The organism is Cognatitamlana onchidii (assembly GCF_004804355.1).
GTDB classification, from domain to species: Bacteria; Bacteroidota; Bacteroidia; order Flavobacteriales; family Flavobacteriaceae; genus Cognatitamlana; species Cognatitamlana onchidii.
In genome coordinates, this window is record NZ_SRWZ01000004.1 from 115344 (window position 1) to 173014 (window position 57671).

The window sequence follows — 57671 nt, forward strand, 5'->3', positions numbered from 1 at the left end:
AATTTGGACTTTGTTATATTGAATTTTTTTATGATCGTTTCGTCATCATCTTTTCGTATCAGGACGTATTTTTTATTTTCCCAAAGGCCGTAGTTGTTTATATTGTAATACGTTGAGAATAACTCAAAATCATCTTTTAATAATGATTCAAGCTCGTCTTTCGTCCAAACGTAAAATGCGCCTTCTTCCAATTCGCCTTCACTCGTTTTACTATCGGCATCAAGAGATGAACTGAAAGCACCATTTTCTAAAGTCATTTCTTTTTTTACATAATTTAAAGTTGATTCTATAATCTCTTTGTACAGATTGTTTTGTGAAATGAGATAGGCATCGGCATATAAACTAACTAATTGGCCGTTATCGTAAAGCATTTTTTCAAAATGAGGTATATGCCATTTAGCATCTACGGAGTATCTTGAAAATCCACCTCCCACTTGATCAAAAACCCCACCATATGCCATTTTTTTGAGGGTTGTATTTACGTATTCTTGTAAAGCTTGGTCGTTAGTTTGGTAGGCATAACGCAATAAAAAATGGTAATTGTTGGGCATCATAAATTTTGGAACATGATTTAGGCCTCCAAAGGCATGATCAAAATTTTGAGACCAATTCTTTATGGCTTTGGCTACAAAGGCCAGGTCAAAATGAGGCGTCTCTGTATTTAGTTCAACAACATCAAGAGATTTTATGCCTTGCTCCAGTTTATCAGCATAGTCATAAAGTTTTTCAGGCTGATTCTCATAAAGTTCTGATATTTGTTTTAACGCACTTAGCCATTGATCTTTCTTAAAATAAGTGCCTCCCCAAACAGGCCTTCCATCGGGAAGTGCAATCACATTCATTGGCCAGCCACCACTTCCCGTCATAAGTTGGACCGCTCCCATGTAAACCCGGTCTACGTCAGGTCTTTCCTCTCTATCTACTTTTATATTAATAAAGTTTTTATTCATAACCTGAGCCACCAAACTATCTTCAAAGCTTTCGTGTTCCATAACATGGCACCAATGACATGCCGAATACCCTACACTTATAAGCAATAATTTTTTTTCTGATTTTGCCTTATCCAGAATAGCATCATTCCATGGGTTCCAGTTTACAGGGTTATGCGCATGTTGCAACAAATAAGGGCTCGTTTCATTAATGAGGTTGTTCGTGTATTCGTATGTCATGGGTTCTGTATTTTGATCTTTACAGGCGACAATTAAAAGAACAAGAATAGAGGCTTTTAAATACTTCATGAGCTAAAGTTAGCGAATTTACAAACAAAAAAAAGCGTCCTTAGTAAAGAACGCTATTTGCTTTATTAAAGTGAAAGGTTTATCCGTTTATAGCTTCTACCATTTCAATTTTCCCTGGTAACATTTCTTTGAGCATATTCTCAATACCACTTTTAAGAGTATAAGTTGAAGAAGGGCATCCGCTGCATGCTCCCTGAAGCATAACACTTACGTTTTTTGTATTGGCATCATAGGAGATGAATTGAATATTACCACCGTCGCTAGCTACCGCAGGTTTTACATATTCTTCGAGGATATTGACAATTTCTTTTGAAATATCATCTAAGGATTCAAAGTGATTGTCAAGTTGTTTAGTAGATGTTTTTAAAGTCTCTGCTGCTTCTGGTAAAACAACTTGTTTACCACTTTCAATATATTTCTTTATATACTCTCTTAACTCAATGGTAATGTCTTGCCACTCGGTAATATCATATTTTGTCACCGAAACGTAGTTTTCGTCAAAAAACACACTTTTTACAAAAGGGAAATGAAAAAGCTCTGTTGCTAAAGGAGATAATTTAGCTTCCTCAATAGAGGTAAATTCAAATAAGGCGGTAACAATTTTTTTGTTGGCCACAAACTTCATAACAGCAGGGTTAGGCGTACTTTCTGCATAAACTGTAACAGGTACCTTTTTTACCGCAGCAGTAACTTCAACAACAATACCGCCATCATTTAAGTAGGCTTCGATTTGTTGCGCTACTTCATCTTGAACATCAGACCACTCAACAATATCATAACGTTCCACGGCAACAAAATTTCCAGAGATGTATACTTTTTTTACAAAAGGTAAATAAAATAATTGCTGCGCTAAAGGGGATGCTTTAGCTTCATCAATATTGTTAAATTCAAAACTTTGATGCTTGGTAATAAATTGATTGACCTCAAATTTTACAATGGCATTATTCGATGTCTCTTGCACAGAAACCTTGAAACTATTCATTTTAGCTATTTTTTGACAAAAATACTAAAGATAACTTTATATTTGGGGCTCGCGGACTACTTAAATGGCGAAAACATATGGGTTTGACTATTTAGAGTGTTTATAATAAATAATTTGGTTACCCGTTTATATTTAGTTACCGCCTCATTTAACCAATTCTATGAGATTTATAAAAATACTTATGTTTGCGATAGTGACTCTTGCTGGTCATGTTGTTACCTCTCAAGAAGGGTTGCCTATATATACGGATTATCTTACGGATAATTATTATTTAATTCACCCCTCTATGGCCGGGGTTGCCAATTGTGCAAAAATACGTTTAACAGGAAGGCAACAATGGTTTGGGCAAGAGGATGCCCCAAGTTTGCAAACCTTAAGTGTAAATGGCAGAATCGGTGAATCTTCATCAGGTATTGGGGGTATTTTGTTCGCAGATAAAAACGGATACCATTCTCAAAAAGGAGCTTATTTTACTTATGCGCATCATATATTGTTTTCAAGGAGCGAGGTAGATTTGAATATGTTGTCGTTTGGTTTAAGTGCTGGGTTTATTCAATATCAGTTGGATGAGACAACATTTTTAAATGGATTGCCAGTTTCAGACCCTATTATTAGCGGTGTAGTGCAAAGTGAGACAAATTTTAATATTGATTTTGGTTTTTCTTATCATTATTTAGATTTTTATGCACACGGCACGATAAAAAATGTACTTAATAATTCTGGAATTAATAATGATATTCAGGTAACCAATAACCTAAGACGATACTTGATTTCTGCAGGATATGTATTTAGTAAATTTGGAAGTACTTGGAGTTATGAGCCGTCCCTTATGTTTCAGTATAAAGAGGGAACCAAGGAGTCTTCTATTGATGTTAATGGGAAGGTATATAAACAAATGGATTTTGGTACTCTTTGGGCAGGACTTTCCTATAGGCATAGTTTAGATGGAGCCGAATATTTAACTAATAACGGTACTATTAAGAGTCAAAATCTTCAGCAACTCTCCACAATACTAGGTACAAACTACAAGAACTTTATGTTTGCCTATACGTATACACATCAAACAAATTCTGTGGTTTTTACCAATGGAGGATTTCACCAGTTAACTTTGGGATATAATTTTAGTTGTAGGCGCGAAAAATATGATTGTCAATGTCCCGCGGTTAACTAGAATAGAAAAAGACCGGCAAGCAAAGTATGATGCAAGTCTTTTTTGGTTTTATTCCCAAGAGTAGTTCTTCTTTTTAGCCTGTTCTTTAATAGCTTTTGTCATGGCGTTTTCCAATCCATTTTGACTTTTTTCATGTTGTTTTAAAAGATAGTTCTTCCGTTTTAAATTTAAACTTTGAATTTGTTTTTTAATAGTGTTTCGCTCGTTGCGTTTTTGTTCAATATAGATTTTAATCTCGGAGGCTGTTTTTCCCTTAAGCTCAACGGGCAAGGATTTTTCAGAAATAGATTCGATAACGACTTCTTCAAGTTCGATAGCATCTACTAAATCCCAAGATTTGTTTTTATAAAGATGGGAACTCTTGCTAATCGTTCTTTTAACGGCATTCGCTTTACTGTAAGTGTTTGCGTTCAAATCTTGTTCTGCTTGAACGGCTTGTTTTTCTCTTCCTTTTTTGCCATATGCAACATATGTTTTGTTTAAGTTTTGATTCAAGATTAAAATCTCATCATCGTAGGGAGATGCCATATGCACTGTAGCTTTGTCTTGATTAATTGCCATGTAATCGCCATAAGTTAGTTGGGCACCGTCTTTCCAATGAGTGGATATTCCTTGATTATAGTCGCCACAAAAGATGGTGTTTATGGTAACATCTTTATCTTTAGCATGTATTGAGGCGTCTTTGTAATTGAATGGACCTTGATTAAAAGGTTCGTTCCCTGCAATAAAAATAAGTTTTAAGTCATCAGGATTATTTCCCCATTGTAGTTGCGTTAATGAGGTTTGAATAACTTCTCCGCAATACTCTTCACCGCCATTTGTTGTAAGCGAGAAGAGTTGTTTGGATATATCGTCTAAATCATCGCTAAAGGCAAGTACTTGCCTTATATAGCCTTCCTTACTACTTAGGTTACTATTGCCATATTCATAGAGTGCAATCTCAAGGTTTGGTTTTTTTGTCCCGCATTTGGCATAAGAGAGCTCGTTTACAATATCCCATAGTTGAGCTTTGGCTTGATCTATCAAACCATCCATACTATTACTAGTATCTAATAATAAGGCAACCTTTATGTATTGATTGTTAGACTTAGGCTGTTTTGTTTTGTTTTTTGCTAAGGCATGAGTCGTCATGCAACTAAGGAGCGTTAAACACAGTAGATAGGTTTTAAAAATTATGTTCATGATTTAACGTTTTTTTGATTAATACTATAAATCTAGAATGAACATAATTATTAAAAAAACAGAAATGAGTAAGGACCTGCTTTGGGTGAGTCAGTGCTATGGCTTACTTAGTCATGACACTAGATTATCGTGTTAATTTATTAAAATAGGCATTTGCCTATTTTAATAAATCAAGTAAAGTGCGTATGTTTATCTTATATAATGGAAAAGATGCAAATGTCTATTAGATACCTTTTAGGCTTGCTCATGGTATTAAACACTTTTTGTTTACTAGGGCAACCAACAAATTTTCAATCTTCTCAGGCTTCGAAATTTACAATTAAAGGATCTGTGGTAGAGCAAGATACGGAAAAACCTATTTCAAATGTAAATGTAGAAATTAGTGGCGGTCAATATACCACAACAGATGCTTTTGGTGAATTTAGGATAGTAGCTAGTAGAGGCGACGAACTTATTATAAGGCATGTTGATTTCGAAACTGTTTATTATACAATTAAGGGTAATGAGGATATTAAAGTTGAAGTAGCGCCTATTGAAAACGATGAATTAGAATATTCTAAATCAACAAGAGCTTCAAAGGTCGATAAGACTGCGGATTACAAAACTTCGATGGATTCTGCGAAGTATTATCTAAAAAAAGATGCTAAGAAAGGTATTCAATTTGTTGGGGATGCCATTTCTAATAGTAATACATCAAAACAAAATGCAACGGCTTACGAAGTTTTAGGAGATATATTTTCACATTGGGAACAATATGATTTGGCAGTTACTAACTACCGGATAAGTCTTCAGAATTTAAGTAAAACAGAGGTGATTTTTAAACTCGCCAGTGCTTATAAAAACAATCAAAACTACCAAGAAAGTCTGGAAGCATATAGCAAGATTAAGGAAGATAGATTGTCAAATGGGGACCTTGTTAATTTATATGAAGGGCTAGGAGACGTCCACCTGCTTATTAAAGACTATAAAAAGGCAATTTCCATATATCAAAAAGCACTTAAAATTGCTCAGGATAATGAAATTATTCCAAAAATCACAGATTTAAATTCAAGAATAGCTCAGGCGTATAATGCAAGTGGAGAGACTCAAAATGCCAATATTTATTTTAATAAATCGATGGAGTTGGCTAATTCTCAAAATAAAAAGCGATCAGTTGAAGAGAAATTAAAAGTGGCTGATTTTAAAGGAGAGAATAATGATTTTTCGAATGAAATAAAACTTAGAAAACAAGCCTTAACCGACCTAGAAGATTTAAATAAAGATTCAATCTTTAGTAACGAGAGTATATTAACCCCTCAAAAACAGAATTATAAAATTGGCCGGGCCTATGCGTCCCAACAAGATTACGGTAGTGCGATTCCCTATTTAAAGAAAAGTATTATTGAAGCTGATAATAGAGAGGATTTACTAGTTCAAAAAGACGCTACTCGCAAGCTGTCAGAAGTATATCGCGATGCAGGTGATTATGATAAGGCACTTTTGGCATATCAAGATTATGTTGAACTGGTTGATAAATTATATGTTTTAAAAGAGCAACAAATTTTTCAAGCGGCTAGATTTAGTAAAGATATTGCTAGTAAGCAAAATAGAATTTTAAGTTTAGAAGGAGACCGTGCTTTATCTGAAAGCAAATACCAACTTTCGCAAGAGCAGTCTAAACGTCAAAAACTTATAATTTACTCTTTAATAGGAGGTGTATGTTTGCTCTTAGTAACAGCTTTTTTTATGTTTAAATATATTAAGGAACAACGTTTGGCGAATAACTTGCTTGCATTGAGGGGTTTGAGAAGTCAAATGAATCCGCATTTTATTTTTAATGCACTAAATTCTGTAAATAGTTTTATAGCTTCAAGTGATGAGAGAACGGCCAACAAATATTTAACTGATTTTTCCTTGCTCATGCGGGCCGTTTTAGAAAATAGCGAAGAAGACTTCATCTCTTTAGAAAAAGAAATAGAGTTACTTCAATTATATATTAAACTAGAACATTTCAGATTTCAAGATAAGTTTGAATATCATATTATCGTGGATGAAAATATTAAGACTCGCGAGTTTGTAATTCCTCCAATGTTATTGCAGCCATATATAGAAAATGCTGTCTGGCACGGATTAAGATACAAAAAAAACAAAGGTATTTTGGAGGTTAAGATTCTAGAAACCAAGGGTGATGAAATCAAGATTATTATTACGGACAATGGGATAGGTCGAGAAAAGTCGCAAGCACTAAAAACGGCTCATCAAGAAAAGCATAAATCCAAGGGTATGGGAAATATTAAAAAGCGTGTTGCAATATTAAACGATATGTATAAAGGGAAGGTAGATGTTGAGGTTGCTGACTTGAATGAAGACGTTGATATAGGTACTAAAGTGACCGTTACACTTAAAAAGAATTAATATGGTTTTAAATACTATTATTGTTGAAGACGAAGAAGCAAGTAGAGTTATTTTAAAAAACTACCTTAAAAAATATTGTCCGAATGTAAAAGTTTTGGGTGAAGCTTCTAATATAGAAGAAGCGACAATTTTGATACGAAATAATGATTTAGATGCTGTGTTTCTTGATGTTGAAATGCCATACGGTAACGCTTTCGATTTATTAGAGAAAGTGGGGGATAGAAACTTTGAAACCATATTTGTAACAGCTTATAATCACTATGCTATTGATGCTTTAAATGCGCATGCATCCTATTATTTAATGAAGCCAGTATCTATCGATGAACTTATAAAAGCGGTAGATTATGTTAGTAAAACTAAGGTCAAAGAAGAGGCGTTGCAAGATGAAGTTCTTATTCCAAAAATAAATGAGGTTGAAGGAAAAATTACCGTTCCTCAGCTAAATGGTTTTGAGGTAATCAATATGTCTGATATTTTATATTGTAAAGCAGATGATAACTATACCGAGATTTATTTAAATAACAACAAAAAGAAACTTGTAAGCAAAACTTTGAAATATTTTGAAGAAGCGCTTGGAGAAGGAAGCTTTGTACGAGTTCATAAATCTTATCTTGTTAATGTGAATGAGGTGGTAAAATATGTTAAAGGAAAAGGTGGGAGTGTTGTATTGAGTAACGGAAAACAAGTTCAGGTTTCTGCATCAAGAAAGTCGAGCTTATTATCGTATTTTAAATGATAAAATAAAATATACAAATATGCCAGTAATTAAGTCAGTTAGGGGGAAATCACCTCAGATATCAGAAGATTGTTTTGTTGCCGAAAACGCAACCATTGTTGGAGATGTTTCTATGGGAGCTCAATGCAGTATTTGGTTTAGTGCCGTGGTAAGAGGAGATGTTAATTATATTAAGATGGGTAATAAGGTAAATATTCAGGATGGCGCGGTTATTCATGGTACTTACAAGACGGCTCCAACCACTATTGGGAATAATGTATCTATTGGGCATAATGCTTTGGTTCATGGTTGTACCATTCATGATAATGTTCTTATTGGTATGGGCAGTATAATTATGGACGGTTGTGTGGTAAACAGTAATAGTATAATTGCTGCGGGAGCAGTGGTTACCAAGGGTACAATTGTGGAGGCAGGAAGTATTTATGCAGGAGTTCCTGCCAAAAAAGTAAAAAATATTAGTCCTGAGCTTATTGCGGGAGAGATAAATAGGATAGCCGACAACTATATTACTTATTCAAGTTGGTTTGAAGAGTAAACTATTTAATAGGAGAAAGGAAGCTTTATTAAAACTTCCTCATATCATATTCTTTTAAAAAATATTCCGCAATTGTGAGTTGTATATTGGCGGCATACATGGTTTCGTTGTTTAAGTTAAGTAATACGAGGGCATATGCTAGTTCAGACAGTTTGCAGTCTTTAAATAGTAATCCTTTGTACTGACTGTAAAACTTACTAACATGCTTTTCGGTATCAACATCTAAAAGCACCATGACTCTAATGGCTTCTTTTACGGCATTAATAATATCTTTTGAAGGAACACCTTTGTCTAGTAATTCGCTTGCTGTATAAGGCATTTTTGAAAAATAGTAGGACTTTAAATAGTAGTCTATGCCCTTATTAGGTCTATTAAAGCTATTATATTTAATAATGTTCATTGTTATCTATTTTGTATGTAATTTAATAACGTTTAACAACTGTTCTTTACTGTGCAAACCAGATTGGCGCCATAATTGCTTTCCATTTTTGTAAAGGGCTAGTGTAGGCACGCCTCTTACATTTTGTTGTTGTGCAATCGCTTGGTTTTTGTCGATATCAATTTTTATAATTCTTATATCAGTACCAGCTTCATTTGCTAAATTGTCTATAACGGGAGATTGCGCTTTACATGGAGCACACCATTCAGCGTAGTAATCGACCAATACTGGTGTAGCGCTATTTATAATTTTGTTAAAATTTCCTTTCATAATCTATATTTAAATGGTTTTAGTATGTTTCAAAGTTTTTAATTCTTTGATTAATTCGGTTTCTTTTGGGGATAAATTTTTAGGGATTTTTACTTTGATTTTAATAAGAAGATCCCCGTAATTATTGGTGTTATATATTGGCATTCCTTTACCTTTTAGTCTTAATATTTTATTTGGTTGGGTGCCCTTCGGAATATGCATGCTTATAGTTCCATTAAGGCTTTTAATAGTTTCTTTGCCACCTAAAATAGCGGTATAGACATCGATTACCAGCTCTGTTTCCAAATTATTGTTTGTTCTGTTGAATTTTGGGTGGTCTTTGAGTATTAGCTTAATATATAAGTCCCCTTTTTTGCCTCCAGAAGCGCCATTGTAGCCTTTGCCATTAATTTTTAAAACTTGTCCATTATAAGCTCCAGGTTTTATATTGATTCTTAATTTTTGGTTATTTAATTGAAATGTCTTTTTTCCCCCAAAGTATGCCTCTTCCAAAGATATTGGAAGCTGTGCTTCAATATCTACTCCGCTATTCGATTGTTTGTGCTTTGTATTATACCCATCTGCATGACTGCCAAAAAACATGTCGAAAAAACTTGAAAACTCACTACCGTGGGTTTCATTATTATAAGTATGCGATTTGTGGCTTTGCCTGTAGAAAGGCCCAGTATGCTGATATTGTTTATGAGCTTTGGCTTGTTCCCTCCAGTCGTCCCCAGCGAAATCAAATGCTTGCCAGTTTTCTCCAAGCGTATCATATTTTTCTCGTTTTTCGGAATTACTTAATACCTCGTTTGCTTCATTAACTTCTTTGAACTTGTTTTCTGCTTCTTTATTTCCTTTTGTTTTGTCGGGATGATATTTCGCTGCAAGCTTTCTGTATGCCTTTTTTATGTCCTTGGAAGAGGCATTTTTGTCAACCCCTAGTATGTTATAATAATCTTTATATGTCATTGTTGTATGTCTTATTAATCAGTACTTGGGTGATTGCAAAATAAATACCAATTGTAGTCAATGGAAGAAATTGTAATGTATATAGAGCGGTTTTAATCTAAGGTGTATTCTTAAACATTAAAACCAAGACATTGTGACATGTTTTTTATTCACAACAACGACATATTGTCATTAACCAGTATGGTGTTTACTTCAATTTTGGTAAGAAGCCTATATTAATGACAGGAATTTTTACATGGCATTGGGTTTGCTTAGTAATTATTGAAGTTTTACAAACTATATTAAATATTATCAAGTTTAATTTAAATATTATAATTATGAGTACATTAATAAAACATTCACACAACGGAAACAATGGGGTTTCAAGGTCAAACTATCCATTATGGTCTAATTGGATTGACGATATGTTTAATCCAAATGAATTCTCTTCTGTTTTACCTCAAGACGCGCATTCAAGAACCTCGCTACCTAAAGTTAATATCAAGGAGACTAAGAATGAATATGTAATAGATATTGCCGTTCCTGGTATGAATAAATCCGATTTCAAAATAGATTTAGATAATGGTGTGTTATCTATCTCTGCTGAACAAAAAGACGAACAGGCAAATACAAATGAAAACTATACAAGAAAGGAATTTACGTATTCTTCTTTTAAGCGTACGTTTACGCTTGCCGATTCTATAGATGAGTCCAAGATAAGTGCTAAGTACAAAGATGGTATTTTAGGTGTCACACTTCCTAAAAAGGAAGAAGCAAAAGAGAAGCCTATTAGATCAATTAAGATATCATAAGAATTAAAGAATCAAAGAGACTGCATTGCGGTCTCTTTTTTATTTGATAACATGAATTTTTATGGTTTATTTAAAGGAATACCGCATTGCATCTGTTTTATTTGCGTTTAGTTTATACTACATAAACGTTGCACATGCGCAATTTCCTGATCGGGTTCAAGGGACCAGGGAAACAAAAGCCTTGGCTAAAGAGTTAACCCGTGTTTACGATGCATGGTTGGGCTTGGATGGTATTCAACTTCCAATTTTTGAGGAGATTGTTGAAGACTATATTATTCTATCTAACAAGGCTAAACAACAACTTGAAGGAAAGGAAGAGTTAGATGCACTCACGGAGTTAATGATTAATGAAACGTTGCAAATGGAGAATTTATTAACACTATTTCAGTTTAGGGAATACATTCGAGTTAGGCAAGAAATACAGCCAATAAAAAAGTTGGAACCAAATTAGATCTTATGGTTCTACTTATATTTTCTGTATTACGACATTTTCATTGACCAATGAAGCTAACACGTTTGAACTACCCGTAGTGTAAAACTCGAAATTAGCAACGGAGTTAAGGTTATTAATCAGACGATACTTTTCTAAAATAGCTTTACACTGCTTAGCTACGGCCGCTCCAGAATCGATTATTTTGATGTTGTTTGGAGTAAGATCAATGAGTAGCGGAATTAAATAAGGGTAATGTGTACATCCTAAAACAAGGTAATCAATATTAGCTTCTATCATTGGTTTTAGGTAAGTCAATAAAAGGGCTTTCATCTCGTTTGAATAAAGCTTACCACTTTCAATAAGCTCAACAATGCCGTCTCCATTTTGTTCAATAACTTTAATATTACTAGCAAATAAGGAAGACGTTCTAGAAAACAGTTCACTACTTAAGGTGCCTTTAGTTGCAAGAATTCCAATAGCGCCTGTTTGTGTTTTTAATGCAGCTGGTTTTATGGCAGGTTCAATTCCAATAAACGGAATGTCGTAATGGTTTCTTAGGTAATCAATAGCACTGGTTGTGGCAGTATTACAGGCAACTACAATAAGCTTAGCGCCTTTATCTAATAAAAAATCTGTATTTTTAATACTAAGATCAATAATGGTATTTTTACCTTTTGGACCATACGGCGCATTTATACTGTCGGCAAGGTAAATGGTATTTTCATTGGGCAACAGTTTATGTATTTCTTTCCAAATGGAAGTGCCTCCAACTCCAGAATCGAAAATACCAATAGGTTTTGTACTCATATAAAGACAAAAATAAAAAAGCTGCCTTTTATAAGGCAGCTTTTTTATTTATTATTTGTACTAGGTAAATCTTAGATGCCTAATTTAGCTTTTACATCAGCAAGAATATCAGTTCCATCGGCAACAATTAAGGTCGCTCTATCAAGCACATATTGGTATCCTTTTTCTTTAGCAACTTCATTAATAGCCTTCATGGCTTTTTCTTGAATAGGCTTGAATAGTTCAGCTTCTTTTTTAGCAATGTCTTGTTGAGCGTCTGCTCTAAATTGCTGAATACGTTGTTGCTTTTCTTGCAATTCTAAACCTCTTTTTTGATTTTCCTCATCTGTTTTTGTTGCTGCTTCGGCTTCATATTGCTTTACTGTATTTTGGTATTCAGTGATAGAAGCTTGAATATCTGTTTGGTAGGTTTTACCTAAGGTTTCAATTTCTGTTTGAGCGGCTTTTGCTTCTGGCATTGCAGCAATTAACTCCTGTGTATTTATATGTGCAACTTTACTTTGTGCTTGTGTAACATTTATAGTTACTAAACATAATGCAGTTGCTAATAATAGAGTTTTTAATTGTTTCATTTTTAATAGTATTAATTGTGTTATAAATTTATTTTCGGCTAGCGATAATGCTATCCTTTCTTCGTTGTCTTTCTTCTAAAATCTTTTTCTTACGTTCTTCTAGGGCTTTTTGACGTTCTTCACGTTCTTTTAGCTTTTTTTGTCTGTTTTCTTCAATAAGTTGTTCTCTTGTTTTAGGTTCGGTTTTAGGAGCAACTTCCTCGTTTTTTACACTGCTTGATTTGCTCGTTGTTGCACTACTCTCTACCTCGTTAGAAGCGCTACTGGTTGAAGTGCCATTGCGAGCATCAAGTTTGGCTTGTTTTGCTTTTTCTCGTTCTTCCAAAGTTTTTCTCCTCTTCTCTTCTGCGGCCTTAACCCGAGCTTCTCTTGCAGCTAGTTTTTCCTGTCTTGCTTTTTCAATGGCGCTTTCACGAGCTGTTTTCTTTTCTTCTAAAGCTTTTTCTCTTGCTTCTTTTTCCTCGTTTATTTCAGGAATTAAATCTTCTTTTTCGGCTTCTTTTCTTTGAGCTTTTGATTGTGCTTGGGTTCGTTTGGAGGTTCGTTTTATACTTCTTAATATTTGTTCGCTTAAATCATATTGTTTCGCGGAAAAAAGCATTACAGCATCGGATGACTTATCAAAAATAAAATCATATTTTTTCCCACTAGCAATATCTTGGACCGCTGAGAATATTTGATCTTGTATGGGTTGCATTAATGATCTCTTTTGAATGAATAAATCGCCATTAGGACCAAAACGTTTTTGTTGATAATCTAATATTTCATTTTCTTCAAAGTCAATATCTTCCTCTCTTTCATCAATAAGCTCTTGAGTTAATAAGGCTTTCTCGTTACTTAGATCTTTTCTTTTTTGAGCAACGGAAGCCAACTTAGCCTGAATTTCATTTTTCCATTTTTGTGCTCTGGCATCTAATTGAGCAGATGCTTCTTGGTATTCAGGTACGTTTTCTAAAATATATTCAGTATCGATATAACCAATTCTTACACCTCGTTGGGCATGTGATGAGAAGCATGACATAAAAACGACTGTCAATAAAAAAAGAACGTTATGTTTCATCTGTTTAATATTTTATACTTAAAATTCTATAAATTCTAAAATGACAGATGAACTGTTTCTGCCTTTTTGAATCTAATCTTCAAAATTAACGAAATATAATCTTAAAAATTTTAATTCTCATGCAAATCATTAGGTTAATAGAAAATATCGTGCCAAAACTAAATTATAAATTAAAACTGTTGTCCAATAATAAAATGTGTTTCCCATCCATTTGGCGTTACTAAACCTGGTAGCGGGTCAAACCCATAACCAAAATCAATACCTAATAAGCCAAATGCAGGCATAAATATGCGTAGGCCTACTCCTGCAGATCTGTTCAAATCAAAAGGATTATAGTCTCTGAAATTATCAAAAGAGGCTCCTGCTTCCAAAAACCCTAAGCCATAAATTTTGGCTGAAGATTTTAAGGTAATAGGGTAACGCAATTCTAGTGAAAACTTATTGTAAATGGTTCCTCCATCAACGCTTGAAAGCGATTGGTTTGGGTATCCACGAAGCTGAATGGCTTCTCTACCATCTAGAGCAAAATTACCCAAACCGTCACCTCCAAGAAAGAAACGGTCAAAAGGAATAACACCTCTATCATTGTTATAAGCTCCCAAGAATCCAAATTCTGCCAAAGGCCTTAAAACTAAATTCTTTGTTATTTGGGTATACCATTCTCCCTTAAATTTAATTTTATAGAATTCTAACCATCTATAACGTTCTTGGTCAATTTCGGAGATACGAGCCGTAGCATCTGCTCGTTCTTTAGGTGTACTATTTACATCATCCTGAATAGCCTCATTTTCTTCGCGTTCTGCTTTTAATGCTGCATAATCTACGCCGTCCAGCAAAGACCAAGGAGGTGAAAATTTAATACTTGCCGAAAAACTTGACCCTGCAGTAGGATAAATAGGGTCTACACTCGTGTTATTCCTACTTAGTCCAACTGTGTACGACAGGTTATTCGAGTACCCATCTCCAAAAGTAAATAAACCAGTGTTATAATTATTTAAATCGTAGCGCTGGTAACTAATGGCTTGAGATAAGGTAAAGAAATCGTCGGGGACAGATAATCGTTTTGCTAGACCAAATGTAATTCCAGTTATATTAAAACTTCTGCTTTTATCTGCATCTCTTGTAACCGGGTTAAATAAGAATTGTTTTGTGTGCGATAATGAGGCTGAAAACTGTACGGGTCGTTTACCTCCTAACCATGGCTCGGAGAATGAAAAACTATAAGTTTGATAGAATCTACTTGCCTGTAATCGCAATGCGAGTTTTTGTCCATCTCCCATAGGAATGGGTTTGTAGGCATCTTTTTTAAAGATATCTTTTATTGAAAAATTATTGAACGAGAGTCCTAATGTTCCAATAAAACCACCGCCACCGTAGCCACCTTGCAGCTCAATTTGACTAGATCCTGTTTCTTTTACAGCGAATTCCATGTCAATAGTACCTTCATTTGGGTTTGGATTGATAAAATTTGGGGAAATTTCTTGGGCTTCAAAAAAGCCTAATTGGCCTAGTTCTCTAACTGTTCTTACAACATTTGCTTTACTGTAAAGCTGCCCTGGACGTGTTCTAAGTTCTCGGTAAATAACATGGTCATTGGTTTTGTCGTTTCCAATAACCGTTACATTATTAAAATAGGCTGGTTTTCCTTCAGAAATTCTAATCTCTAAGTCAATAATGTTGTTGTCGGCACTAACTTCTACAGAGTTAATAGTTGAGAATAAATAGCCATTATTTTGATATTGATTTGTAATGTCAAATCCATCTGGCTTTGATTCGTCTGCAATACGTTTTTGAAGTAATACACCATTATAGGTGTCTCCTTTATTAATTCTTAAAATCCGGCTCAAGTATTCGTTGCTATAAACAGTATTGCCAATAAACGTAATATTACCAAATTTATATTGCTCACCCTCATTAACATTAATCTGAAGAGAAATGGTTTTATCGTTGTTAATAATAATGCTATCAGATAAAATTCTTGCATCTCGATAGCCATTTTCTTTATAAGTATCTATAACATGACCAAGGTCGGCCTGGTAAGCAGAGTCAATAAATTTAGATCGTTTCCAAAGTCTTAATCGGCTAATCTTTTTAGTGCTTTTCATGCTCTGCCTTAGCTTTTTATCACTTAGCACATCATTACCATTAAAGGTAATATCTTTGATTTTAACTTTATTTCCTTTATCAATATTTACAAGAAGATTGACTCTTGCACTCTCAAGGGAATCCTTAACTTCAATGGCATTAATGTATACTTTGGTGTTAACAAATCCGTTTTTTTTGTATTTCTTTTCAAGAAAATTTTTGGTGTTTGTAATGAGGTTTTCTGTAACCTTAACGCCTTTATTTAGGGTGTTCTCTTTAATAACTTTTTCTTGCTCACTTTTCTTAACTCCATTAATCTTAACCTCGTTTATTTGAGGTAAATCAACTAATCTTATCTCTAAATAGGCAACGTTGTCTTCTATTTTTGTTACATAAACTTCAATATCATTGAATAGTTTGGAATTCCAAAGCTTTTTTATGGCGTTACTTATTTCTTCTCCTGGGATAGATATTTCTTTTCCTTTACTCAAACCAGAATAAGTTATAATAGTTTGCTCACTAAAGGATGTGTTTCCAGCTACAGATATGTCACCTAAGGTATACTTACCTTTTAGGTCTTGTGCTGGAGCACTTAAACAGCTAATAAGAAAAATTATAGCTATGTAAAATTTTATATATGTGGTATTGCGTAGAATATTAACTAAGCTGTTCACTTGTTTTCCCAAATCGTCGTTCTCTTTTTTGATATTCAATAATAGCTTCGTACAAGTGTTCCTTTGTAAAATCAGGCCACAAAACATCCGTAAAAAATAATTCAGCATAAGCAATTTGCCATAACAAAAAGTTACTAATGCGTTGTTCTCCACTTGTCCTGATTAGCAAATCTACGTCTGGTAAATTTTGCGTGTAAAGATGCTCATTTATAATTGATTCATCAATATTTTCGGGCGAAATTATATTATTTTTAACTTTCTTGCTAATTTCTTTTACGGCGCAAATAAGTTCTTCTCTTGAACCATAACTTAGAGCAAGCGTTAAAGTCATTCTAGCATTATCTTTCGTTTTTTCAATGACCTCAAAGAGTTCTTTGTGTACTTTCTTTGGCAAGGTGTGTAACGAGCCAATCGCTGATAGTTTAATGTTGTTGTCTTGAAGTGTTTTAATTTCTTTTTTTAATGACGAAACCAGTAGTTTCATTAAAGTTTGTACTTCCAACTTTGGTCTTTTCCAATTTTCAGTAGAAAATGCATAGAGAGTTAGGTTTTTAACCCCAAGTTCTGCGCAAGCTTCAACGGTTTGTCTTACAGCTTTGGTTCCGTTTTCATGTCCAATAGCACGAATCATACCTTTTTGTTTGGCCCATCTGCCGTTGCCGTCCATGATAACCCCTATGTGGTATGGTAATCGTTCTTCAAGTATGCTTTCTTTTAAACTCATTTTATTCAACACAGTAACAAGGGTTTTCGCCAAACGTATACGTTAAGGTTAACCCAGAAAACACGTACCAATCCGTATTGTTTATATTGCCAAATCTAAATTCTTGATTTTCCGGTTTTGATGGAAGACTTCCATCAATTTCATCAGAAAATGTATAGCGGGCTCCTACTTCAAGGCCTAGCACAAAACCTTCAATAAAACTACCTTTTATGCCAAGTGTTAATGGAATTCCAAAAGCCCAAGTAGTATTATTTTCTGCTACTTGGCGCCCATTAGGAAAATAGAAGTTATCGAATTTTGTTGTTACTAAACCAGAATGTAAATAAGGTGTAAAAACCTTTTCGCCTGTATGAAGGTCAAAATCCATAAAAGTAAATTCCATGCCTGCAGACAGTTCTAATAAATTAGAATCAAAATCATAATCTCTTTGCTGGCGTCTCGGGTCGTTAGATTTTGAATCGTATGCTTTTAAGTCTGAATAAATAACTGAAGCTCTCCACGAATGCCTTTTGCTCGCATTCCATTTATATAAAACACCTAAAGCAGGTGCGTTTGGTGAAATATAATTGGTTGCGCCAAGGTCTCCAATTAAGTTGCTTCCCCCAACATAAATACCCAGTTCGTTGATTTGGGAATGGCTTAAGGTAATGCTTAATGCGCTAAATATCAATATGATTAAATGCCTCATAAATATTCAAAAGTTTGCAAATATAATAAATAAGATGTGCCTGTAATAATTTGAGCAAAATAGTATGAGTTTTAAACTAAAAAACTTTTGAATTATTGCTTTCAACTGGAGACTTAAAAAGGTTAATTCCTTTTGTCCTCTCCCCACAGGAGCTTTTTTCTAAGAGTGGTTAAGAAACTTTCATCAAGCAAATCAATCATTTTTATTTTAAAATCTGCCTTTTTTATTTTAATAAGTGTTTCATTTTCAAGGGTGGCAATTCTGGAATCTAAAGAGACTAAATGGCTTTCCTCTCGCCCATTTACTTTTAAGTGTATTTCCGTAGAATCAGGAATTATAAGAGGTCGTGCACTTAAATTGTGTGGAGCGATAGGCGTTAGCACAAAACTATTTGTGCCTGGTGTTATTACAGGGCCTCCACAACTTAAGGAATAACCAGTAGATCCAGTAGGTGTTGATACAATTAAGCCATCACTCCAATACGACGTAAGGTACTCGCCATCTAAATGGGTATCCACAGTAATCATAGAAGTGGTGTTTTTTCTACTTACGGCCACTTCGTTAAGGGCAAAGCTAAGTGCTTTAATATCCTTGTTTTCTGGAGTTGTCTCGACTGTCAACAAACTACGCTCTGATATTTTATACTTACCATCAATAATGTTTTGAAGGGCGTGTTCAATAACATCTACTTGAATGGTAGCTAAAAATCCAAGCCGCCCAGTATTAATTCCAATTATCGGTATGTCAATATCCTTAACAAATGTAATGGCTCTTAAGATTGTTCCATCTCCACCAATGCTAACTAGGAAGTTGAATGAGGTGTCTAGGGTTTCAAACGTCTTAAACCCTTCGAAGTTATTATTTGAAGACTCAGAGCTTAATAAATCGAAAAACTGTTTTTCAAAATAGACCTTAATATTTTTTTTTGACAAAAACTCAGAAAGCCTTTCTACCGATGTTGTTGTTCTTTCATTATAGAACCTCCCAAAAACTGCAACTTTCATTTATTATATGTTTAGGTATTTCTTTAAATACTCAGAACGTTCTTTTAGGTTTTCAAGGTAACTATCTTCCTCATGTCCAGAGACTATATTGTAACTGTATCTTCTAAATGTTTGAATAACATCGTTCAGAGCTGTATTTCCTATTTTAAGTGTAATTTGAACTAAATCGGTATTCATTTTGGAAATAAAAGCCCCTAAAAGTCTACCGCCGTTCGATTCTACAATTTGACTTAATTCACTAAAGGAATAGTCGTTAATCCCTTTTTCTATGACCAGAACCCCACCTGTTTCACTAAAGAATGGTGATTCTCCAAGCAGATGAATAATATCATTCAATTCGTAATAACCAAGATATTCATTTCTTGAATTTAAAACTGGCATAATGTTGGTTGAATTCACAGCAAAGGCCTCGATAATATCAAGTAAAATAGTCGTGTCTCTAACATAAAAATCTTCAAACGAGTAGCTGTAGTCAAGTAAAGTCTTATGGCTTTCACAACAATGTGCATCTGTTTCAGAAAAACTCCCTATATAATTTTTGTTGTCGTCTTCAACAGGAACATGCGAAAGCGTTAACTGGTTGAAGAGTGTTTGTAGGTCACCTACTTTGCTTTTACTATTTAAAGGTTTAATATCGTTAAGAATAAAATCTGATAGTTTCATGAGACTTTGTTGTTCTAAATTAAAGATGAACTATAAACGTGTAAAGATGTTTTAAAAGCTTAATGCTGTTTTTAGTTAGCTCCTTTTTCTAATTGCAAATTAATCAAAAAAAAAGTATGTATGCCTGCTGTACTTTGTATTTTTGCGATTTAAAATGGATTTATGACCAAGCTAAGTGTTAATATTAATAAGATTGCTACTTTAAGAAATTCTAGGGGAGGAGATGTGCCCAACGTTGTTCAATTTGCTAAGGATGTGCAGCGGTTTGGTGCTGAAGGTGTGACCATACACCCAAGACCAGATGAAAGACATATTAGGTATCAAGATGCAAGAGATTTAAAACAAGAGGTATATACCGAGTATAATATTGAAGGAAATCCCATCAAGTCTTTTGTAGATTTAGTTTTAGAAGTGAAGCCCACTCAGGTTACCTTAGTTCCAGATGCTGTTGATGCTATTACGAGTAATGCAGGTTGGGACACCATAATTCACAAAGATTTTTTGGTTGATGTCATAAAAGAATTTAAAAATAACAATATAAGAACATCTATTTTTGTTGATCCTATTCTAGAACATATAGAAGGGGCTAAGGAAACGGGAACAGATAGAATTGAGTTATATACAGAGAGTTATGCGCATCAATACGGTTTAGGAAACAAAAAAGGCATTTTACCTTATGTAGAAAGTGCAAAATTAGCTACAAGTTTAGGTTTAGGGATTAATGCAGGCCATGATTTATCGCTTGATAATATCAAGTTTTTTAAAAATGAAATATCTGAGTTGTTAGAGGTGTCTATTGGTCATGCGCTTATAGCAGAAAGTCTTTATCTAGGTGTGGAGAATGTTATTCAAATGTATTTACAAAAATTAAAGTAATGCTGGTATATTCAAGTGTTATAGGAGAAGGAAAACCATTTGTTATTTTGCATGGTTTTTTGGGAATGAGCGATAACTGGAAAACATTAGGGAGTCAATTTGCAGAGATAGGTTTCCAAGTTCACTTGATAGATCAAAGGAATCATGGAAGAAGTTTTCATTCCAATATATTCAATTATGAGGTGCTTGCAGAAGATTTAAAGTTGTATTGTGATAAAAACAATTTATCAGAGATCGTTCTTCTAGGACATTCAATGGGAGGTAAAACGGCTATGATGTTTGCTGCTCAATATCCCGAATTAGTTTCAAAATTAATCGTTGCAGATATTTCTCCAAGATTTTACCCCGTTCATCACGATGCAATTCTAGAGGGTTTAACGGCACTTGATTTTGAAACTATTAAGAGTAGAGGAGAAGCAGATAAAGTGCTTAGCCAGTATGTTTCTGATTTTGGAACGCGTCAATTCTTATTAAAAAATTTATATTGGGTAGAAAAGGGACAATTAGGCTTAAGGATTAATTTGAAAGTTTTAGAGGCCGAAGTAGCAGAAGTTGGTGAGTCTTTGCCTAGTTATCTTACATTTAAAAAAGACACCTTATTTTTAAGAGGTGACCGTTCAGAATATATTGGAGTTGAAGACGAGGCTATTATTGCTAGCCAATTTCCATATGCTGAAATAAAAACTATAGCAAATGCGGGGCACTGGTTGCATGCAGAAAATCCTAAAGATTTTTATAAGGCTGTTTTGGAATATGTAGGTTAGTAGTTTTTCGATAAAAGTACCAAACGAAATTAAAGAATAGATATTGATAATGATTAAGACAAGAAAACTAAGGGATTTGTGGTATGGATTAAGTTCAAAACAAAGGTTTTTTGTTAGAAGACTTTATTATTGGCCAGTTGATATGTTGGATAAAGTAATGGGAAGAACCAATAAATATGTGCCTCCTAGGGGATCCATATATACAGGATCTCCTTCTGGGGCAAAAAAGTATTTGCAGCAAGGTCAAAACCAGTTACAGTTGCTTAAGGACTGTATCACTTTATCTCCTTCAGATAAGGTTTTAGATATTGGTAGTGGTGTTGGTAGAACGGCAATTGCCTTAAGTACATACATAAATAAGGAAGGCTCATATGATGGGTTTGATGTTGTTAAACAAGGAGTTGATTGGTGTAATAATGGACTAGGTATGGATTTTCCTAATTTTAAATTTAAATACGTTCCAATTTTTAATGACCTGTATAACGAGTCAAAACTCAAAGCTACAGAGTTTAATTTTCCTTACGAAGATGATCGTTTTAACAAAATTTTTTCTTTTTCTTTATTTACTCATATGCAAAAAGAGGAAATCCAGAATTATTTTTTTGAAATAGCCCGTGTTTTGAAAAAAGAAGGACTTTGCTTTTCTACATTCTTCTTATATAATTCAGAGAATGAAGAATACATTGGAGAAAAGCCTAATTTTAATTTCCCCCATAAAGAAGATGACTTTAGACTGATGCATAAAGATGTAAAATCTGGGAACATTGCTTTTCATGAAGATGGTTTAAAGACTATGTTGAGTAAGGCTAATTTAGAGTGCGTTAAAATAATTGATGGTTTTTGGAAAGATAAAATTAGAGACACAAGCAAAAAGGAATATCAGGACATTGTTGTATTTAGATTGAAGTAGCAGAATCTATATTTTTAATAACAAAGTTTACGCCTAGAAGTAATATTTTGTACATTAGGTAAAAATTTTAAAATGAACCTTATTCTTAAATTATTGTTGACTGCTTTAGCTGTATTTGTTTTGGCAAATGTGCTACCCGGAGTAACAGTTACCAGCTACGTTACAGCTATTATTGTATCGATTGTTTTAGGATTACTAAACTTATTTGTTAAACCTATTTTGGTGATTTTTACCTTGCCCATTACTATTTTAACGTTGGGACTCTTTTTGTTAATCATCAATGCGTTAATCATTATGTTAGCTGGAAACCTAATTGAAGGGTTTGCTGTAAGTAGCATTTGGACAGCTGTACTCTTTAGTATTCTCTTATCGGTCCTACAATCAATACTTTATTCGCTTTTAAAAGAAGACAAAAGGTAGCTTAAAATCAAGCAATTAAAAACTTTGTTGGGATGTAAAAATATACTATTTTTGCATCCCAATTTTGGTTAGGAGAATGTTTCATTCAAATGGCCTATTGTTAAATGCCCTAGTAAGGGTTAGATATAGTTTAAAATGAATATTACAAGAGAAAACGTTGACGCATTAAATGCTGTAGTAAAAGTAGATATCGCTAAAGAAGATTACAGTGATAAAGTTGATAAAATCTTATCGGATTACAGAAAGACGGCGAATATCCCTGGTTTTAGAAAAGGGCACGTACCAATGGGTATGGTAAAGAAGCAATATGGGAAGGCTGTTTTAGTAGATGAGGTAAATAAATTGCTTCAAGATGCATTAAATAAATATCTAGCCGAAGAAAAGTTAGATGTTCTGGGGCAGCCATTACCAAAGGCGCAGGATGATATTAATTGGGATGCCGATGGGTTTTCATTTGAATTTGAATTAGGTTTAGCTCCAGAGTTTGAAGTTAATTTAAAAGGAAAAAAAGCTATAACCCAATACAGTATCATTGCTGATGATAAGATGATTGATGAGCAGATTGAACGTATTCAAAAGCAATATGGAAAATTAGTGTCCCAAGAGGTTGTTGAAAAAGACAGCGAAATTACGGGAGTGTATGCTAATGAGGAAAAAGATATTGATAACACGGTTACCCTTACCTTAGATAAATTTAAAGGAAAAGCGACAGCTAAACAATTTATTGGTGCTAAGGTAGGAGATGTGATTACGCTTAAAACAAAAGGTCTTTTTGATGATGAGCATGATCTTATGCATGCGTTAAAACTTGGTCATGACGAAGTACACGGTCTTGATATTGAAGTTAACTTTACAATTTCCGAGATTAATGAACGTCAATTGGCTGATCTGGATCAAGAATTGTTTGATAAACTTTTTGGAAACGGGGAAGTAACTTCTGTTACCGAACTTAGAGCTAAAATTAAAGAAGATGCTGAAAAACAGTTTGTTCAACAAGCAGATCAAAAGTTATTAAACGATGTGACCGAATACCTGGTTGAAAGCACCAAATTTGATTTACCAGCAGAGTTTCTAACTAAGTGGATGCAAACAGCTGGTGAAAAAGAAATGGATGCAGATCAGGCCAAAGAGGAGTACGAAAAATCAGAAAAAAGCTTGCGTTATCAATTGATAGAAGGGAAGTTAATTGCAGATAATAATGTGCAAGTAACGATGGATGATATTAAGAACCATGCTAGAGAAATGATTAAAGGTCAAATGGCGCAGTTTGGACAAATGAATCCTTCTGATAAAGAATTAGATGATATAGCGGCGAGGGTGTTGTCAAACCAAGATGAGGCACGCAGAATTTCTGAGCAATTAATTAGCCAAAAACTTTTAGAGGTATATAAAGAAAAGGCAAATTTGAAAGTTAAAGAATTAAGCTACGAAAACTTTGTTAAAGAAGTTTACGGCGATAAATAGGTAAATAATAAATGCTTATATTTAAGCGCTTAAACGTTCTCGTTTAGGCGCTTTTTTATTCATTAATAATTAATTAATCTTGACTTGGAGCTCATTTTGCTGTGGGTCAATGAATTAAAAAATAATTTCAAATAAAATTATGGATTACGCAAAAGAATTTGAAAAATTCGCGATAAAAGATCAAGGTATTAGTAGTACGTATTATAATAAGATTATAAGTAGTATGTATCCTACTAATCTAACACCTAATATTATAGAGGAACGTCAAATGAATATTGCCGTTTTTGATGTGTTTTCAAGATTAATGATGGACAGGATTATTTTTCTAGGAACAGGAATAAACGACCAAGTGGCTAATATTGTTCAAGCTCAGTTGTTATTTTTAGAGAGTACTGATGCTAGTAAAGATATTCAAATTTATATCAATTCGCCAGGTGGTAGTGTATATGCAGGTCTTGGGATTTATGATACGATGCAATTTATTAAACCAGATGTTGCAACAATCTGTACGGGTATGGCTGCTTCTATGGGAGCTGTTTTATTATGTGCCGGAGAGAAAGGAAAGCGCAGTGGTTTAACCCATTCGCGGGTTATGATTCATCAACCATTAGGAGGTGCACAAGGCCAAGCGAGTGATATAGAGATCACAGCTAGAGAGATTTTAATTTTAAAGGAAGAACTTTATAAGATTATTAGTAAGCACTCAGGTCAGGATTACGACAAAGTATATGCAGATAGTGACCGTGATTATTGGATGAAAGCCGATAAGGCCAAGGAATACGGTATGATTGATGAAATATTAGCTCGTAATTAAATAAAAAATTGTAATTTTATACGTCTGTTATTGAGTGATTTATAACAGTCATCTTAAAATAGGATTAGATTAATGGCAAAGGAAGAATTAGAATGTTCATTTTGTGGTAGAAAAAAGCCTGAAACAAACTTGTTAATAGCAGGTCTTGATGCGCATATTTGTGATAGATGTATTGAGCAAGCGCACGGTATTGTTTTAGAAGAATCTAAGCAAAATGAGAGTAACGACTTATCTACAGAATTAAAGCTTCGCAAACCTCAGCAGATTAAGGCATTTCTTGATGAGTATATAATTGGACAGAACGTAACAAAAAAAGTTATGTCTGTTGCAGTTTATAATCATTATAAGAGATTGTTGCAAGCCCCCACTAACGATGAAATTGATATTCAAAAAAGTAATATCATGATGGTTGGGCAAACTGGGACTGGCAAAACATTAATGGCAAAAACCATTGCTAAGATGTTAAACGTACCTCTAGCTATTGTAGATGCAACTGTGTTAACAGAAGCTGGTTATGTGGGTGAGGACGTAGAAAGTATTTTAACAAGATTGTTACAGGCAGCTGATTATAACTTAGAGAAAGCAGAAAAAGGTATTGTTTTTATTGATGAAATCGATAAAATTGCCAGAAAGAGTGACAACCCATCAATTACTAGAGATGTTTCTGGGGAAGGAGTTCAACAGGCTTTATTAAAACTTTTAGAAGGAACTGTTGTTAATGTGCCACCAAAAGGAGGCAGAAAGCATCCAGATCAAAAATTTATAGAAGTTAATACTGAAAACATTTTATTTATTGCAGGAGGTGCTTTCGATGGTATTGAACGTGTAATTTCAAAGCGTTTAAATATGCAGGCTGTTGGTTATAGTGCTTCAATGTCCGACGATGTTTTGGATCAAGATCACTTGTTACAGTATATAATACCGAAAGATTTAAAAGACTTCGGTTTAATTCCTGAGATTATTGGACGTTTACCTGTATTAACTTATATGGATCCTTTAGATGCTGCCACGCTTAGGGCGATATTAACCGAGCCTAAAAACGCTATTATAAAACAGTACAAAAAACTGTTCTCTATGGATAAAATAGAGTTTAAAATTACTGATGGTGCTTTAGATTTCATAGTTCATAAGGCTATAGAATACAAGCTAGGGGCCAGGGGTTTAAGGTCGTTATGCGAGGAAATTCTAACAGATGCCATGTTTGAGTTGCCAAGCAGTGATGAAAAGGAATTGAATGTTACTAAAGTTTACGCTGAACAAAAGCTTACTAAGTCAACAATAAAGAAACTCAAAGCAGTTTCGTAAGACACCTTGAAAAAATTTATTTTAGTCAAACCATGTTAATTATTTAACATGGTTTTTTTCTTTAAAGGTGTAATGATAGATGCTTTTAGCTTTTGAATAATCTCGACTGGATACAAACAAAGCCATACAATAATGTATGGCTTTGTTTTTATGGAAATTAATTAATAATGAATATTTTTTGTAAATATTTCCTGAGGGAATTATCAGAAACATTTAGACGATTTTTTTCTTAACTACGATAAAAGTATGATTATAAAATGTTCAGACAAACTACTTTCGTCGCGTTTTAGATGATAAGATGAAATACTCGTTAAAAGACTTTTTTAGGGTGTATTTAAACGATTCCTCTTTTTTTTAGTCCAAAATAACGAATTCTACCCGTCTGTTAGCTTGCAGGTCTTCTTCAGAACAATTGTTTTTACAATCTACTAAAGGTTTAGACTCGCCAAACCCTTTTGGTTGCAATCTGTCTTTAGAGATGCCCTGGTTAATAATATATTGCACTGCTGAAGCAGCACGTTTATCAGATAAGCCTAGGTTGTAAGGAGCACGACCTTTATTGTCTGTATGCGCATTTATAGCTAAAACCATATTTGGGTTTTCCTTTAGTACCTTTACAATTTTATTAAGGGATATGGTAGATTCCTCTTTAACATTCCATTTATTAAAGTCGAAATAAATATTTTCTAAAACAATTTGAAGCTCATTATTTACTTCTGCAATAACAGGTTCTGTAATAACTAGTTCAAGGTCTTTTTCGTATGTAATGTCTTTTCCTAAGTTTGAATAAAAATCAAAAGAAGCATCTTTAAATCCGTCTTTTTGAGTCTTTAAAGTGTAGTTCTCGTAAGGGGCCACATCAAAACGATAACTCCCATTTTCGTTGCTCATGGTTCTGGCAATTTCTTCGCCATCAATATCTTGTAAAATAACGAGGGTATTTGGGAGCTTTATCTTGGTTTCGGTATCAATAATATTTCCAACAAGTTCTTGCGCGATATCTTCATTAACAGCTGTATAAATATCGTAACTTCCTTTTCCCTCTGGTCTGTCAGAACTTACATAGCCTTTATTTCTACCTGCTAAAAAATAACCTATCTCATTATTGGTAGAGTTTATGGTATTTCCAAGATTGATGGCTTCTGAAAAGCCTAAGTGCGAAACTCGGCTTCTAAATACGTCATAACCTCCCATGTTGTTATGACCTTTAGAAGAGAAAAAGAAATGCTTTCCATCAATAGAAAAGGCAGGGTACTTTTCGTCCTGAGCAGTGTTTATTTTATTTCCAAGATTCTTTGGTTCCCCTAAAGAACCATCAGAATTAATCGTAGAAACGTATATATCAAAACCACCAATAGCATCTGGGAAGTTAGCTGCGAAGTATAGTTTATCTCCTGTTTTATTAACAAAAGGTGTTTCAATCGAAACATTCGGTTTGTTAATGTTTTCCAAAACATGATTAATCCAAACAGCACTCGTATTTTCCTGCAGAGAAGCTCTATAAAGTTTATATTCTAATGAGGAATTAGTTTTATCGCTTCTTGTATAGTATACCATCTGTTGATCTGGAGAGAATGCTAAACTGCCTTCACTGTCATTGGTGTTCAATATTCTTGAGAACAAAAGAGATCGAGATAGCAAACCATTAGCACTAATATCGGCTATAAATAATTCTTGATAGCCTTCTCCAGTATTAGGATCAATTTTTCCAATACCACCTACTTTTTTAGAGGAAACAATAATAAGTTTATTTTTTCTAAAAATGTCTGTGCCTACTTCTGAATATTTTGTGTTTACCCCAGCGTCTAATAACTCAAAGCTAAAGCCGTTCGCTCCTATATTCGAAATGGTTTGCTCATGATAGTTTAAGGGGGTGTTTATATTAGTATGAATGCTTGAAGTTCCTTGACTAAATCCACAGACAAAAACAAGGCAAGTAAAAAATGCTATTAAAGGTTTCATTTAATTGAGGGGTTAAAAATGAATTAATAAATAAAGATAAAAACGGCTAAAAGCTTTAAGAGAATTTCTCGGACTAATCGCAGTTTAATTCGATAAGCTATTGTTTTATTATGTTTCGTGTTATATTTTTTGAGTTAATCTGTAAAAGTTGGTCCATATATTCCCGCGTATTTGAAAGTCTGGGTATTTTATGTTGTCCACCCAACTTGTCATTTTGTTTCAACCAATCATAAAAGAGCTGATGGCGAGCAATATTAATTTTGGGTCTGTTTAATGTTATATTGTTATAGCGCTTAGCTTCATAGTCAGAGTTTAAAGATTTTAATGCATTATCAAATAATTCGCTAAAATAGTCTAAGTCTTTTGGGGGTGTTTTAAATTCTATTAACCACTCATGAGCGCCTTTTTCTTTTCCTTCCATAAATATTGGAGCAGCTGTAAAATCTACAATTTCAGCTTTAGTGCGTTTACAAACGCGTTTTAAAGCTTCTTCTGCATTTTCAATGATAAGTTCTTCACCAAAAACATTAATATGGTGCTTCGTTCTCCCCGATATTTTAATCCGATAAGGTTTCAAAGAAGTGAATCGTATCGTATCGCCAATTTTATAACGCCATAAACCGGCATTTGTGGTAATAACCACCGCGTAGTTTTGGTTTAGTTTAACGGCATTTAAAGGAATGGCTTTTTCTTGGGAAGTCGCATATATATCCATTGGGATAAACTCATAAAAAATACCATAGTCCAGCATTAGCAGCAATTCATTGGAATCATTTCTGTCTTGAATGGCAAAAAAACCTTCAGAGGCATTATAGATTTCATAATATTTAAAAGAACTTTTAGGCAGAATATTTTTGTACTGGTCTTTATATGGTGTGAAGCTAACCCCGCCATGAAAATATACTTCAAGGTTAGGCCAAACTTCGTGTAAATTTCCTTTTTTGGTGGTTTCTAATACGTTATTAAGTAATACCAGCATCCATGAAGGTACGCCTGCAAGACTTGTAACATTTTCATTTATAGTTTCATCTACAATAGCTTGCATTTTATGTTCCCAATCACTCATTAAAGACACTTTATTGCTTGGGGTACTGCTAAACTCTGCCCAAAAAGGCATATTGTCAATAAGAATAGCCGATAAATCACCAAAAACAGTTCCATTTTCCTTGTATAGTTCTTTGCTGCCTCCTAATCGTAAACTTTTGCCTGTAAATAGCTGAGAGTCTTCGTTATTGTTTAAATACATGCAAAGTAAATCTTTGCTAGCCGCATAATGGCAATCCTCTAACGATTCTGGGCTAACGGGGATAAATTTACTTTTGGCTCTTGTGGTGCCGCTAGATTTTGCAAACCACTTTATAGGGCTTGGCCAAAAAAGATTAGGTTCTCCACGTCTTGAACGTTCAATGATATCTTGCCAACCATCATAGTTTTTTATAGGAACACGCTCGGCGAATGTTTCATAATTTTTAATGGAAGCAAAATCATAGGCTTTGCCAAGCTCTGTGTCTTTGGCAATATTAATAAGGTCTAATAGCAATTCATTCTGTACTTCATTTGGGTATTTTAAAAATAATTCAATCTGGTGAAACCGTTTTTTTAAAAACCAAGAAGCAATGGAATTAACTATAGGTATTGGCATTTTTTAGTTTATCTTTAGATTTTAAAAATAATACTTTTTTTCATGACCTACCAAGGCGTTTTAACAAAAATGGAAACGGAATTTTTAAGTCCAATTCAATACTTTTTAGTGTTTGAAAATGACTTTATAAATCTAAACCAGTTGCTTGGTAAGGGCATAAGTATTCAGTTTGTTAAATATCAATGTTTAAACTGTGGTTTGGACAAGCCCATTTATAGACAGGGTTTTGATAAGCAATGTTTTTATGAAACGGCTAGGGCTGGCGATTGGATTATGAGACCAGAATTAAGCACGGCTCATTTAGGAAAAGAGGATCGAGATTTAGAATATGAAAAAAAAGCTCAACTTCAACCACATATAGTTTATCTCGCAAATTCTAGTAACGTTAAAGTTGGTGTAACCAGAAAGAGCCAAGTGCCTACTCGATGGATTGACCAAGGAGCCCATGAGGCTATTGAGATTGTTGAAGTACCAAATAGATATTTAGCGGGGATTACAGAAGTCGCCTTAAAAGATCATGTTGCCGATAAGACTAATTGGCGAACCATGTTAAAAAATGATATTAAAGACGAAAATTTGGTGGAGTGGCGAGAGCGTTTAAGACTTTTTATTCCAGATGAGGTTAAAGACTATTATATCGAGAATAATTCTGAAACGCATTTGGAATTTCCAGTTAATAAACACCCAGTAAAACCTAAAAGTTTAAATATTAAAAAAGAAGTGGTTTATACTGGGAAATTGGTAGGTGTAAAAGGACAATATCTCATTTTTGAAGATGACACTGTGTTTAATGTTCGTGCCAATGAGGGGCTTGTAGTAAATTTTTCTATACACTAATAGTAGTATAAGCTATAAAACAAAAAATCCATTTACAGCAGTAAACGGATTTTTTGTTTTATTTAGAAGCTTTGAGCTTTGTTTTATATATCTTCTTGATCTCTCAAAGTTTGAATATATGCTGCTTTTTGAATTTCACGACGTCTTTTTACAGAAGGTTTAGTGAAAAATTGTCCATCTCTTAGATTTTGCATCACTTTAATGTTTCTGTGTTTTCTTTTGTAACGTTTTAATGCACGTTCTATATTTTCGCCGTCTTTTACAATTATTTTTAACATATATAGTACTTTCTTTAATTTTAAATAATTCGGATTTCCTTAAAAGGAATGCAAAATTCACTCTTTTTATTAAGAAAACCTAATATTTAAATGTTTTTTTTAATCAACTGATTGCCTTTATGTTATTACTTGGCTGTGTCCTTTTTCTTTTTCCCTAAGAAACTGTTCAAAACACCTTTAACAGTTTCTGTTGTTTGATCCGTTTTTGTTGAGTCCGTATCAGTGCTATTTGGTTTTGTAAAACTCTCTAGTACGTCTTTAATAGTGTTGTTTTGTTCTTGTTTTAAGGAGTCGGTCTTAGATTCATTACTTCCTAAAACATCATTAATTAAGTTATCAACTTCTTTTTTACCTTGATGTAATAATTTTTGTTTTTGGATATCAATAAGTTGGTTTGATAACTTTTTTACGCTTTGTTTTAAGTCTGTTTTTATTACTGGGTTAAAATAATTTCCGCCTATGTTAGCTGTTACAGGAATAGCGATATTATTAATATCTTCATCATTTACATTGCTAATTAGTCGATTTATATCGTTTCCTAGATATTTGGCAGGAACATTAAAGACAGCATTATAATTTAATGATTTGTCAAAGCCATGCGTTCCGGAGACTTCAACTTCAATATCTTCGTACTTAAAGTCAAAAGGTTTTACTGCTACTTTACCCTCGTTAAATTCTAACTGAGCTTCTATAGTTTGTAAGTCTAATTTTTCAAAATCTAAAAAACCTAAAGCGTCATCAAGTGCTGATACCAGTTCGTCTTCTTTATTAATATTTGTTACTAATAGTTCTGCTAAGGCATTACCAGATAACGAAGTTAGGTCTGGTAGAAAGTCTTTATTTAAGTTCCCAGAAAGTTTTAAATCGGTATTAAACTTACCATCAAGAATTTTTGCAACGGGTGCTATATTTTTAAATAATTCTAACGTTTTAAACGATTGAGCGATATCAAAATTTTGAACCCCTAAGTTTAGGTTAAATGAAGGGGTGTCTTGTTTGGTGGAAACATCACCAGAAATAGATAAGTCGCCATCAAAAATATGGGAGCTCATATTTTGTAGTAAGGCGGTTTGGTCTTTTATGGTTAATGTTCCTTTCAGGTCTTTTAGGTTTATGTTGTCATAAATTACAGTTTTGGCTTTGGCGTTAATCGTACAATCTAAAAAGTCTGGAATTTTTAAAGATTGTGTATCGGCTGTTTTTTTATTGTTTTCGGAGACTGTTTTGTCTTCAGTCATAAAATCACTTACCCTAAATAAGTTCGATTCTACATTGAATTCACCTTTTAAAGTGTTGTCGCTCAGTAAAAAACCAAGAAGATTATACATGGTTCCATGAGCATTTAAATCACTTTTTCCAGTTTCGGCCATAAAATTGTCTAGTGTGACTGAGCCTGGTTTAAAAATCATATCTGCTTGAGTAATATGGATCGGATTCACAATATCCTGAGAAGAAAATGTGAAATCTGAAATATTTGCAGAGCCATTAGTTTTAATACGTTCGTAAGCATTGGTTTCAAGAGCATTCATATCAAAACTGGTATTTAGTTTTCCTTTTAAAATACCACTTAGCTCATTTTCAAGTTCAATAGGGTATACTTGAGTGATTTTTCCAAGATTTAATAAACCATCAATGTGGGCATCAACCCATATGTTTTCCGTGATGTTTTTTAAATTTATTGACGATTTAAAAACATCATCGTCAATTTTAAAATCGAGTCTGTTAATATTAATATAGGTGTCTTTGGCAAATCCTGAGGTGTTCTTTACGATAGTATTAATAGTTATATTGTCTACGCGTTTTGGTAAATCTGGGTATTTAAACGATGCATTGTTAGAAGTTATACTTATATCTAGAGTTGGAATTGTAGTATCTGAACTAAGCCCTTTAATTAAGCCTTTAATTTTGAAATCTCCAGATGTTTCTACATGCTCAATATTTTTAGAGTAGATTCTGGGAATTACGGCTAAAAAGTCTTTAAAGCTAGACTCTGGATTTTCAAAAGTGATATCAATGTTCTGGCCATTTTCAACCATTTGAATAAAGCCTTCAAAATGTAGGGGTAAATCATTTACAAATCCTTTATTGTCCTTAAACGAGTATTTGTTATTAACTAAGTCAAGGCCAATTGTGGCATCGAGTTTAATAGGGTTGCTGTTCAGGTAATTGATGCTGTCAAGAGATATACTTATGTTAGCTTTGCTCTGTGTTTTAAGCTCTGAAGTTGTTGCTGAAAATGTTCCATGCCCTTCATGATTTAGTTCTGTAATAAGAGCTAAGATACTTGCGGTTTCATCAATATAGGTTAGTGCGCTGTTTTTTATTTGATAATCTTGAATACTAAGTGCGAAAGTGCTGCTTTCTTGTTTTGTAGACGTTTTAGTTGAGTCTACTTTGGTAATATTATAATTGTTATTACCAAACTTATCTGTTTTTAAAGTAAGTAATGCTTCATTAACATAAATGGTGTTTATGGTAACCGGATCTTCATCCGCTGTTTTGAACAGTTCTTTAAGAGACATTGAAAATGCGATATCTTTTACAGATGCAAAGGTCTCATCTTTAAAGGGTTCAAAATTAATTATTGTCAAATCACTTACGCTTACATGTGCTTGGGGAAAACTTTTTATGAAGCTTAAACTAACATCGCTAAATTCTACTTTGGCGTTAAGGTTTTGATTAACAAATGTTTTAACCATCTCTTTTATTTGATTTTGAAATGCAAAAGGAATGACTAGTATTAGGGTGATGAAAACAAGTATTGTAATACCAGTGATTTTGAAGATTTTTTTCATAGGGTTAATTTTTAACGTGTTTGCTACGTTCTTTATTGGTTCGAACTAACGAGAAAACAATTCAATAAGTATATACGTACAGGAATATATTTTAGTTGAATAAATACAAAGATTTAAAAGAATAAAGGATATAATGTTATGAATTTATTAAATAGCAGCTATAACAGATCAATCTCATCATTAGTTTTTAAGTTAAATCGTTTTTTAAATAAAAAAACACCTAAATACAAAAAAGGAGTGTCTAAAATAGCGACGAATACTTTAAATAAAAATCCGCTTATAAGGAGTCCTTTAAAATTAGCCCAATCAATAATTCCGAAGGAACAAAGTAAGGTTACAATGGTGAGGGTGTCAACAAATTGCGAGAACCAAGTGGAGAAGTTATTTCTTAGCCATAGATGTTTTCCTTTGGTAAGCCGTTTCCAAAAATGATAAATTTGAATGTCGACGAACTGAGCGAACAAGTACGTAAGCATACTTGCAAACACAGCTATGGCCGAGTTTCCAAATACATGCCTAAAGGTTTTATCTGTAACATGCGACCAAGATGTGGCAGGAACAATATTGGCAACATAAATGATTAAAAGTGAAAATAGAGAAGCAAAGATGCCAACTACAACGACGTCGTTTGCTCTTTTCTTACCATAAATTTCACTAATTAAGTCGGTGATTAAAAAAGTAATAGGGTATGGCAAAATACCTACAGAAATTTCAAAAAGCTTACTTCCAAAAATATCGGCATCTACTGGGTGCCAGTAAAAGAATTTTTGAAAAATAAGGTTTGAAACCACCAGCGATGTGATAAATAAACCTCCTAATAGTAAGTAAATGCGTTGGGCTGCTAATTTGTCTTTTAGGGTCATCAGGAATTGTGAATAAATACGGCCTGTAAATATAAAAGATTAATAATTGTTTTAGTTATTTTGCTTTCTCATGTTAAAACCCATTACATATCATATTGCTTTAGGCAGTAACAAAGGTAATAAGCTTAAAAACCTACAAGCCGCTGTGGATGCCATTTACGAGCGTATTGGAAATATTAAGCTAATTTCGAAAGTATACCAATCACCTGCCTTTGGTTTTAAAAGCGATGACTTTTTAAATTGTTGTCTGGTACTGTATAGTTCTTTAGAGCCGCAAACAGTTTTAGAGTCTTTATTGGCAATTGAAGCTGACTTGGGAAGAACTAGAAATGTAAAAACGGGTTATGAGGCTAGAACCATAGATTTAGACATTGTTTTTGCTGGAAATCAAATCATTAATACTGAATCGCTCCAAGTGCCACATCCAGAAATGGCAAAACGTAGGTTTGTTTTGTTGCCTCTTAATAACATTGCCTCAAAAGTGAAACATCCTAAGCTAAACAAGGAAATATGGGAACTTCTCGAAGTTTGCCAAGATAATTCGGTTTTAAAACCAATAAACGTTTGGCTTAAAAACCCGAGCAAACGGTTTGATTTTTCAAAATTCAATTATATCGCCATTGAAGGGAATATTGGTGCAGGGAAAACAAGTCTAGCTACTAAAATGGCGCACGAGTTTAATGCCAAATTAATTTTAGAGCGGTTTGCAGATAATCCGTTTTTACCAAAGTTTTATAAGGATGCCAATCGGTATGCCTTTACTTTAGAGATGTCTTTCTTGGCAGACCGATACCAACAAATTTCTGATGATTTATCACAACTAGATTTATTTAAAGACTTTGTTGTGAGTGATTATGATGTGTTTAAGTCATTAATATTCTCAAAAATAACCCTTAATGAAGATGAATTTAGCTTGTACAGAAAACTCTTTTATTTGATACATAAGGATATTGCAAAACCAGAACTTTACATTTACCTCTACCAAAACACAAAACGTTTACAGGAAAATATTAAAAAACGCGGACGTGACTACGAGCAACATATAGCCGATGACTATTTGGAGAAAATTAATGCAGGGTATTTGGATTTTTTAAAAACCCAAAAAGATTTTAAAGTCAAAATCATCGATGTTTCAGACAGAGATTTTGTTGAAAATCGTGCAGATTATTTATGGGTATTGAACGAGTTAGTTTAGTGTATTTTAAGGGTTTTGTTTTACATGTTGATTTTAGCAAAAAACAAACTAAAAGGTTTTGGATTAAATAATAGTTTGGGTATATAATGTCAGAAGATGATGTCTTATTCGCACATTAAATGTTTTACCTTGTTTAATTGTACCTAAATAAAAAAATGATTTATACTGTGTGTAGGTATCTCTTTTGTGCTAAACCCAATATGGTAATGAGCTTAGCTACTTCTGTTCCTATTCTTTTTAGCTTTTATCGGTTCATCTAGTAATCTTTATAATGGTTAAAAACAGTTAATTTTGTGAGTTTTCTATGTCTTTTTTAGTTAAACAATCTTAAAAGCAAGATGGAGCAGGATAGTATTTCTGTATTAAAAAGTAACTTTGTTGGAAAATATTGTTTTAGTTATGATAAGAATAAATTTAATGAATAAAATAGCTTTAGTAGTCTTGTTTTTGGCTGCTACAGTGGTTTTGTCTTGTACAGCTGATGAAAAGCCTACTTTGTCAGATGATGAATTTGAAATAGTGGATCCAAAGCCGGACCCAGAACCAGAGCCTGAACCAGAGCCTGAAGTTATCCCAGACGAAGATACAGGTGCAGATCTTAGCTGTTCGCCTGAATTCGAAAACAACTCTACCAGAAATGTAGATGTGCCAAACTCTGTTAATGTGGGTGAAGTTGATGATAGAAGTTGCTACTCCGATTACTCAGAAAGCACTATCGATGGTACAACTTGGGGGATATATAATATTACTGATGGGTCTAACCATTGGGATGCACCTGGCACCTTACAACCTAGAATAGAACGCTCTTTACCCATAGCGAACTCTAATGTCGGATCATTTGTAAAATTTACAGGAGACTTTAGAATTCTTGAAGCAGGTTATACTGGTACTTCAAGTCAAGATGGTAGCTATATTGCTCAAGCTAAAGGAAAGCATACAGGTGGTGGTGGATCTCCAGATCCTGCAATTTGTTTGTATTTAGCTAAGCCTGTTTTTGGAGAAGGAGCAGATGCCGAAAAGCAAGTGGCATTCGATATTTATGCTGAGCGTATATTAGAACGTGGCGGGTCAGGAAGTGGCAGAGAAGTAGTTCTGCTTAAAAGAGTTAAGAAAAATGAAGTTACTTCTTTTGTGTTAGAGGTAGGTTTTAGACAGGATCCTAGTGATGCCACAAAAAAAATACATTACTGCGATGCGATAATTGGAGGTACATCTTTTAAATGGAATATTCCTGATCCCGATAGAGGAACGCAGTCAAAAATAAGATATGGTGCATATCGTGTTAAGGGTGGCCGAGCTCAAATTAGATGGGCAAACACCGAGCATGAAAAAGTAGACAAATAATTTCAAAAGGCTAGTCGCCAGAGAAGATTAAAAAAGCAGCACTTTTTAAGTGCCGCTTTTTTTGATGACGTGTTATTTTGTGTAATTCGTACTATAATTTACCAACCATAAACATCTAGTCCGCCTCCACCTTGATCATAATTGTCGAATCCTCCATAGCCGTCGTAACTGTCTAGTTCATAACTACCATGGTCTTGCAAATCATAATGGCCATGATCGTAAGTGTCAGGGGTGTTATAGTCGTCGTAAGTGTCAGGTTGAATGTACTCATAATTGTCAATGTAATCACTATACACATCCATTTCAATGAGGTCTATTTCATAATCTAGAGCGTAGTCCATATCAATGATGGGGTCCATATAACCCCAATCATAGCCATCGTAGAACGCATAATAGTCCCAGTAACTATCAATAATTACTACAGAAAATCCAGGGCACCATCCGCCCCAAGGACCCCAATACCAATGCCAGCCCCACATCCATCCATGCATCATATTAAAAGTGTGCATCGCCCAAAAGTAGTCATTGCGATTGTTTTGTGCGTTTTCAAGCTCTTTTGATTTTTTTCGCAGTTCTTTTACCCCTTTAGCGTTTTTACCCATTTTAGTCTCCATATCATCCAGCTTAGCTTGTAGTTCCTTTTGCTTGGATTTTAACGTTTCTAATTGTTTCCGCTCTTGAGCATTCAATGGCTTGTTGCTATCTTTATCTTGCGCTTCTTTCGAGTAGTTGGTGTATAGTAAATGTATCGCGTCAGTTGTTTTTTCAATACCTTTTTTAATATTGGCATCTGAAACATTAGTCATTTGAAATACAATTTTTAACTCTTCGGAAGTTGATAAAGCGGCTGCCATACCCGTGAAAAATGTTTCATCTTTTAATAAGGCACCACGTTCTGTTTTATTAAGTTCGTTGTTTAATTTTTTTAAGGTTTTCCAATATGGCGCGGCACTCTTATTGTCAATATCAATTCTTTTGTCTTTACTTTCTTTCGATGCCTTAATAGTATATGTTAAGGCTTTACTTGCACTTTCAATTAAACTAATGGCATTTTGCTTTTTGGGATTTGTTTGGTGGGGTTGATTGATAGCACATTCTGGACTTCTCACCAACGAATGCATTGTGTGTAAAGGTGCGATTGCAAGTAGTACTAGTAGAGACAACACTAACAAGCGAAAGGTTTTTTTATTTTTCATTTTATTGTCTTTTTATCGTTTCTATTCTTAATAGGGAAAAAAACCAATTAAAACCCTAAGAATGATATTGATAAAGAGGTTATCAACCAGCGTAAAGAAGTTGTTTTTTAAGGTTATTTTGCAACGCTTAAATTTTCGGCTCAATTCCTTAACCTTTTTTCTAATAATCTACGGAAGCAGAGGTTTTAAACGCTGGGTTTTCAATGATTTCGTAGTGGTTGGGGGCTATTGTTAGGATAAACGGTGCACACAATACCATGTTAATTGGTAGGTTATACTATACAATTAAGGTGTCTCTTTTCAATACTTACCATTCCCAGCCAAAACCAGTTGTAAATATATAATCAATCTCTTTGCCCGATTCAACAGGACGATTATCATAATTCAAAGTGTAGCCTGCTCTAATATAGAAGTCTTTAATAAAAATATCGTCATACTTTGCATCAAATCTAAAATCCGTTCTAAAACGACCAGATTCAACAGAAGGGTCAGAAATAATTGTTGGGTATAGCACAATATTGGTAAAGAGGTTCAGGTCTCCAATGTCGTAAAGGTTTAATTCTGTTCCAAAATACCCTTCCATAGAGTTCCTGCTCGGAGCTGTTGTTGTTGTGCCATCTTCTGGATTAAAAACCGGTGAAAAGGTTTCATTATTGTAAGCAACACCAGCCGCAATATTCCAGTACAGTTCGTTAGTGTGTTTTATATAATTACCAACACCTAATTTTGCTGTTGTACGCAGGTCTAACGACTGTTCTGTATTTGATAAGAAGTCTAAATCTGCAGAAAGATTCCAATCGGCGGGTAAAAAGTAACGAAAACCAAAACCAGCATCATTTCTTTGTATATCCTCTACACCGTCTTGGGTGGTTATTAGGGTGTTGTAGTATAGCTCTGACGACCATCGATCTGCGATGTATCCCATTCTTAGATTTCCATTCAATTGCCGCTGATTATTGGCTTTGGTTAATGAGAAGCCAAAGTCAATATTGGCAGAGAGGCGACTTAAAAAGCTGCTGTCGATACTTTTTATATTAACAATATCATTTTGGTTTACGGTTAGGTCTTCTCCATCCTCATTATCAATAAAAATTTTTCCGTCTCCTACACTATTAAAGGTACCATTAATTCGTTCCCCATCGGAAAGTGTTATTAAATAGCGTTGGGTTGCTTTCATTTCCTTGATATCTTCCCATTTGATTTTAAAATCGGAGTCTGAGTATGGAGGTTCGATGGTTAAAACGCCTTTGTCCATGCTTTTTAAATCTCCTACAATGGTATTGCCGTTATTGAGAACTAACGCGTCTTCTTGGCTAAAACTAACCATAGGCATGGTAAGTAGAAAGAACAATAAGGTGTAAAAATTTTTCATAGGACTAAGGTGTTTAATAACGATAAGCGAAATTAAAACTTATAACTCTTAAAGTCAATTGTTTTTTATCAAAGATGGTAGAGCGTTGTAACAATCCGTCCATTTTTATTTTTTTCGAAATACTCAAGGAGCTTAGTTGTGTTGCGAACCTTTAGGTTGAAAGGTGGGCATAAAAGATTAACACCACTTTTCTTTCTTAGCCTAATACCTTGCCCCGAGATGATGTCTATATTTGGCGTGAAAGGTGGAGGAGGAAGATGTTCTGTAAGTATAACATATTTATATGGTTTTAATTTTTCTACAACATCTAAGATTTCGTTATTAGATAAATGTTGTAAAACCTGTCTTAGAATGACACAATCTGCATGAGGGATTTCGTCTTTGGAAATATCTAAGCATTTAAACTCTAAATTGACGGCTTCAAAACGATGCTTATTTCTTTCAATTAAAGAGTCAACAATATCAACAGCCATGTATGCTTTAGTATATTTTACTAGGTGCTTACCAATATTAAAATCACCACAACCTAAATCACAAACTGTTATAGGTTTTGGAAAGGATTTTAAAAAAGCAGTTACATGATTTAAATAGGGTATTACAATTTCTAAATCATGTGAACCCCAACCAGAATAAAAATCGTAATCTTTACCACCCCAAAGGTGTTTCTCATAAATTTGTTCCATGGCATCTTTGGTGGGCCAAGGTTTTTTAAGTTTTTTGGTCACACAGATTAATTTTACTAAACACATCCCAAACCACAACGCCGCAACTTACAGAAATATTTAGTGAATGTTTGGTGCCAAATTGCGGAATTTCAATCACTTTATCACTTGCATTAACCACTTCTTGGGCAACACCTTTTACTTCATTGCCAAAAACAAGAGCGTATTTCGTGTTGTTTTCAACATTAAAATCGTTGAGCATAGTGGCGTTTTCGGCCTGTTCAATACTACAGATTTTAACCTGTTGGGCTTTAAGTTTTTCAATGACATCAAGTGTGTTTTCGGCATATTCCCAACTAACGGTTTCGGTGCTTCCTAAAGCTGTTTTGTGAATGTCTTTATGTGGTGGCTTGGCCGTGATGCCGCAGAGATAAATTTTTTCAATCAAAAAAGCATCGCTGGTTCTAAATACAGATCCTATATTATTTAAACTTCTAATATTATCTAGGATAACAATTATAGGTGTTTTTTTAGCATTTTTAAAGGCGTTAATGCTCAATCGGCCTAATTCACTGTTTTTTAATTTTCGCATGGTTTTATTGTTGAAATCTCCCTTTAATTGTAGATAACTTCTAAAAAATGAGCTTATAAAAGCATGAAATTAATAGTACATTGCATGCTACAATTTTGTCAAAAGTAACACATATAAATCACTTTTCCATTGGCTAAAAAAGCAAAGAAAGAAACCCCGTTAATGAAACAATACAATGCCATTAAAGCAAAGTATCCAGATGCTTTGTTGCTGTTTCGAGTAGGGGATTTCTATGAAACCTTTGGAAGCGATGCCGTAAAAGCAGCAGGTATTTTAGGCATAATCTTAACCAAACGTGGTGCAGGTAGCGAGAGTGAAACCGAATTAGCTGGTTTTCCGCACCATTCGTTAAATACGTATTTACCTAAATTGGTAAAAGCAGGAGAGCGTGTTGCTATTTGTGATCAATTGGAAGATCCGAAGCAGACTAAAACCATAGTAAAGCGAGGTGTAACAGAATTGGTTACACCAGGTGTAGCTCTAAATGATGAGGTTTTAGTCTCCAAGTCTAATAACTTTTTGTGTTCGGTATACTTCGATAAAAAATATATTGGAATTGCTTTTTTAGATATTTCTACGGGAGAGTTTTTAACGTCGCAAGGTAATGCAGAGTATATCGATAAATTGCTGCAAAATTTTAATCCAAGCGAGGTATTGGTTTCCAAACAGAAGCGAACCCTGTTCAAGGAATCCTTCGGAGATGATTTTCATACATTTTACTTGGAAGATTGGATCTATCAAACCGATTATGCTTACGAAACCCTTACTAAGCATTTTGATACTAAGACTCTAAAAGGTTTTGGTGTGGAAGATTTATATGAAGGTATTATCGCTTCAGGCTCCATACTTCATTATTTAGGTGAAACACAGCACCACAAACTACAGCATATTACATCAATTGCTCGTATTGCCGAAGATGATTATGTTTGGATGGATAAGTTTACCATCAGAAATTTAGAATTGTACCATTCTACCAATAATAATGCAGTCACCCTGTTAAATGTTATTGATAAAACCATTTCGCCAATGGGCGGTAGGTTGCTCAAACGCTGGTTAGCATTTCCTCTTAAAAATGTTGAAAAAATAAAGCAGCGTCATGAAGTAGTAAGTTTTTTAACCGAAGAAAATTCTTTACTTCAAAAGATTCAAAATCATATTAAACATATTGGCGATTTAGAGCGTTTAATCTCTAAAACTGCTACGGGAAAAGTAAATCCACGAGAGGTAATTCAACTTAAAAACTCTTTAGAGGCCATTGTTCCTATAAAAAGTATCGCTGAAAATTCTGAAAATGAATCGTTGCGAATTATTGGCGATAAATTGCAGAGCTGTGAAGTACTTCGCGAAAAGATAAAACATACCCTTAATGAGGAGGCTCCAGTCAATGTTTTAAAAGGACATACGATTGCTAATGGGTTTTCTTCAGAATTGGATGAACTAAGAAACTTATCTAAATCTGGGAAAGACTATTTGGATGCCATGTTAGAGCGTGAAAGTGAACGTACTGGTATTACATCGCTTAAAATAGCTTCAAATAATGTGTTTGGTTACTATATTGAAGTAAGGAATACACATAAGGATAAAGTACCTGAAGAATGGATTAGAAAGCAAACCTTAGTAAGTGCTGAACGTTATATTACTGAAGAGCTTAAAGAATATGAAGCTAAAATTTTAGGGGCTGAAGAGCGCATTTTAGCTATAGAACAGCAATTGTTTTCTGAGTTAGTGGTTTGGATGAATCAATATATAAAGGTTGTACAGCAAAATGCCTTTTTAGTTGGTCAATTAGATTGTTTATGTGGTTTTGCACAGTTAGCAAAAGATCATAATTATGTATATCCTAGTATTGATGATTCCTATGATTTAGAGATAAAAAATGGACGCCACCCAGTTATAGAAAAACAACTACCAATAGGTGAGACCTACATTGCTAATGATGTGTTTTTAGATAGAGCAACACAACAAATTATAATGATTACAGGGCCTAATATGTCTGGTAAGTCGGCAATTTTAAGGCAAACCGCTTTAATCGTATTATTGGCTCAAATAGGGAGTTTTGTGCCAGCTCAAGAGGCTAGAATTGGGTTGGTAGATAAAATATTTACCCGCGTAGGAGCAAGCGATAATATTTCTATGGGCGAGTCTACCTTTATGGTAGAAATGAATGAAACGGCTTCTATTTTGAATAATATTTCGAACAGAAGTTTGGTACTTCTTGATGAAATAGGAAGAGGTACCAGTACTTACGATGGTATTTCAATTGCTTGGGCTATTAGTGAGTATTTGCATGAGCATCCTTCGAAGCCTAAGACCCTATTTGCAACACATTACCACGAACTCAATGAAATGAGTGAAACTTTTGGACGCATTAAAAATTTTAATGTTTCCGTAAAAGAGTTAAAGGATAATGTATTATTTCTAAGAAAACTAGTTGAAGGAGGTAGTGCTCATAGCTTTGGTATTCATGTAGCAAAAATGGCAGGAATGCCGCAACAGGTATTACGCAGAGCAAATAAGATTTTAGAAAAATTAGAAAAGTCACATTCTAGTGAAGAGCTTACGGATAAGGTAAAATCTATTGAAAATGATGTGCAACTCAGTTTTTTCAATTTAGATGATCCCTTATTGGAAAATATAAAAGATGAAATTTTACATACAGATATTGATACACTTACGCCTGTAGAAGCGCTCATGAAACTCAATGAAATAAAGCGTATGTTGGTTAAGAAAAAGCAGGCTTAAAATTATTTTCATTTATTTTACCAAAAGGCTTTGCAATTTCTAGAAATATTTTAAATTTGCACCCGCCTACGTACCAAAGGGCACTTTGGTGGGCAGGTTAGCAATCAAGAGGTTGCACGTTCATTACAAGACTGCGAAAGTAGCTCAGGGGTAGAGCATCACCTTGCCAAGGTGAGGGTCGCGGGTTCAAATCCCGTCTTTCGCTCTGATACTTTCTTAAAATATACCAAAGTTGCTGAAGTGGTGGAATTGGTAGACACGTTGGACTTAAAATCCAATGGCCATTATGGCCGTGCGGGTTCAAGTCCCGCCTTCAGTACTAAAGCCTTTATCTTTTATTAGATGAAGGCTTTTTTTGTGCCTTAATAAATATTCTTAAATCTAACAATCTTTAAAAGAAATGGGGTAATATCAGAGGTTTAATCAGGATTGTCTTCTATTCGGTCTCTATTAGTAAGATTATTTGTTAATGCGACCCATATGTTCATCGTTCAGAATTGTTTTGTTCAAAATTTCATTCGTCGATTAGGTGTTTTTCAACTATAATTTTATTCCTCTGAATTAAATATGTATTGCGTGTTCAAAACATTATTATTTTGATTTACTGTAATTTGATATCAATATTATTTTAAATTTATGGAAAATGTATTTCTATGAGTTTATCCAAGAAAATTATAATTGGTCTTTTGTTAGGTGTTGCTGTTGGATTGTTTTTTGGCGAGTACATGTCTTTTTTTCAAGTAATAGGCGATGGTTTTGTAGGCTTGCTACAAATGACGGTTTTGCCGTACATTATGGTCTCCATTATTGCCAATTTAGGCCGGATGTCTTTAACAGAAGGAAAGGCTTTGGTAATTAATGGTCTGAAAATTTTATTTCTTTTATTAGCCATTGGCGTGGTTACATTGGTACTCCTACCTTTGGCATTGCCCAGTTGGTCTGCATCCTCGTTTTTTAAACCATCTATTATTGCTGTAGAGCAACCTTTAAACTTCTTGGAGCTTTACATTCCTTCAAACCCGTTTGGCTCAATGGCTAAAAACATTGTGCCAGCTGTGGTTTTGTTTAGTATTTTTTTAGGTATCGGGCTAAGTAAAATTGATCAAAAAAAGAATCTACTTCATAGTATGGATGTAATTGCAGATGCTTTGAATCATATAAATAAAATGGTGATAAAGGTTACGCCTTATGGTGTTTTTGCAATAGCAGCTTACAATGCTGGCACCATGTCTTTTGATGAGATTCAAAGGTTGCATGCGTATATTATAATTTACACCATCTCTATATTATTATTGGGTTTCTATTGGCTTCCCTTATTAATTTGGGTAACAACAGGTATTAAGCCTAAAGAACTATTTGGCGCAACAAAAAGTACCTTATTGACCATTTTTGCAACGGGCAAAATTATTGTTGTCCTGCCACAGCTTATTAATAATGTTAAAAAATTAATGCGATATAAAGATGGGCGAGATGACGAAACCTCTGCAAAGGCCGATATTATGATGCCTTTGGCTTACCCTTTTCCTAATCTAGGCACTTTTGTCATTTTTGTGTTTGTGCCTTTTGTGGCATGGTATATGGGCAATTCTTTTAATGCGATAGAAAACATAACCTTTGTAGGAGCTACACTCTTTAGTAGCTTTGTGGCACCAGTTACTGGAATTCCATTTTTATTAGATTTAATGAAGTTGCCTCAAGAAATGTTTCAACTTTTCATTATTTCTAGTGTCTATACCGATAGAATTCGTGTTGTTTTGGGGGCCATTCACCTTGTTGCATTAACTATAATCGCGGTAAAAATGACCGTAGGAAGCATACAAATTTTGTGGTCTAAGTTACTACGAGGCGTCGTTGTTGGAATGGTGTTAACTTCATTTGCGTTGATTGGTACAAGAGTCTATTTGGCGTATGCCTTGGGTGAAAGTGAGCAGTATGAAAGTTTCATAGTTATGAATTTATCGAAAGATTTTAAAACGGGACAAATTAAAGACGTCTCGGTTTTAATGTCCGATTCGACCCAAAGAAAGTCATACAATCAGATTAGAACAATTAAAGAACGCGGTGTATTAAGAGTGGGTTATTTGGCTAATCATCTACCATTTGCTTTTAAAAATGATAAGGCAGAAATGGTTGGATTTGATATTGAAATGGCCTATAATTTAGCAGAGGAATTAGGCGTGAAACCAGAATTTTACGCTGTTACACGAAACCAAATAAAAACGTTATTATTTAGAGGGCAAATTGATATTGTTATGTCTGGATTGGTGTCTACTACGCAAGGTTTAGAAAGTTATAACTTGTCAAATTCGTACCTAGACCAAACTGTGTCATTGATAGTGCCCGATTATAATAGAGCTAAATTTAAATCGAAAAGTGCCTTGCTAGCTCAAAAGGATTTAAAAATAGGATATACAAACAGTTATTTTAAGGATAAGATAGAAAAGCTTTTACCCAATGCAGAATTGGTTAAAGTTAGTTCTCCAAGACCATTTTTTAAGAAAAACAAAGAAAAAATGGATGCCCTATTGTACTCGGCAGAGGCAGGGTCGGCATGGACTATTATTTACCCCTCATACAATGTAAACGTTTTACAGCCAGACATGATTAAAATTCCTACCACGTACCCTATGGTAAAAGATGATACCTGGCTGCTGTATGTGAATACATGGTTAGAACTTAAAGAAAAAGATGGAACCATTAAGCGGTTATTTGAACATTGGATTGAAGGCGGGGGAGCTCATATCGCAGAACCGCGCTGGTCTGTAATAAAAGATGTTTTGCATTGGGTAGACTAACTATAAAAGCTTGCGCAGAAGTCAATAAAAACGGGTGTTTGAATAAGATAACGACTACTTCGTTTAAGGTTATTTACCAATTTAGGGGGTGAAGGCTAAAAAGTAATGATTAGAATAAGAATCTCTTTAACACTTTGTAAACAGGTGTTTTAATATGAAAAAAAACCGCTTAATCATTAAGCGGTTTTTTTCATATTAATACTAAACAGTATATCAAAAAGTCTTCTATTACTGAACAGCTTTTTTAGCAGCGTCAGCAGTGGCATTAGCTCCATCCTCTATAGCTTCTCCAGTTGCTTCTGCAGCGTTTTTAACGCCTTCTGCAGTTGCATTTGCAGCATCTTCAATGGCTTCACCAGTTGCTTCGGCAGCATTTTCAATGGCTTCACCAGTAGCCTGTGCAGCTTCGTCTGTGGCCTCAACAGCATCATTAATGGCATCACCAGTGGCTTCTGCAGCCTCATCTACCGCATCTGTAACGTTTTCAACAGCTTCTTCAATAGAAGCTGCCTTTTTTTCGTCTCTACAAGATGTAAATGATAAACTTAATGCTAATAGGATTGCTGTACTTAATACTAGTTTTTTCATGATTGTTGTTTTTAGTGTTTGATTATTCATCTATTGTAAAGTACGACATAACTCCTGTTTTGGATCTTTTTACTCATCTTTATACCGGTAACACTATTATTTTCAGCTGGTTGTTTTATGGCTTTTAGCCATTTTAAGGTAACAATAGCTTATTAATTAAAATAATAGCATATATTTGTATTTTGTATACAAAATACATTTTTTTGTAAATGATAGAATATCAAAATCTTAATGAACCTGTTTATATTAAAGTCAAACAAATGATTTTAAACGGTGAGTTAAAGCAAGGTGAGAAAATAGTTCAAGAGAAAATAGCAGATTTATTAGGTGTAAGTCGCACACCTCTTATGAGAGCGCTGTTGGCATTAGAAAATGAATATCTGGTGGAAAGTATTCCAAGACGAGGTATGTTTGTACGTTCTATTGGCGAAAAGGAACTATTCGATATTTATGTGTGTCGGGAAGCGCTCGAAGGTATGGCCGCGAGACTCCTAGCCACCTCTAAGGATACCGAAGCTGTTTTGAAATTAAAGCAATGTTTTGATTCTTTTACAGGAGTCGATGAAATTGATATCGATACTTATACTAGGGCAGACGAAAGATTTCATTCGATATTGATAAAACTTACAGGAAACACACCATTAGATAAAATTTACTTTTTTGGAAATATTCATGACAAGGTCATTAAAAGAGGTTTGTTACGAAAACCAGAGGAGACACTAGAAGAGCATATTAAAATTATAGGTGCTATTGAAAAAGGCGAGCCTGAATTAGCTGAAAAATATGCAAGAGAACATATTAAGAATTCAAGAATATTATTATTAAATCAATAAATAGAAAGTGAAAAATTACAAGATCGCAGTAGTGCCAGGAGATGGTATTGGAAACGAAATAGTACCTGAAGGTTACAGAGTACTTGAGGCCGTAGCAAAAAAACACAATTTTAGTATTAATTCAGACTCTTTTGAATGGGGTGCTGGATATTATTTAAAGCATGGTAAATTTTTACCAGACGATGGTTTAGAAACTTTAAAAGGGTATGATGCTGTTTATTTTGGTTCTGTTGGTTTACCAGCAGTAGATGATACGCTTCCTGCCAAAGACTATACTTTTAAGGTAAGAACATCATTCAATCAATATGTAAACTACAGACCGGTTAGAACCTACCCAGGTGTAACAAGACCTTTGCGTTCTGAAAAACATATCGATTTTGTTATTGTTAGAGAGAACACAGAAGGTGAATTTGTACAAATGGGTGGTCAGTACTTGCCAGATGAAGAAAATGGAATGGGTACAGATACCAGTGTTTTTACTAGAAAAGGTATAGAACGTGTAGCTCACTATGCATTTAAATTGGCTAGAAAAAGAAGAAACAAGGTAACTCATATTACAAAATCAAATACCTTAATTAATAGTTTAGCTTATTGGGATAGGGTTATTAAAGAAGTTGCAGAACAGTATCCAGATGTTGAGCACGAGCAAATGTATATAGATAATTCTACTGCGATGTTTGTTTTAAAACCAGAAATATTTGATGTGGTTTTAACTACTAATCTTTTCGGAGATATTTTAAGTGACTTGGGTGGAGCTATTATGGGAAGCTTGGGTCTAGGTGGAAGTGGAAATGTTAACCCGGAGAAGGAATTTCCATCTATGTTTGAGCCAATTCATGGTTCTGCTCCAGATATTGCAGGAAATAATATTGCCAATCCTTATGGGCAAATCTGGTCTGCAGCAATCATGTTAGAACATTTAGGCGAAGTCGAAGCTGCACAAAGTATCATGGAGGCTATCGATAAAAGTACCTCGGAAGGGGTGTTAACAGTTGATTTGGGTGGCTCTGCAAAAACCTCAGATGTCGCTGATGCAGTTATTAAAAACTTATAGAATTAGATGAGCACTATTGTTGATCTTACTTTGACCTATACAGATAGTTTTACTGGTTTCTCAAAAGAAATCAGTAGAACTATCGATAAAGATGGGTGGAATGCTAGTACATTATCCTTTTATTCACATTGTGGGACGCATATGGATGCGCCTTTGCATTTTAATGTAAGCAATCAAACCATAGATCAAATACCTGTTTCAAATTTTGTAGGGAAAGCTTGGGTGGTGGATATTAGAGAACTAGGAGCAAAAGGTTTAATTCGGGTTGATCATATTCCCCAAGACGTATTGGAATCATTTCAGAAAGGTGATAGCTTAGTTTTCTGGTCGGGATGGTCGCAGTATGTAAATACTGCAAAATATAGAGATGACCTCCCTAGAATATCCGAAGAACTGGCTCAATGGTGTATTGTAAATGGGGTTAAAATGTTAGGCGTGGAACCCCCTTCTGTGGCAGACGTCAATAATATTGATGAGGTTACTAATATCCATCAAATTCTTTTAGAAGGAGTTGTTATTATTGAAGGACTTACAAATCTTGAAAAACTAAATTCTAGCTGTATTGAACTTATTGCGCTCCCTTTAAAAATTGGTGGTGGCGATGGTTCTCCCGCTAGAGTTATAGCTATTGAAAAATATTGATGAGCATTTTAGAAGCAGATATTACTAACCAATTACCAAAAGAAGATAAAACAGCCGATTATAGAGCTGAAAACTTTAAATTATTCTCATCTCTAAACCAAACCTGCATTGTCATAGACGATGACCCCACAGGAAATCAAACGGTTTATGATATACCTTTACTAACAACATGGGATATTAAAACCCTAGCTAATGAATTTGAAAAGAAAACACCAGCATTTTTCTTACTTACTAACTCAAGAAGTCTTTCAGCTTCTCAATCCAAAGAACTCTATACTCATATTGCCCAAAATATTTTAAAGGCATCAAAAATTGCTAAACGTGATTTTACTATTATAAGTAGAAGTGACTCTACATTAAGGGGGCATTTTTTCGAAATAGAAACACTGCAACTTGGCATAGGTAACAACAAGGCTGTTACCATGGTTATTCCTGTAATGTTCGAGGGAGGAAGAGTCACTGTAAATGATACACATTACCTAAAGTCTGATGGGATATTGACACCAGTTAATGCAACACCATTTTCTAAAGATCATACCTTTGGCTATAAGAACGCCAATTTAAAAAAGTGGATTGAAGAAAAAACGAACGGAAAGGTTGATGCTAATGGCGTGTATTCTATATCTATTGAAGATATAAGAGTAAAAGATGTTAATCGTTTAGCAGGCATGATTTCAGGTATTCCTTCAGGGGCACACTGCATTGTTAATGCTTTAAATTATAATGATTTAGATAAGGTTGCCTCTGCTTTGCTACTAGCGCAATCTCAGGGGAAATCTATCGTATACAGAACCTCAAGTTCTTTTGTGCCTTCATATATTGGTTTAGTGCCGAGAGGTTTACTTAGCGTCGATAAGATAATCGATAACAATAATACAAATGGGGGGTTAACCATAGTAGGCTCCTATGTCCCTAAATCATCCGCACAACTTAAGCATGCTTTAACTCATTATTCAGATGATACCGTGGTTGAGGTAGATGTTTCTAAAGTTATAAGCAATCAGTCAGAATCGTATTTAAAGGAACTAAATCGTCTAATCGATCAGAAACTCATTCAAGGTAAAGATATTATCGTTTTTACAAGTAGAAAGCTTGTTACAGGTAAGGATACCGTGTCTAATATTAATATAGCCAAGCAAGTATCTAACGCTTTGGTTTATTTAGTGCATAATTTAAAAAGTAGACCAAAGTATTTATTAGCCAAAGGAGGCATCACCTCAAACGACCTAGCATTAAAAGGTTTAGGAATGAAAAAATCTAAAGTTTTGGGGCAAATTGAAGCTGGTATTCCCGTTTGGGAAATGGGAGCAGAAACAAAATTCCCTAAGCTTCTTTACATTGTATTTCCTGGAAATGTTGGTAATGAGCGCACATTATTACATATTATAAATAAACTAAACTAACCACCATGATAAAAAAAGTACCCTCAAGAAGGTATGGGTTTTTTGCAGGCTCATTTCTAATAACATTACTCTTATATATCGACAGAGTTTGTATTTCTTCAGCTAAAGATTCCATTAGTGCAGACTTAAACCTAACCGATATCCAAATGGGTTGGGTACTTAGTGCATTTGCACTAGGTTATGCTTTGTTTCAAGTGCCAGGAGGTGCTTTAGGTGATAAATATGGAGTCCGCAAGGTAATGACATCCATCATGGTGCTATGGTCTATATTTACGGCATTTACTGGTGTAGCATGGAATTATATTTCCATGTTGTTTTTTAGATTTGTATTTGGAGGTGCGGAAGCAGGCGCATTTCCGAATATATCAAGAGCAGCTTTTTCTTGGGTGCCTTTAAAAGAGCGTGGGATTTTTCAAGGAATCAATTTTTCTGGGTCTAGACTGGGTGCAGCCTTTGCACTGCCACTTGTTGCTTACTTAATTGATGCTTGGGGATGGAAATCGATTTTTTATTTTTTTGGTATTGTAGGCATTATTTGCGCAGGACTATTTTATGTTCTTTTTAGAAATAAACCAGAAGAACATTCTGGGATATCACAACTTGAAAAAGACTATATCATAGATAACCGCCAAAAGGAAACTAAAACTAAGAAGCTAGAACTACCGATTAATGTTATACTAAAATCTAAGAATGTTATTCTGGCCATGATTCAATACATAGGAAGTAATTTTATTTTCTTTTTTATGCTAACATGGTTATTCCCATATATTAAGGATAAATACAGTTTAAATCTTGTGACCACAGGGTTTTACGCCATGATGCCTTTATTGGCTGGAGCAATTGGCAACTGGGTTTCAGGTTATACCGTAGATACCATCTACAAAACAGGGAAATGGAAACTTTCAAGACAAGTTCCTGCTATAGTTGGTTTTGTGCTCGTTGTTGTAGGGATACTATCAAGTTTGTTTATGGATACCGCTTTAGGAGCTGTACTATGTTTGTCTGTGGCTATTTTTGGTGCAGATATGACGTTAAGTCCGTCATGGTCTTTTTGTATGGATATAGGTAAAGAGCATTCGGGAAAAGTATCTGGCATGATGAACATGGCTGGAAATTTAGGGGCTTTTTCTACAGCTCTTGCTTTTCCTTATTTAGTAGAATGGACAGGATCTACCCAGCCTTTTTTCTACGTGGCAGCCTTTTTAGGTATAATAGCCATTGTTTGTTGGTTGTTTATGGATTCTTCAAAAGAAATAAAATATGATAAGTAAGTTAAAAGGTGTTGCTATTGGAGCAGGTTACTTTAGTAGATTTCAATATGAGGCATGGACACGTATTCCAGAAGTTGAAATAACAGCATTGTGTAACTCTAATTTAGAGCGAGCCAAAAGTATTATGGAACCTTATGGCGTTAATAATCATTATACCCATTATAAGGAAATGATTCTTAAAGAAAAACCAGATTTTGTCGATATTATAACGCCTCCTGAAACACATTTTGACATGTGTAAGTTTGCTGCAGATCATGGTGTACATATTATATGTCAAAAACCTTTGGCGCCTACTTTTGAAGAATCGAAACGAATTGTAGATTATGTGTCTAAAAAGAATGTACGGTTTGTTGTGCACGAGAATTTTAGGTTTCAGCCATGGCATCGTGAAATAAAAAACATGATTAATCATGATGAGATAGGGGATTTGTTTAGTCTCAATTTTAGAAGCCGAATGGGAGACGGCTGGGGAGAACAAGCTTATTTATCTAGACAACCTTATTTTAGAGATTACAAGAAATTATTGATTTATGAAACGGGGGTTCATTTTATTGATACTTTTAGGCATCATGCAGGTGAGATTGAAAGTGTTTATGCTATTTTAAAACGTTTGAATCCGGTTATAAAGGGTGAAGACTCTGGCTTAATGATTCTTAATTTTAAAAATCAGTCCCATGCGGTGTGGGATGCCAATAGATATAATGAAAATAATTTTGCAAAATCAAGATATACGTTTGGGGAGTATTTAATTGATGGCTCAAAGGGATCAATTAGACTCTATTCTGATGGTAAAATTACCATTCAAAAGTTAGGAGAAAACGAGAAGAATCACGCTTACACGCATAATGACGTAGGTTTTGCAGGTGACTGCTGTTATATTTTTCAAAGAGACTTTATTGATAAACTCTTTTCAGGAGAAGCGTTCGAAACGGATGGGCCAAGTTATTTAAAAACACTTAGCGCCCAGGAGGCTGTTTATAAGTCTGCAGAGCTAAATAGACCAGTTTTTATCTAAGAAAATAGTTTTATGAATATTAAGAAATAAAAAGAATGATAAAAGGATACAGCTTACTATTTGGGTTTTTATTGGTTTCTGTTGTTACATTAGCGCAGAGGGATGTTGATAAAATAACGTTAAACGCAATACAGGATTTTGAGATTGAACAGGCGGAAGCCTCTTATTATAAAGAAAAGAAGAGAGGTACCTTGGCTATTAATGCATCTATAATTGAGTATCGAAATAAGTATGCGTCTGCTTATACTGTATTTAATGTCACTAATGGGGACTATATGCTGGTTCTAAACACAATAGCCGAGAATGATGGCGAATCTAAGTATAAAGTTTTTGTAAATGGAACAGAACTTGCTTTAGTAGTTAATCCCGAAACTGAAGCCACTTTTAATAAAACCCAACTTTACTTAGGAGATGTATTCTTAACAAAAAATGATACCATAACAATTTCTTCAAAAGCTGTGACGAATGGTAAGATTCCGGAAAAAGGGGGGACGGCATGGTCAAGAGGACGATGGAGTAGCCTGATATTGTATCCTAAAGGAGCCGATTTAAAAGAGGTGCTATCAGGAGTAAAGCCCTATGAAGAAGAAAACGGATTTCTGGAAGTAGAAGCCGAGTCATATCATTATAAAAGTAATAATGGCTCACCCAGAGATTGGTTTATATGCTCTAAATTAGAAAAACCACCTTTTCCAGAAGAAACACTTACTAACCATAGTAGCAGTGCAAGTGGAGAAGCCTATATTGAAGCTTTGCCTGATACACGTGTAACTCATAATGATGAGCTAATAAAAGGTGAAAACTTTTTCCCAAAACCAGGAGAGGGAGGGCTTGTTTCTTACAAGGTGAAAATCAACACGCCAGGGATCTATTATGTATGGGTAAGAGCATATTCTTCCGGCTCAGAGGATAATGGATTGCATGTTGGTGTTAATAATGAATGGCCAGAGAGTGGAGCTCGCATTCAATTGTGCGAAGGAAAGCATAACTGGACATGGTCGTCGGCGCAGAGAGTTCCAGAAAATCATTGTGGGACCCCTCAAACCATCTTATTAAATTTTGAAACTCCTGGCGATTACATAGTATCTTTTTCAATGAGAGAAGATGGTTTTGAATTAGACAAGTGGATTTTAGTAAAAGATAAATCCTTTATTCCAAAAAGTGACTAAGTCTTTCTAAGAGTTTACAAATATGTATTTCATAATATGATTTGTAGCACCTTTATGTTTCATCACAAAGTTTCTGTTCTTCTCTCCAAAATCTTGGCGTTTGTTCGAATTGCTAATTAGAGTGGTTAGAATAGCGTCCAATTCGTTTTGATTGGTGATAGAGAATAATCCTCCATAATTAATTAAGGCTTGGGCTTCAGGAAATTCTTCATGATGTTTTCCTATAATAATAGGAACCCCAAATACGGCAGGTTCTAAAACGTTGTGCAGGCCTGTACTTCCCATGCCTCCCCCAACGTACCCAATATCTGCATAGCTATATATTTTAGATAGTATGCCTATTGTATCAATAATAAAAACCGTGTATTCACTAAGCGATTCGCCTTCTTTTTTAGAGAAAAGAATCGATTTAACCTTAAGTTTTTGTTGTAAGCTTTTTATTTGTTTCGAATTTATATTATGAGGAGCAATTATAAATTTTGTATTATCGGGTAGATGGGTGTTTATAAAGTTGATAAGTAAGTCTTCATCTTCAGGCCAAGTGCTACCAGCTACGATACAAAGTTGGTTGTTCTTAAATGCCTTAATATAATCAAGTGTATTATCTATTAATAATTGATTCGATACGCGATCAAAGCGCGTATCTCCCGAGACAGACACGTTTTTATAGTTTATACTTAACAATAAGTCTCTAGATTTCTGGTTTTGTGTAAAAATGTGTTCAAAAGCAAATAGAGCGTTTCTAAAGGGGGCACCAAACGATTTAAAGTAATGTTGGTTTTCTCTAAAAGAAGCAGAAATTAGAATGGCTTTTAGTTTTTTTTGGCGTATTTCATTTAAATAGTTGGGCCAAATGTCATATTTAACAAAAACACTCAGCCTGGGGTTTACAAGTTCTATAAATTGCTTAGCATTTGTTTTGGTGTCGATAGGTAAATAAACCACCAAATCTGCGATAGGAGTGTTTTTTCGTATGTTATATCCAGAGGGCGAAAAAAAGCTTAAAACAATTTTATAACTAGCGTAATGGTTTCTAAGTACTTTAAAAACAGGAAGACCCTGCTCATATTCACCCAGAGATGCACAATGAAACCAAAGCGTTTTATCGGTCTCATTTAAGTGACGTGACAAAGTTGCAAAGGTATATTTTCGACCATTTACACCAGCTTTCAGTTTAGCGTTAAACAAAGCTCCAAATTTCAGGGCTAAGCTCAACAGGTTAATACCAAGGTTATAAATTAAGTTCAATTGAATACTTATTTTGGTTTTCAATAAATCATAGAGACCAGCACAAATATAATTGATATTAAACTAGCGGCTTCTTTTTAATTGTTTGAATACCATTTTTATTATCATGGCATTGATTGGTCAGGGTGAATGAATTTTGTAAATTTGTTTTCGTTTTGCTCACAGTGGGTATTCATTAAAATTAGCCATTATTATTACTTAAAATAGGCTGTAATTTTTTTTAGATGAAGAAAATTCAAATGGTTGACCTCAAAGGTCAGTATGAGGGTATCAAAGATATCGTAAATCCATCCATTCAAGAAGTTATTGAAAATACGGCCTTTATAAATGGGCCTAAGGTGCACCAATTTCAAAAGAATTTAGAAGACTATTTAGGTGTCAAGCACGTTATTCCATGTGCTAACGGAACAGATGCTTTGCAAATAGCTATGATGGGATTAGGTTTAAAACCAGGAGATGAAGTTATTACTGCCGATTTCACCTTTGCCGCAACAGTTGAGGTGATAGCCTTATTACAATTAACTCCGGTATTGGTAGATGTGAATGAGGATGATTTTAATATTAATGTTGAGGCCATAAAGAAAGCTATTACACCAAAAACAAAAGCTATTGTACCAGTTCATTTATTTGGGCAATGCACGGATATGGAAGCTATTCTGGAGATAGCTAAAGAACATAACCTGTATGTAATTGAAGATAATGCACAGGCCATTGGGGCCAGTTATACATATAAAGACGGTACAAAGGTAAAAGCAGGAACTATTGGGGACGTCGGTGCTACTTCGTTCTTTCCTTCAAAAAATTTAGGATGTTATGGAGATGGTGGAGCTATTTTTACTAACAATGATAAATTGGCTCATACCATAAGAGGCATAGTCAATCATGGCATGTATGAACGATACCACCATGATGTTGTTGGGGTAAACTCCAGATTAGATAGTATTCAGGCCGTAGTGTTGGAAGCAAAATTACCTCGTTTAAATAGTTACAATAAGGCAAGACAACAGGCCGCAAAAAAGTACAACGAAGCATTTAAAGGTCATGATAAAATAGTGACTCCTGTTATAACAGCCTCATGCAAGGAGATTTGTGATGCTTGTGATTGCCATGTTTTTCATCAATACACTTTAAAACTAAAAGGAGTTGATAGAGATGGGTTGGTAAAACATTTAAATGAAAACGGTATTCCTTGTGGAGTGTATTATCCGATTCCTTTACATAAGCAAAAAGCATATGCAGATGAGCGCTATGATGAAAATGATTTTAAGATAACGAACACTTTGGTTAAAGAAGTAGTCTCCTTACCTATGCATACAGAATTAGATGATGAACAGATAGATTTTATAACCACGACAATTATAAATTATGTAAATGAGTAAAGTATTAGTAACAGGCGGATTGGGGTTTATAGGATCTCATACTGTTGTAGAATTGCAAAATGAAGGTTATGAGGTTGTTATTATTGACGATTTATCAAATTCTTCTATTAAGGTTTTAGATGGGATAGAAGCTATAACAGGGAAAAGACCTTTGTTTGAGCAAATAGATCTTAAAGAAAAGGGAGACGTGGAGAACTTTTTTGTAAGACATAATAATGTAACAGGAGTGATTCATTTTGCAGCAAGTAAAGCGGTTGGAGAGAGTGTTCAGGAGCCATTATTGTATTATGAAAACAACATTAGTACTTTAGTTTATATACTAAAAGAGTTAAAAAAACTCCCGTCAGCAAGTTTTATATTTAGCTCGTCTTGTACGGTTTATGGGCAAGCAGATGAGTTACCAATTACTGAGAATGCGCCTGTTAAACAAGCCGAATCCCCATACGGTAATACAAAGCAAATAGGAGAAGAGATTATTCAAGATACGTGCAAGGTGGAGCCCAATTTAAAGGCTATTGCATTGCGTTATTTCAATCCAGTAGGCGCTCACTCCTCTGTTGAAATTGGGGAGCTACCCATTGGAGTTCCGCAAAACCTAGTGCCTTTTATTACACAGACAGCGATAGGCTTGCGTGAAGAGCTTTCTGTTTTTGGTGATGATTATCCTACACCTGATGGAACTTGTATTAGAGATTATATACATGTAGTAGATTTAGCAAAAGCGCATGTTGTAGCCTTAGGCAGACTATTGCAAAATAATAACAAGGCTAATTACGAGACCTTTAACTTAGGAACAGGAAAAGGTAGTTCTGTTCTTGAAGTGGTTAAATCTTTTGAAAAAG

The 57671-nt window shown here is 34.4% G+C and carries 52 protein-coding genes and 2 tRNA genes (2 of these 54 cut by a window edge); 29 read left to right on the forward strand and 25 right to left on the reverse strand.

The window, feature by feature from the left end; genetic code table 11:
• A protein-coding gene (locus tag E5D58_RS09120; RefSeq protein WP_235835883.1) for a thioredoxin domain-containing protein crosses the window boundary here: on the reverse strand, positions 1-1238 show its 5' portion. 868 nt of this gene lie to the left of the window's left edge; 1238 of the gene's 2106 nt are visible here — the first part of the coding sequence; the start codon lies at positions 1236-1238; the stop codon falls past the left edge of the window.
• A gap of 79 nt (positions 1239-1317) precedes the next feature.
• Positions 1318-2220, reverse strand: a complete 903-nt coding sequence (locus tag E5D58_RS09125; RefSeq protein ID WP_136481554.1) for a NifU family protein — start codon at positions 2218-2220, stop codon at positions 1318-1320.
• Between the two features lie 160 nt (positions 2221-2380).
• On the opposite strand from E5D58_RS09125, the gene E5D58_RS09130 reads away from it, so the two are divergent.
• Complete coding sequence (locus E5D58_RS09130) at positions 2381-3391, forward strand: PorP/SprF family type IX secretion system membrane protein (protein WP_136481555.1); 1011 nt, start codon at positions 2381-2383, stop codon at positions 3389-3391.
• Between the two features lie 48 nt (positions 3392-3439).
• Here E5D58_RS09130 and E5D58_RS09135 read toward each other — a convergent pair whose 3' ends face one another.
• Positions 3440-4573 carry a vWA domain-containing protein gene (locus tag E5D58_RS09135; RefSeq protein WP_136481556.1) on the reverse strand — a complete coding sequence of 378 codons (1134 nt, stop codon included), beginning with the start codon at positions 4571-4573 and terminating at the stop codon, positions 3440-3442.
• A gap of 216 nt (positions 4574-4789) precedes the next feature.
• Between E5D58_RS09135 and E5D58_RS09140 the strand changes: the two genes are divergently transcribed.
• From E5D58_RS09140 to E5D58_RS09150, 3 genes are read left to right on the forward strand one after another with little or no spacing between them, the layout of a single operon-like run.
• The gene (locus E5D58_RS09140; RefSeq protein ID WP_136481557.1) at positions 4790-6967 is read left to right on the forward strand and encodes a histidine kinase; all 2178 of its coding nucleotides are present in this window, start codon (positions 4790-4792) and stop codon (positions 6965-6967) included.
• A 1-nt stretch (position 6968) separates the two neighbouring features.
• Positions 6969-7703, forward strand: coding sequence for a LytR/AlgR family response regulator transcription factor (locus E5D58_RS09145; RefSeq protein WP_136481558.1), 735 nt, complete (start codon positions 6969-6971; stop codon positions 7701-7703).
• Between the two features lie 19 nt (positions 7704-7722).
• A complete protein-coding gene (locus E5D58_RS09150; protein ID WP_136481559.1) occupies positions 7723-8238 on the forward strand; it encodes a gamma carbonic anhydrase family protein in 516 nt (171 codons plus the stop codon).
• A gap of 28 nt (positions 8239-8266) precedes the next feature.
• Here the strand turns inward: E5D58_RS09150 and E5D58_RS09155 are convergent, their stop codons facing one another.
• Genes E5D58_RS09155 through E5D58_RS09165 form a run of 3 tightly spaced genes read right to left on the reverse strand, consistent with a single transcriptional unit; the run spans position 8267 to position 9898 of the window.
• Positions 8267-8638: a hypothetical protein gene (locus E5D58_RS09155; protein WP_136481560.1), complete on the reverse strand. Its 372-nt coding sequence runs from the start codon at positions 8636-8638 to the stop codon at positions 8267-8269.
• Positions 8639-8644: 6 nt separating this feature from the next.
• Positions 8645-8947 carry a thioredoxin gene (gene trxA, locus E5D58_RS09160; protein ID WP_136481561.1) on the reverse strand — a complete coding sequence of 101 codons (303 nt, stop codon included), beginning with the start codon at positions 8945-8947 and terminating at the stop codon, positions 8645-8647.
• Between the two features lie 9 nt (positions 8948-8956).
• Positions 8957-9898, reverse strand: coding sequence for a DnaJ C-terminal domain-containing protein (locus tag E5D58_RS09165; protein ID WP_136481562.1), 942 nt, complete (start codon positions 9896-9898; stop codon positions 8957-8959).
• 317 nt (positions 9899-10215) lie between these two features.
• On the opposite strand from E5D58_RS09165, the gene E5D58_RS09170 reads away from it, so the two are divergent.
• Positions 10216-10689 carry an Hsp20/alpha crystallin family protein gene (locus E5D58_RS09170; RefSeq protein ID WP_136481563.1) on the forward strand — a complete coding sequence of 158 codons (474 nt, stop codon included), beginning with the start codon at positions 10216-10218 and terminating at the stop codon, positions 10687-10689.
• Between the two features lie 61 nt (positions 10690-10750).
• Positions 10751-11140 (forward strand): hypothetical protein, encoded by a 390-nt coding sequence (locus E5D58_RS09175; RefSeq protein WP_136481564.1) that lies wholly within the window; start codon positions 10751-10753, stop codon positions 11138-11140.
• A 15-nt stretch (positions 11141-11155) separates the two neighbouring features.
• On the opposite strand, the gene murI is transcribed toward E5D58_RS09175, so the two are convergent.
• From murI to E5D58_RS09215, 8 genes are all read right to left on the reverse strand, one after another.
• The gene (gene murI / locus E5D58_RS09180) at positions 11156-11929 is read right to left on the reverse strand and encodes a glutamate racemase (protein ID WP_136481565.1); all 774 of its coding nucleotides are present in this window, start codon (positions 11927-11929) and stop codon (positions 11156-11158) included.
• A gap of 71 nt (positions 11930-12000) precedes the next feature.
• The gene (locus tag E5D58_RS09185) at positions 12001-12501 is read right to left on the reverse strand and encodes an OmpH family outer membrane protein (protein WP_136481566.1); all 501 of its coding nucleotides are present in this window, start codon (positions 12499-12501) and stop codon (positions 12001-12003) included.
• Between the two features lie 28 nt (positions 12502-12529).
• The gene (locus E5D58_RS09190; protein WP_136481567.1) at positions 12530-13561 is read right to left on the reverse strand and encodes an OmpH family outer membrane protein; all 1032 of its coding nucleotides are present in this window, start codon (positions 13559-13561) and stop codon (positions 12530-12532) included.
• 170 nt (positions 13562-13731) lie between these two features.
• Positions 13732-16332: a BamA/OMP85 family outer membrane protein gene (locus tag E5D58_RS09195; RefSeq protein ID WP_394345708.1), complete on the reverse strand. Its 2601-nt coding sequence runs from the start codon at positions 16330-16332 to the stop codon at positions 13732-13734.
• Positions 16304-17044, reverse strand: coding sequence for an isoprenyl transferase (locus E5D58_RS09200; RefSeq protein ID WP_136481569.1), 741 nt, complete (start codon positions 17042-17044; stop codon positions 16304-16306). Before E5D58_RS09200 ends, E5D58_RS09195 begins: the two co-directional genes overlap by 29 nt.
• A 1-nt stretch (position 17045) precedes the next feature.
• Entirely contained in the window at positions 17046-17732 is a 687-nt protein-coding gene (gene porG / locus E5D58_RS09205) for a type IX secretion system protein PorG (RefSeq protein ID WP_136481570.1), read from the reverse strand.
• A 122-nt stretch (positions 17733-17854) separates the two neighbouring features.
• Positions 17855-18736 (reverse strand): NAD kinase, encoded by an 882-nt coding sequence (locus E5D58_RS09210; RefSeq protein WP_136481571.1) that lies wholly within the window; start codon positions 18734-18736, stop codon positions 17855-17857.
• 3 nt (positions 18737-18739) lie between these two features.
• Positions 18740-19399: a CBS domain-containing protein gene (locus E5D58_RS09215; RefSeq protein WP_136481572.1), complete on the reverse strand. Its 660-nt coding sequence runs from the start codon at positions 19397-19399 to the stop codon at positions 18740-18742.
• 162 nt (positions 19400-19561) lie between these two features.
• On the opposite strand from E5D58_RS09215, the gene E5D58_RS09220 reads away from it, so the two are divergent.
• From E5D58_RS09220 to clpX, 7 genes are all read left to right on the forward strand, one after another.
• Positions 19562-20275, forward strand: coding sequence for a pyridoxine 5'-phosphate synthase (locus E5D58_RS09220; RefSeq protein ID WP_136481573.1), 714 nt, complete (start codon positions 19562-19564; stop codon positions 20273-20275).
• On the forward strand, positions 20275-21039 hold the full coding sequence (locus E5D58_RS09225; RefSeq protein WP_136481574.1) for an alpha/beta fold hydrolase: 765 nt from the start codon (positions 20275-20277) through the stop codon (positions 21037-21039). The genes E5D58_RS09220 and E5D58_RS09225 overlap by 1 nt, the downstream gene beginning before the upstream one ends.
• Before the next feature lie 49 nt (positions 21040-21088).
• Complete coding sequence (locus E5D58_RS09230) at positions 21089-21949, forward strand: class I SAM-dependent methyltransferase (RefSeq protein WP_235835884.1); 861 nt, start codon at positions 21089-21091, stop codon at positions 21947-21949.
• Positions 21950-22021: 72 nt separating this feature from the next.
• Entirely contained in the window at positions 22022-22369 is a 348-nt protein-coding gene (locus E5D58_RS09235) for a phage holin family protein (protein WP_136481575.1), read from the forward strand.
• A 135-nt stretch (positions 22370-22504) separates the two neighbouring features.
• A complete protein-coding gene (gene tig / locus E5D58_RS09240) occupies positions 22505-23833 on the forward strand; it encodes a trigger factor (RefSeq protein WP_136481576.1) in 1329 nt (442 codons plus the stop codon).
• 139 nt (positions 23834-23972) lie between these two features.
• The gene (clpP, locus tag E5D58_RS09245) at positions 23973-24647 is read left to right on the forward strand and encodes an ATP-dependent Clp endopeptidase proteolytic subunit ClpP (RefSeq protein ID WP_136481577.1); all 675 of its coding nucleotides are present in this window, start codon (positions 23973-23975) and stop codon (positions 24645-24647) included.
• A gap of 72 nt (positions 24648-24719) precedes the next feature.
• Positions 24720-25952 (forward strand): ATP-dependent Clp protease ATP-binding subunit ClpX, encoded by a 1233-nt coding sequence (clpX, locus tag E5D58_RS09250; RefSeq protein WP_136481578.1) that lies wholly within the window; start codon positions 24720-24722, stop codon positions 25950-25952.
• 354 nt (positions 25953-26306) lie between these two features.
• Here the strand turns inward: clpX and E5D58_RS09255 are convergent, their stop codons facing one another.
• Together E5D58_RS09255 and E5D58_RS09260 are read right to left on the reverse strand one after the other, a co-directional pair.
• On the reverse strand, positions 26307-27914 hold the full coding sequence (locus E5D58_RS09255) for an OmpA family protein (protein WP_136481579.1): 1608 nt from the start codon (positions 27912-27914) through the stop codon (positions 26307-26309).
• A gap of 97 nt (positions 27915-28011) precedes the next feature.
• A complete protein-coding gene (locus E5D58_RS09260; RefSeq protein WP_136481580.1) occupies positions 28012-29556 on the reverse strand; it encodes a GH3 auxin-responsive promoter family protein in 1545 nt (514 codons plus the stop codon).
• Between the two features lie 42 nt (positions 29557-29598).
• Between E5D58_RS09260 and E5D58_RS09265 the strand changes: the two genes are divergently transcribed.
• Positions 29599-30393, forward strand: a complete 795-nt coding sequence (locus E5D58_RS09265; protein ID WP_136481581.1) for a DUF2797 domain-containing protein — start codon at positions 29599-29601, stop codon at positions 30391-30393.
• A gap of 83 nt (positions 30394-30476) precedes the next feature.
• Here E5D58_RS09265 and rpsU read toward each other — a convergent pair whose 3' ends face one another.
• From rpsU to E5D58_RS09280, 3 genes are all read right to left on the reverse strand, one after another.
• Positions 30477-30671, reverse strand: coding sequence for a 30S ribosomal protein S21 (gene rpsU / locus E5D58_RS09270; protein ID WP_136481582.1), 195 nt, complete (start codon positions 30669-30671; stop codon positions 30477-30479).
• Between the two features lie 125 nt (positions 30672-30796).
• A complete protein-coding gene (locus E5D58_RS09275) occupies positions 30797-33466 on the reverse strand; it encodes an AsmA-like C-terminal region-containing protein (protein ID WP_136481583.1) in 2670 nt (889 codons plus the stop codon).
• Positions 33467-33624: 158 nt separating this feature from the next.
• The gene (locus E5D58_RS09280) at positions 33625-34329 is read right to left on the reverse strand and encodes a queuosine precursor transporter (protein ID WP_136481584.1); all 705 of its coding nucleotides are present in this window, start codon (positions 34327-34329) and stop codon (positions 33625-33627) included.
• 70 nt (positions 34330-34399) lie between these two features.
• On the opposite strand from E5D58_RS09280, the gene folK reads away from it, so the two are divergent.
• Both folK and E5D58_RS09295 read left to right on the forward strand, forming a co-directional pair.
• Entirely contained in the window at positions 34400-35524 is a 1125-nt protein-coding gene (gene folK, locus E5D58_RS09285) for a 2-amino-4-hydroxy-6-hydroxymethyldihydropteridine diphosphokinase (protein WP_136481585.1), read from the forward strand.
• Positions 35525-35941: 417 nt separating this feature from the next.
• Positions 35942-36868, forward strand: coding sequence for a hypothetical protein (locus E5D58_RS09295; RefSeq protein ID WP_168796668.1), 927 nt, complete (start codon positions 35942-35944; stop codon positions 36866-36868).
• A 98-nt stretch (positions 36869-36966) separates the two neighbouring features.
• Here E5D58_RS09295 and E5D58_RS09300 read toward each other — a convergent pair whose 3' ends face one another.
• From E5D58_RS09300 to E5D58_RS09315, 4 genes are all read right to left on the reverse strand, one after another.
• Positions 36967-38064, reverse strand: coding sequence for a coiled-coil domain-containing 22 family protein (locus E5D58_RS09300; RefSeq protein WP_136481587.1), 1098 nt, complete (start codon positions 38062-38064; stop codon positions 36967-36969).
• Positions 38065-38371: 307 nt separating this feature from the next.
• Complete coding sequence (locus E5D58_RS09305; protein WP_136481588.1) at positions 38372-39436, reverse strand: DUF481 domain-containing protein; 1065 nt, start codon at positions 39434-39436, stop codon at positions 38372-38374.
• 68 nt (positions 39437-39504) lie between these two features.
• Positions 39505-40161, reverse strand: a complete 657-nt coding sequence (locus E5D58_RS09310) for a class I SAM-dependent methyltransferase (RefSeq protein ID WP_235835885.1) — start codon at positions 40159-40161, stop codon at positions 39505-39507.
• The gene (locus tag E5D58_RS09315) at positions 40145-40690 is read right to left on the reverse strand and encodes an RNA methyltransferase (RefSeq protein ID WP_136481590.1); all 546 of its coding nucleotides are present in this window, start codon (positions 40688-40690) and stop codon (positions 40145-40147) included. The genes E5D58_RS09310 and E5D58_RS09315 overlap by 17 nt, the downstream gene beginning before the upstream one ends.
• 129 nt (positions 40691-40819) lie before the next feature.
• On the opposite strand from E5D58_RS09315, the gene mutS reads away from it, so the two are divergent.
• From mutS to E5D58_RS09335, 4 genes are all read left to right on the forward strand, one after another.
• Entirely contained in the window at positions 40820-43432 is a 2613-nt protein-coding gene (mutS, locus tag E5D58_RS09320) for a DNA mismatch repair protein MutS (RefSeq protein WP_136481591.1), read from the forward strand.
• A gap of 133 nt (positions 43433-43565) precedes the next feature.
• Positions 43566-43637, forward strand: a tRNA-Gly gene (locus E5D58_RS09325).
• Positions 43638-43666: 29 nt separating this feature from the next.
• Positions 43667-43751: transfer RNA gene (locus E5D58_RS09330), tRNA-Leu, on the forward strand.
• A 334-nt stretch (positions 43752-44085) separates the two neighbouring features.
• Entirely contained in the window at positions 44086-46227 is a 2142-nt protein-coding gene (locus E5D58_RS09335) for a cation:dicarboxylate symporter family transporter (protein ID WP_136481592.1), read from the forward strand.
• A 228-nt stretch (positions 46228-46455) separates the two neighbouring features.
• Here the strand turns inward: E5D58_RS09335 and E5D58_RS09340 are convergent, their stop codons facing one another.
• Complete coding sequence (locus E5D58_RS09340) at positions 46456-46815, reverse strand: hypothetical protein (protein WP_136481593.1); 360 nt, start codon at positions 46813-46815, stop codon at positions 46456-46458.
• A 209-nt stretch (positions 46816-47024) separates the two neighbouring features.
• Here E5D58_RS09340 and E5D58_RS09345 point away from each other — a divergent pair, with 209 nt between their 5' ends.
• Genes E5D58_RS09345 through E5D58_RS15025 form a run of 7 tightly spaced genes read left to right on the forward strand, consistent with a single transcriptional unit; the run spans position 47025 to position 54202 of the window.
• On the forward strand, positions 47025-47648 hold the full coding sequence (locus E5D58_RS09345) for a GntR family transcriptional regulator (RefSeq protein ID WP_136481594.1): 624 nt from the start codon (positions 47025-47027) through the stop codon (positions 47646-47648).
• A 7-nt stretch (positions 47649-47655) separates the two neighbouring features.
• Positions 47656-48702: a tartrate dehydrogenase gene (locus E5D58_RS09350; protein ID WP_136481595.1), complete on the forward strand. Its 1047-nt coding sequence runs from the start codon at positions 47656-47658 to the stop codon at positions 48700-48702.
• A gap of 6 nt (positions 48703-48708) precedes the next feature.
• Positions 48709-49344 carry a cyclase family protein gene (locus E5D58_RS09355; RefSeq protein WP_136481596.1) on the forward strand — a complete coding sequence of 212 codons (636 nt, stop codon included), beginning with the start codon at positions 48709-48711 and terminating at the stop codon, positions 49342-49344.
• Entirely contained in the window at positions 49344-50747 is a 1404-nt protein-coding gene (locus tag E5D58_RS09360; protein ID WP_136481597.1) for a four-carbon acid sugar kinase family protein, read from the forward strand. The genes E5D58_RS09355 and E5D58_RS09360 overlap by 1 nt, the downstream gene beginning before the upstream one ends.
• Before the next feature lie 5 nt (positions 50748-50752).
• On the forward strand, positions 50753-52018 hold the full coding sequence (locus tag E5D58_RS09365; RefSeq protein WP_136481598.1) for an MFS transporter: 1266 nt from the start codon (positions 50753-50755) through the stop codon (positions 52016-52018).
• Entirely contained in the window at positions 52008-53033 is a 1026-nt protein-coding gene (locus E5D58_RS09370; RefSeq protein WP_136481599.1) for a Gfo/Idh/MocA family protein, read from the forward strand. The genes E5D58_RS09365 and E5D58_RS09370 overlap by 11 nt, the downstream gene beginning before the upstream one ends.
• Before the next feature lie 35 nt (positions 53034-53068).
• The gene (locus E5D58_RS15025; protein ID WP_205660311.1) at positions 53069-54202 is read left to right on the forward strand and encodes a hypothetical protein; all 1134 of its coding nucleotides are present in this window, start codon (positions 53069-53071) and stop codon (positions 54200-54202) included.
• A gap of 6 nt (positions 54203-54208) precedes the next feature.
• Here the strand turns inward: E5D58_RS15025 and E5D58_RS09380 are convergent, their stop codons facing one another.
• Positions 54209-55450: a 3-deoxy-D-manno-octulosonic acid transferase gene (locus E5D58_RS09380; protein WP_136481600.1), complete on the reverse strand. Its 1242-nt coding sequence runs from the start codon at positions 55448-55450 to the stop codon at positions 54209-54211.
• Positions 55451-55674: 224 nt separating this feature from the next.
• Here E5D58_RS09380 and E5D58_RS09385 point away from each other — a divergent pair, with 224 nt between their 5' ends.
• Both E5D58_RS09385 and galE read left to right on the forward strand, forming a co-directional pair.
• Positions 55675-56829, forward strand: a complete 1155-nt coding sequence (locus E5D58_RS09385; protein WP_136481601.1) for a DegT/DnrJ/EryC1/StrS family aminotransferase — start codon at positions 55675-55677, stop codon at positions 56827-56829.
• A protein-coding gene (gene galE, locus E5D58_RS09390; RefSeq protein ID WP_136481602.1) for a UDP-glucose 4-epimerase GalE crosses the window boundary here: on the forward strand, positions 56822-57671 show its 5' portion. The gene runs 176 nt beyond the window's last position; 850 of the gene's 1026 nt are visible here — the first part of the coding sequence; it begins with the start codon at positions 56822-56824; its stop codon lies off the right edge, out of view. The genes E5D58_RS09385 and galE overlap by 8 nt, the downstream gene beginning before the upstream one ends.

Bases quoted from the DNA above. Each gene is read 5' to 3' on its own strand.
- E5D58_RS09125 (WP_136481554.1), bottom strand. From the start codon at position 2,220: ATGAATAGTTTCAAGGTTTCTGTGCAAGAGACATCGAATAATGCCATT.
- E5D58_RS09130 (WP_136481555.1), top strand. From the start codon at position 2,381: ATGAGATTTATAAAAATACTTATGTTTGCGATAGTGACTCTTGCTGGT.
- E5D58_RS09135 (WP_136481556.1), bottom strand. From the start codon at position 4,573: ATGAACATAATTTTTAAAACCTATCTACTGTGTTTAACGCTCCTTAGT.
- E5D58_RS09140 (WP_136481557.1), top strand. From the start codon at position 4,790: ATGTCTATTAGATACCTTTTAGGCTTGCTCATGGTATTAAACACTTTT.
- E5D58_RS09145 (WP_136481558.1), top strand. From the start codon at position 6,969: ATGGTTTTAAATACTATTATTGTTGAAGACGAAGAAGCAAGTAGAGTT.
- E5D58_RS09150 (WP_136481559.1), top strand. From the start codon at position 7,723: ATGCCAGTAATTAAGTCAGTTAGGGGGAAATCACCTCAGATATCAGAA.
- E5D58_RS09155 (WP_136481560.1), bottom strand. From the start codon at position 8,638: ATGAACATTATTAAATATAATAGCTTTAATAGACCTAATAAGGGCATA.
- trxA (WP_136481561.1), bottom strand. From the start codon at position 8,947: ATGAAAGGAAATTTTAACAAAATTATAAATAGCGCTACACCAGTATTG.
- E5D58_RS09165 (WP_136481562.1), bottom strand. From the start codon at position 9,898: ATGACATATAAAGATTATTATAACATACTAGGGGTTGACAAAAATGCC.
- E5D58_RS09170 (WP_136481563.1), top strand. From the start codon at position 10,216: ATGAGTACATTAATAAAACATTCACACAACGGAAACAATGGGGTTTCA.
- E5D58_RS09175 (WP_136481564.1), top strand. From the start codon at position 10,751: ATGGTTTATTTAAAGGAATACCGCATTGCATCTGTTTTATTTGCGTTT.
- murI (WP_136481565.1), bottom strand. From the start codon at position 11,929: ATGAGTACAAAACCTATTGGTATTTTCGATTCTGGAGTTGGAGGCACT.
- E5D58_RS09185 (WP_136481566.1), bottom strand. From the start codon at position 12,501: ATGAAACAATTAAAAACTCTATTATTAGCAACTGCATTATGTTTAGTA.
- E5D58_RS09190 (WP_136481567.1), bottom strand. From the start codon at position 13,561: ATGAAACATAACGTTCTTTTTTTATTGACAGTCGTTTTTATGTCATGC.
- E5D58_RS09200 (WP_136481569.1), bottom strand. From the start codon at position 17,044: ATGAGTTTAAAAGAAAGCATACTTGAAGAACGATTACCATACCACATA.
- porG (WP_136481570.1), bottom strand. From the start codon at position 17,732: ATGAGGCATTTAATCATATTGATATTTAGCGCATTAAGCATTACCTTA.
- E5D58_RS09210 (WP_136481571.1), bottom strand. From the start codon at position 18,736: ATGAAAGTTGCAGTTTTTGGGAGGTTCTATAATGAAAGAACAACAACA.
- E5D58_RS09215 (WP_136481572.1), bottom strand. From the start codon at position 19,399: ATGAAACTATCAGATTTTATTCTTAACGATATTAAACCTTTAAATAGT.
- E5D58_RS09220 (WP_136481573.1), top strand. From the start codon at position 19,562: ATGACCAAGCTAAGTGTTAATATTAATAAGATTGCTACTTTAAGAAAT.
- E5D58_RS09225 (WP_136481574.1), top strand. From the start codon at position 20,275: ATGCTGGTATATTCAAGTGTTATAGGAGAAGGAAAACCATTTGTTATT.
- E5D58_RS09230 (WP_235835884.1), top strand. From the start codon at position 21,089: ATGATTAAGACAAGAAAACTAAGGGATTTGTGGTATGGATTAAGTTCA.
- E5D58_RS09235 (WP_136481575.1), top strand. From the start codon at position 22,022: ATGAACCTTATTCTTAAATTATTGTTGACTGCTTTAGCTGTATTTGTT.
- tig (WP_136481576.1), top strand. From the start codon at position 22,505: ATGAATATTACAAGAGAAAACGTTGACGCATTAAATGCTGTAGTAAAA.
- clpP (WP_136481577.1), top strand. From the start codon at position 23,973: ATGGATTACGCAAAAGAATTTGAAAAATTCGCGATAAAAGATCAAGGT.
- clpX (WP_136481578.1), top strand. From the start codon at position 24,720: ATGGCAAAGGAAGAATTAGAATGTTCATTTTGTGGTAGAAAAAAGCCT.
- E5D58_RS09255 (WP_136481579.1), bottom strand. From the start codon at position 27,914: ATGAAACCTTTAATAGCATTTTTTACTTGCCTTGTTTTTGTCTGTGGA.
- E5D58_RS09260 (WP_136481580.1), bottom strand. From the start codon at position 29,556: ATGCCAATACCTATAGTTAATTCCATTGCTTCTTGGTTTTTAAAAAAA.
- E5D58_RS09265 (WP_136481581.1), top strand. From the start codon at position 29,599: ATGACCTACCAAGGCGTTTTAACAAAAATGGAAACGGAATTTTTAAGT.
- rpsU (WP_136481582.1), bottom strand. From the start codon at position 30,671: ATGTTAAAAATAATTGTAAAAGACGGCGAAAATATAGAACGTGCATTA.
- E5D58_RS09275 (WP_136481583.1), bottom strand. From the start codon at position 33,466: ATGAAAAAAATCTTCAAAATCACTGGTATTACAATACTTGTTTTCATC.
- E5D58_RS09280 (WP_136481584.1), bottom strand. From the start codon at position 34,329: ATGACCCTAAAAGACAAATTAGCAGCCCAACGCATTTACTTACTATTA.
- folK (WP_136481585.1), top strand. From the start codon at position 34,400: ATGTTAAAACCCATTACATATCATATTGCTTTAGGCAGTAACAAAGGT.
- E5D58_RS09295 (WP_168796668.1), top strand. From the start codon at position 35,942: ATGAATAAAATAGCTTTAGTAGTCTTGTTTTTGGCTGCTACAGTGGTT.
- E5D58_RS09300 (WP_136481587.1), bottom strand. From the start codon at position 38,064: ATGAAAAATAAAAAAACCTTTCGCTTGTTAGTGTTGTCTCTACTAGTA.
- E5D58_RS09305 (WP_136481588.1), bottom strand. From the start codon at position 39,436: ATGAAAAATTTTTACACCTTATTGTTCTTTCTACTTACCATGCCTATG.
- E5D58_RS09315 (WP_136481590.1), bottom strand. From the start codon at position 40,690: ATGCGAAAATTAAAAAACAGTGAATTAGGCCGATTGAGCATTAACGCC.
- E5D58_RS09335 (WP_136481592.1), top strand. From the start codon at position 44,086: ATGAGTTTATCCAAGAAAATTATAATTGGTCTTTTGTTAGGTGTTGCT.
- E5D58_RS09340 (WP_136481593.1), bottom strand. From the start codon at position 46,815: ATGAAAAAACTAGTATTAAGTACAGCAATCCTATTAGCATTAAGTTTA.
- E5D58_RS09345 (WP_136481594.1), top strand. From the start codon at position 47,025: ATGATAGAATATCAAAATCTTAATGAACCTGTTTATATTAAAGTCAAA.
- E5D58_RS09355 (WP_136481596.1), top strand. From the start codon at position 48,709: ATGAGCACTATTGTTGATCTTACTTTGACCTATACAGATAGTTTTACT.
- E5D58_RS09360 (WP_136481597.1), top strand. From the start codon at position 49,344: ATGAGCATTTTAGAAGCAGATATTACTAACCAATTACCAAAAGAAGAT.
- E5D58_RS09365 (WP_136481598.1), top strand. From the start codon at position 50,753: ATGATAAAAAAAGTACCCTCAAGAAGGTATGGGTTTTTTGCAGGCTCA.
- E5D58_RS09370 (WP_136481599.1), top strand. From the start codon at position 52,008: ATGATAAGTAAGTTAAAAGGTGTTGCTATTGGAGCAGGTTACTTTAGT.
- E5D58_RS15025 (WP_205660311.1), top strand. From the start codon at position 53,069: ATGATAAAAGGATACAGCTTACTATTTGGGTTTTTATTGGTTTCTGTT.
- E5D58_RS09385 (WP_136481601.1), top strand. From the start codon at position 55,675: ATGAAGAAAATTCAAATGGTTGACCTCAAAGGTCAGTATGAGGGTATC.